This is a genomic window from candidate division KSB1 bacterium (assembly GCA_034521575.1).
GTDB lineage: Bacteria > Zhuqueibacterota > Zhuqueibacteria > Residuimicrobiales > Krinioviventaceae > JAXHMJ01.
The window spans coordinates 403,700-461,370 of sequence record JAXHMJ010000002.1 but is presented as its reverse complement, the minus strand read 5'-3'; the positions used below and the strand labels follow the sequence as shown (position 1 = coordinate 461,370).

At 47.3% G+C, this 57,671-nt stretch carries 60 protein-coding genes and 1 tRNA gene (1 of these 61 cut by a window edge); 5 read left to right on the top strand and 56 right to left on the bottom strand.

What is annotated here, in order from left to right; translation table 11 throughout:
- Window positions 1-106: 106 nt before the first annotated feature.
- The 3 genes from U5R06_04870 to U5R06_04860 form a co-directional block, all read right to left on the bottom strand.
- A complete protein-coding gene (locus tag U5R06_04870) occupies window positions 107-850 on the bottom strand; it encodes a hypothetical protein (GenBank protein MDZ7722164.1) in 744 nt (247 codons plus the stop codon).
- Window positions 837-1,031 carry a hypothetical protein gene (locus U5R06_04865; protein MDZ7722163.1) on the bottom strand — a complete coding sequence of 65 codons (195 nt, stop codon included), beginning with the start codon at window positions 1,029-1,031 and terminating at the stop codon, window positions 837-839. The genes U5R06_04870 and U5R06_04865 overlap by 14 nt, the downstream gene beginning before the upstream one ends.
- Before the next feature lie 716 nt (window positions 1,032-1,747).
- A complete protein-coding gene (locus tag U5R06_04860) occupies window positions 1,748-1,894 on the bottom strand; it encodes a hypothetical protein (GenBank protein MDZ7722162.1) in 147 nt (48 codons plus the stop codon).
- A 295-nt stretch (window positions 1,895-2,189) separates the two neighbouring features.
- Between U5R06_04860 and U5R06_04855 the strand changes: the two genes are divergently transcribed.
- A complete protein-coding gene (locus tag U5R06_04855) occupies window positions 2,190-2,948 on the top strand; it encodes a hypothetical protein (GenBank protein ID MDZ7722161.1) in 759 nt (252 codons plus the stop codon).
- A 222-nt stretch (window positions 2,949-3,170) separates the two neighbouring features.
- On the opposite strand, the gene U5R06_04850 is transcribed toward U5R06_04855, so the two are convergent.
- The 37 genes from U5R06_04850 to U5R06_04670 form a co-directional block, all read right to left on the bottom strand.
- Complete coding sequence (locus tag U5R06_04850) at window positions 3,171-3,617, bottom strand: hypothetical protein (protein MDZ7722160.1); 447 nt, start codon at window positions 3,615-3,617, stop codon at window positions 3,171-3,173.
- A 596-nt stretch (window positions 3,618-4,213) separates the two neighbouring features.
- Window positions 4,214-4,408 (bottom strand): DUF2281 domain-containing protein, encoded by a 195-nt coding sequence (locus U5R06_04845; GenBank protein MDZ7722159.1) that lies wholly within the window; start codon window positions 4,406-4,408, stop codon window positions 4,214-4,216.
- A 269-nt stretch (window positions 4,409-4,677) separates the two neighbouring features.
- Complete coding sequence (locus tag U5R06_04840) at window positions 4,678-5,283, bottom strand: hypothetical protein (GenBank protein MDZ7722158.1); 606 nt, start codon at window positions 5,281-5,283, stop codon at window positions 4,678-4,680.
- A 105-nt stretch (window positions 5,284-5,388) separates the two neighbouring features.
- Window positions 5,389-6,558, bottom strand: coding sequence for a DNA polymerase IV (locus U5R06_04835; protein ID MDZ7722157.1), 1,170 nt, complete (start codon window positions 6,556-6,558; stop codon window positions 5,389-5,391).
- Between the two features lie 128 nt (window positions 6,559-6,686).
- Window positions 6,687-7,730 (bottom strand): AI-2E family transporter, encoded by a 1,044-nt coding sequence (locus U5R06_04830; GenBank protein MDZ7722156.1) that lies wholly within the window; start codon window positions 7,728-7,730, stop codon window positions 6,687-6,689.
- 6 nt (window positions 7,731-7,736) lie between these two features.
- Complete coding sequence (locus U5R06_04825; protein ID MDZ7722155.1) at window positions 7,737-7,961, bottom strand: hypothetical protein; 225 nt, start codon at window positions 7,959-7,961, stop codon at window positions 7,737-7,739.
- Entirely contained in the window at window positions 7,930-8,361 is a 432-nt protein-coding gene (locus tag U5R06_04820; protein ID MDZ7722154.1) for a hypothetical protein, read from the bottom strand. Before U5R06_04820 ends, U5R06_04825 begins: the two co-directional genes overlap by 32 nt.
- Window positions 8,339-8,815, bottom strand: a complete 477-nt coding sequence (locus U5R06_04815; protein MDZ7722153.1) for a hypothetical protein — start codon at window positions 8,813-8,815, stop codon at window positions 8,339-8,341. The genes U5R06_04820 and U5R06_04815 overlap by 23 nt, the downstream gene beginning before the upstream one ends.
- Window positions 8,816-8,825: 10 nt before the next feature.
- Window positions 8,826-9,773 carry a ribose-phosphate diphosphokinase gene (locus tag U5R06_04810; protein ID MDZ7722152.1) on the bottom strand — a complete coding sequence of 316 codons (948 nt, stop codon included), beginning with the start codon at window positions 9,771-9,773 and terminating at the stop codon, window positions 8,826-8,828.
- A 15-nt stretch (window positions 9,774-9,788) separates the two neighbouring features.
- The gene (nadD, locus tag U5R06_04805; protein ID MDZ7722151.1) at window positions 9,789-10,364 is read right to left on the bottom strand and encodes a nicotinate-nucleotide adenylyltransferase; all 576 of its coding nucleotides are present in this window, start codon (window positions 10,362-10,364) and stop codon (window positions 9,789-9,791) included.
- Between the two features lie 14 nt (window positions 10,365-10,378).
- Window positions 10,379-11,140, bottom strand: a complete 762-nt coding sequence (gene bamD, locus U5R06_04800; GenBank protein ID MDZ7722150.1) for an outer membrane protein assembly factor BamD — start codon at window positions 11,138-11,140, stop codon at window positions 10,379-10,381.
- A gap of 14 nt (window positions 11,141-11,154) precedes the next feature.
- Window positions 11,155-11,748 carry a hypothetical protein gene (locus tag U5R06_04795; protein ID MDZ7722149.1) on the bottom strand — a complete coding sequence of 198 codons (594 nt, stop codon included), beginning with the start codon at window positions 11,746-11,748 and terminating at the stop codon, window positions 11,155-11,157.
- 50 nt (window positions 11,749-11,798) lie between these two features.
- Entirely contained in the window at window positions 11,799-12,818 is a 1,020-nt protein-coding gene (locus U5R06_04790; GenBank protein MDZ7722148.1) for a hypothetical protein, read from the bottom strand.
- 44 nt (window positions 12,819-12,862) lie between these two features.
- Window positions 12,863-14,326 (bottom strand): apolipoprotein N-acyltransferase, encoded by a 1,464-nt coding sequence (lnt, locus tag U5R06_04785; protein MDZ7722147.1) that lies wholly within the window; start codon window positions 14,324-14,326, stop codon window positions 12,863-12,865.
- A gap of 39 nt (window positions 14,327-14,365) precedes the next feature.
- Complete coding sequence (gene ruvX, locus U5R06_04780; GenBank protein ID MDZ7722146.1) at window positions 14,366-14,803, bottom strand: Holliday junction resolvase RuvX; 438 nt, start codon at window positions 14,801-14,803, stop codon at window positions 14,366-14,368.
- Between the two features lie 12 nt (window positions 14,804-14,815).
- Window positions 14,816-15,151 carry an HU family DNA-binding protein gene (locus U5R06_04775; protein ID MDZ7722145.1) on the bottom strand — a complete coding sequence of 112 codons (336 nt, stop codon included), beginning with the start codon at window positions 15,149-15,151 and terminating at the stop codon, window positions 14,816-14,818.
- Between the two features lie 41 nt (window positions 15,152-15,192).
- Window positions 15,193-15,861: an ACT domain-containing protein gene (locus U5R06_04770; GenBank protein ID MDZ7722144.1), complete on the bottom strand. Its 669-nt coding sequence runs from the start codon at window positions 15,859-15,861 to the stop codon at window positions 15,193-15,195.
- Window positions 15,821-17,359: a RelA/SpoT family protein gene (locus U5R06_04765; GenBank protein ID MDZ7722143.1), complete on the bottom strand. Its 1,539-nt coding sequence runs from the start codon at window positions 17,357-17,359 to the stop codon at window positions 15,821-15,823. The genes U5R06_04770 and U5R06_04765 overlap by 41 nt, the downstream gene beginning before the upstream one ends.
- A gap of 14 nt (window positions 17,360-17,373) precedes the next feature.
- A complete protein-coding gene (gene dnaB / locus U5R06_04760) occupies window positions 17,374-18,774 on the bottom strand; it encodes a replicative DNA helicase (GenBank protein MDZ7722142.1) in 1,401 nt (466 codons plus the stop codon).
- Between the two features lie 5 nt (window positions 18,775-18,779).
- A complete protein-coding gene (locus U5R06_04755; GenBank protein MDZ7722141.1) occupies window positions 18,780-19,472 on the bottom strand; it encodes a uracil-DNA glycosylase in 693 nt (230 codons plus the stop codon).
- A gap of 18 nt (window positions 19,473-19,490) precedes the next feature.
- A complete protein-coding gene (gene coaBC, locus U5R06_04750) occupies window positions 19,491-20,300 on the bottom strand; it encodes a bifunctional phosphopantothenoylcysteine decarboxylase/phosphopantothenate--cysteine ligase CoaBC (GenBank protein MDZ7722140.1) in 810 nt (269 codons plus the stop codon).
- Window positions 20,293-20,679: a flavoprotein gene (locus U5R06_04745; protein MDZ7722139.1), complete on the bottom strand. Its 387-nt coding sequence runs from the start codon at window positions 20,677-20,679 to the stop codon at window positions 20,293-20,295. Before U5R06_04745 ends, coaBC begins: the two co-directional genes overlap by 8 nt.
- A 5-nt stretch (window positions 20,680-20,684) precedes the next feature.
- Window positions 20,685-20,969, bottom strand: a complete 285-nt coding sequence (locus tag U5R06_04740) for a DNA-directed RNA polymerase subunit omega (GenBank protein ID MDZ7722138.1) — start codon at window positions 20,967-20,969, stop codon at window positions 20,685-20,687.
- Between the two features lie 24 nt (window positions 20,970-20,993).
- Complete coding sequence (gene gmk, locus U5R06_04735) at window positions 20,994-21,563, bottom strand: guanylate kinase (GenBank protein ID MDZ7722137.1); 570 nt, start codon at window positions 21,561-21,563, stop codon at window positions 20,994-20,996.
- A gap of 15 nt (window positions 21,564-21,578) precedes the next feature.
- On the bottom strand, window positions 21,579-22,457 hold the full coding sequence (locus tag U5R06_04730) for a YicC/YloC family endoribonuclease (protein MDZ7722136.1): 879 nt from the start codon (window positions 22,455-22,457) through the stop codon (window positions 21,579-21,581).
- A 154-nt stretch (window positions 22,458-22,611) separates the two neighbouring features.
- Window positions 22,612-23,637, bottom strand: coding sequence for a PorV/PorQ family protein (locus tag U5R06_04725; GenBank protein ID MDZ7722135.1), 1,026 nt, complete (start codon window positions 23,635-23,637; stop codon window positions 22,612-22,614).
- Between the two features lie 23 nt (window positions 23,638-23,660).
- The gene (gene mutS, locus U5R06_04720; GenBank protein MDZ7722134.1) at window positions 23,661-25,850 is read right to left on the bottom strand and encodes a DNA mismatch repair protein MutS; all 2,190 of its coding nucleotides are present in this window, start codon (window positions 25,848-25,850) and stop codon (window positions 23,661-23,663) included.
- Window positions 25,789-26,181, bottom strand: a complete 393-nt coding sequence (locus U5R06_04715; protein MDZ7722133.1) for a hypothetical protein — start codon at window positions 26,179-26,181, stop codon at window positions 25,789-25,791. The genes mutS and U5R06_04715 overlap by 62 nt, the downstream gene beginning before the upstream one ends.
- Window positions 26,182-26,277: 96 nt before the next feature.
- The gene (locus tag U5R06_04710; protein ID MDZ7722132.1) at window positions 26,278-27,093 is read right to left on the bottom strand and encodes an NAD(+)/NADH kinase; all 816 of its coding nucleotides are present in this window, start codon (window positions 27,091-27,093) and stop codon (window positions 26,278-26,280) included.
- 67 nt (window positions 27,094-27,160) lie between these two features.
- Window positions 27,161-27,517 (bottom strand): transketolase C-terminal domain-containing protein, encoded by a 357-nt coding sequence (locus U5R06_04705; protein ID MDZ7722131.1) that lies wholly within the window; start codon window positions 27,515-27,517, stop codon window positions 27,161-27,163.
- Entirely contained in the window at window positions 27,456-29,084 is a 1,629-nt protein-coding gene (gene dxs, locus U5R06_04700; protein ID MDZ7722130.1) for a 1-deoxy-D-xylulose-5-phosphate synthase, read from the bottom strand. The genes U5R06_04705 and dxs overlap by 62 nt, the downstream gene beginning before the upstream one ends.
- The gene (xseB, locus tag U5R06_04695; protein MDZ7722129.1) at window positions 29,081-29,311 is read right to left on the bottom strand and encodes an exodeoxyribonuclease VII small subunit; all 231 of its coding nucleotides are present in this window, start codon (window positions 29,309-29,311) and stop codon (window positions 29,081-29,083) included. The genes dxs and xseB overlap by 4 nt, the downstream gene beginning before the upstream one ends.
- On the bottom strand, window positions 29,301-30,554 hold the full coding sequence (gene xseA, locus U5R06_04690) for an exodeoxyribonuclease VII large subunit (protein MDZ7722128.1): 1,254 nt from the start codon (window positions 30,552-30,554) through the stop codon (window positions 29,301-29,303). Before xseA ends, xseB begins: the two co-directional genes overlap by 11 nt.
- Before the next feature lie 172 nt (window positions 30,555-30,726).
- A complete protein-coding gene (locus tag U5R06_04685) occupies window positions 30,727-31,011 on the bottom strand; it encodes an HU family DNA-binding protein (protein MDZ7722127.1) in 285 nt (94 codons plus the stop codon).
- Window positions 31,012-31,026: 15 nt separating this feature from the next.
- Window positions 31,027-31,905, bottom strand: coding sequence for a signal peptide peptidase SppA (sppA, locus tag U5R06_04680; protein MDZ7722126.1), 879 nt, complete (start codon window positions 31,903-31,905; stop codon window positions 31,027-31,029).
- A gap of 99 nt (window positions 31,906-32,004) precedes the next feature.
- Entirely contained in the window at window positions 32,005-32,517 is a 513-nt protein-coding gene (locus tag U5R06_04675) for a glycosyltransferase family 4 protein (protein MDZ7722125.1), read from the bottom strand.
- A gap of 32 nt (window positions 32,518-32,549) precedes the next feature.
- A complete protein-coding gene (locus U5R06_04670; GenBank protein ID MDZ7722124.1) occupies window positions 32,550-33,137 on the bottom strand; it encodes a glycosyltransferase family 4 protein in 588 nt (195 codons plus the stop codon).
- A 134-nt stretch (window positions 33,138-33,271) separates the two neighbouring features.
- On the opposite strand from U5R06_04670, the gene U5R06_04665 reads away from it, so the two are divergent.
- Window positions 33,272-33,345 (top strand) — tRNA-Val (locus U5R06_04665).
- A 187-nt stretch (window positions 33,346-33,532) separates the two neighbouring features.
- Entirely contained in the window at window positions 33,533-34,132 is a 600-nt protein-coding gene (locus U5R06_04660) for a phospholipid scramblase-related protein (GenBank protein MDZ7722123.1), read from the top strand.
- Window positions 34,133-34,652: 520 nt separating this feature from the next.
- On the opposite strand, the gene U5R06_04655 is transcribed toward U5R06_04660, so the two are convergent.
- From U5R06_04655 to U5R06_04640, 4 genes are all read right to left on the bottom strand, one after another.
- A complete protein-coding gene (locus U5R06_04655; GenBank protein MDZ7722122.1) occupies window positions 34,653-35,492 on the bottom strand; it encodes a transposase in 840 nt (279 codons plus the stop codon).
- Window positions 35,438-36,043 (bottom strand): hypothetical protein, encoded by a 606-nt coding sequence (locus tag U5R06_04650; protein ID MDZ7722121.1) that lies wholly within the window; start codon window positions 36,041-36,043, stop codon window positions 35,438-35,440. Before U5R06_04650 ends, U5R06_04655 begins: the two co-directional genes overlap by 55 nt.
- Before the next feature lie 110 nt (window positions 36,044-36,153).
- Window positions 36,154-36,342: a hypothetical protein gene (locus U5R06_04645; GenBank protein ID MDZ7722120.1), complete on the bottom strand. Its 189-nt coding sequence runs from the start codon at window positions 36,340-36,342 to the stop codon at window positions 36,154-36,156.
- A complete protein-coding gene (locus tag U5R06_04640; protein MDZ7722119.1) occupies window positions 36,329-38,353 on the bottom strand; it encodes a glycoside hydrolase family 97 protein in 2,025 nt (674 codons plus the stop codon). Before U5R06_04640 ends, U5R06_04645 begins: the two co-directional genes overlap by 14 nt.
- Before the next feature lie 94 nt (window positions 38,354-38,447).
- On the opposite strand from U5R06_04640, the gene buk reads away from it, so the two are divergent.
- Together buk and U5R06_04630 are read left to right on the top strand one after the other, a co-directional pair.
- Window positions 38,448-39,509 (top strand): butyrate kinase, encoded by a 1,062-nt coding sequence (gene buk / locus U5R06_04635; GenBank protein MDZ7722118.1) that lies wholly within the window; start codon window positions 38,448-38,450, stop codon window positions 39,507-39,509.
- Window positions 39,502-40,221 (top strand): DUF1189 family protein, encoded by a 720-nt coding sequence (locus U5R06_04630; GenBank protein ID MDZ7722117.1) that lies wholly within the window; start codon window positions 39,502-39,504, stop codon window positions 40,219-40,221. Before buk ends, U5R06_04630 begins: the two co-directional genes overlap by 8 nt.
- Before the next feature lie 4,770 nt (window positions 40,222-44,991).
- Here the strand turns inward: U5R06_04630 and U5R06_04625 are convergent.
- The 12 genes from U5R06_04625 to U5R06_04570 all read right to left on the bottom strand — a co-directional run.
- Complete coding sequence (locus U5R06_04625) at window positions 44,992-45,843, bottom strand: hypothetical protein (GenBank protein ID MDZ7722116.1); 852 nt, start codon at window positions 45,841-45,843, stop codon at window positions 44,992-44,994.
- Between the two features lie 367 nt (window positions 45,844-46,210).
- A complete protein-coding gene (locus U5R06_04620; GenBank protein ID MDZ7722115.1) occupies window positions 46,211-46,771 on the bottom strand; it encodes a GNAT family protein in 561 nt (186 codons plus the stop codon).
- Complete coding sequence (locus tag U5R06_04615) at window positions 46,698-46,931, bottom strand: hypothetical protein (protein ID MDZ7722114.1); 234 nt, start codon at window positions 46,929-46,931, stop codon at window positions 46,698-46,700. The genes U5R06_04620 and U5R06_04615 overlap by 74 nt, the downstream gene beginning before the upstream one ends.
- Before the next feature lie 543 nt (window positions 46,932-47,474).
- Window positions 47,475-48,683: a hypothetical protein gene (locus U5R06_04610; GenBank protein MDZ7722113.1), complete on the bottom strand. Its 1,209-nt coding sequence runs from the start codon at window positions 48,681-48,683 to the stop codon at window positions 47,475-47,477.
- Between the two features lie 35 nt (window positions 48,684-48,718).
- Window positions 48,719-49,852 (bottom strand): hypothetical protein, encoded by a 1,134-nt coding sequence (locus tag U5R06_04605; protein MDZ7722112.1) that lies wholly within the window; start codon window positions 49,850-49,852, stop codon window positions 48,719-48,721.
- Window positions 49,853-49,861: 9 nt separating this feature from the next.
- Entirely contained in the window at window positions 49,862-50,407 is a 546-nt protein-coding gene (locus U5R06_04600) for a hypothetical protein (GenBank protein ID MDZ7722111.1), read from the bottom strand.
- 11 nt (window positions 50,408-50,418) lie between these two features.
- Window positions 50,419-50,964 (bottom strand): hypothetical protein, encoded by a 546-nt coding sequence (locus U5R06_04595; GenBank protein MDZ7722110.1) that lies wholly within the window; start codon window positions 50,962-50,964, stop codon window positions 50,419-50,421.
- Between the two features lie 408 nt (window positions 50,965-51,372).
- Entirely contained in the window at window positions 51,373-54,264 is a 2,892-nt protein-coding gene (locus U5R06_04590; protein MDZ7722109.1) for an invasin domain 3-containing protein, read from the bottom strand.
- A gap of 8 nt (window positions 54,265-54,272) precedes the next feature.
- Window positions 54,273-54,731, bottom strand: coding sequence for a hypothetical protein (locus U5R06_04585; protein ID MDZ7722108.1), 459 nt, complete (start codon window positions 54,729-54,731; stop codon window positions 54,273-54,275).
- Window positions 54,658-55,989, bottom strand: a complete 1,332-nt coding sequence (locus U5R06_04580) for a type II and III secretion system protein (GenBank protein MDZ7722107.1) — start codon at window positions 55,987-55,989, stop codon at window positions 54,658-54,660. The genes U5R06_04585 and U5R06_04580 overlap by 74 nt, the downstream gene beginning before the upstream one ends.
- Window positions 55,990-56,967, bottom strand: a complete 978-nt coding sequence (locus tag U5R06_04575; GenBank protein ID MDZ7722106.1) for a hypothetical protein — start codon at window positions 56,965-56,967, stop codon at window positions 55,990-55,992.
- Window positions 56,951-57,671: the 3' portion of a hypothetical protein gene (locus tag U5R06_04570; protein ID MDZ7722105.1), read on the bottom strand. It continues 179 nt past the right edge of the window; only the last 721 of its 900 coding nucleotides appear in the window; the start codon falls outside the window, past its right edge — the gene reads right to left on this strand; it ends in the stop codon at window positions 56,951-56,953. Before U5R06_04570 ends, U5R06_04575 begins: the two co-directional genes overlap by 17 nt.

The window sequence follows — 57,671 nt, the reverse complement described above, 5'->3', positions numbered from 1 at the left end:
AGCCCTCCCTTAACACCGCCACAAGTAGTTCAAGAGTCTTTAGAATATCTGAGACCATTCTATCTTTCTCGCTTTCTGCCTAAAAGCATTTTTATATCCTTCCACCTCACGCCGCCCGCTCGCCGTATCCAAACCGGATGACGTCATCGCCGAACCGGTCGCGGATGCGGTCCACAGCCGTACTGATGCTGCGGATACGCGGGTCGCCGGGCGGTTCGAACAGGGACAGCTGCTGCGGCGGTTTGCTCAGGTGTTCCAGCGTCAGAGTCATCTTGCGCACGCGCACGCGCCGGGTGACGGCGCGCGGAAACAGATCGCGCAGCGCCGGCGCCAGTTCCGGTTCGGTGTCCATGGCCCGAAAACGCTGCCGGGCGCGGTTGGTTTTGTAATCGGAATACTGCACCTCGATCACCAGACAGCCGGTCAGACGCCGCATGCGGCGCAGCCGCTGCACGGCGCGCGCCAGCATGGCGTGCAAATGCGACAGCAGCACGCCGCGGTGATTGCAATCGGTTTCCAGAATCAGAGGTTCCACCACGCGCAACGCCCGTTTGGGCGGCTGCACCGGCCTGGGATCAATGCCGTGCGCCCGCTGATGCAGCAGCAGTCCCCGGCGTCCGAATACCATCTGCAGCTGCTCCGCCTGAATGGCGGCCACATCGCAAATCAGGCGCAGATTCAGGTCCAAAAGCTCCTGACGCGTTTTCTTGCCGATGTCCGGCAAATAACTCACAATCAGGGGCGCCAGAAAGCGCGCTTCCGTGCCGTCCGGCACATCGCACAGTCGCGTTTTCGCTTCCCGGATCACCACCTCGGACGCCACCTTGCTCACCAGCTTATTGACCGCCACCCCGGCCGCCGCCAAGGATTTCCGTCGACCACAGCAATTCGGGACCGCCTTCAGGCCATGAGGTTACCAGTCCGGTTTCAGAAGAAACACCGGTGCGTTCCGGACCGCGAAACTGCGGCCAGTCCGCGGCGTAATTTACAGCAACGATTAAGAGAAGAAAAGAATAAATAATAGCTTTCACAGAAAACTCCGGCTTTTGGATACTATGTCTTCAATTTAAGTTTAACCGTTTTCAAGGGGGTTTGCAAGTAAAATATTGTCACCGGTTGGGGATTAAATCTAACCTGCTTGTGGAACATCAAATTTCATAACGTGCTAACCCCATGGTTGGTTTACCGAACCGAGAAATGCAGACCGACCGTTCATCGGCCTGTTTCTCGTTTCCCTTTGATTCAAGTCACTGCTGACCGTGCCGTCATGATCACATTATAACGTCGAAGGCGTCCGGTTAAGCGGTTAGCGGCACACCGACGACCCCACGACTTGCTCTTTAGTTGCTTTCACAGTGCCTCGACGCCATCTACGATTCCGGTCTCTATAGCTTCTGCTCCCCAGCGATCTCAGAAATCCATCATTGCGCTGCCTGGACGCTTGGTCGGCTCGTCACTACGAATGCGGCTGGACAACATGGCCGCGTCACCACCAACACGATTCTCACCGGTCGAACCAAAAACCGCTATTTCAAAGAGAACAAGAGATTCCACTAACCATCAAAATTAGACAAAATAGTGCGTGGTTCGATCCGTGTGCAAAATTTCGTTATGCTCCTCTTTATCTCATTCAGAAATCTATGTCAAAAATTATTTTTATATTGCTGCATATCTTTATTCACAATCAATATCCTCAAACTCTTTTAGGACAGTCAGTGATTCATCTTTAATCAATGAAGATTCTTTTTCAAGTTTTTCTTCTAATATTTATATAATTTGTAGAATGGTCAAGAGCTTCATTGATATATCTGTTTCTTGGTTTTTTTAAATCTGATACAATATTTTCTGTATCTTCAAATATTGCATCATCAATTTTGAGTGAAATAGTTTTCATTGTAGTTTTCTCCGTATATTTAATTATCTATATACGCAATATATATGCTTTTTAGATGTTAAACGATATTTTTTTTGTTATTTTAATCTATCAGGATTAGTAATCCTTAAAAATTCTTTAGATAATAAAAAAGCGCAACAAGCATTATGAGAAGGAATTCTATTCACACAGGCTTGTCGAGTCTTATCGCTCTGAAAAGGGACCACGACATCGCACTGTTCTCAATCTTGGCAAGCTAACAATTCCTAAAGAACAATGGAAAGCACTGTCTGACACAATTGAAGCCAAGCTGAGCGTGCAGCAGAGCCTTTATCCCATCGAGGAAGCTATTGAGGCGCTGGCTGATCATTATGCTCAGCTTATCATTAAAAACAGACTTGTTCACGCAGGCGATGAGTCCGACTCTTCGGCTCCTGAGAATGAGCAAGAGCCTTGCTATGAAACTGTTGATCTGAACTCTATCGAGAACTCTAAATGCCGTACCCTTGGCGCCGAGTATATCGGCATCGCTATTTTTCGAGAACTTGGTTTGCATCAATATCTGAAAAAACTGAATTTCACCGATCAGCAGGTGCATCTGGCGTACCTGTCTGTGGTTGGTCGTCTGGTGCATCCAGCCAGTGAACGACAAACTGCCGCATGGGCCCGACATTTGAGCGCCACAGATGAGCTTATCGGAACCGATTTTAACCGGCTGTCACATAATGCCCTTTACAGAATTTCTGATGCGCTTTTGGAACAAAAAGAGCCGTTGGAAAATCATCTGGCGCGAAAAGAAAAAGACCTGTTCCATTTGGAAGAAAAGATCATCCTTTATGATTTGACCAATCTGGAAGATGCCTTTCGTTCGCTGAAATCAGAGTTGGGACTGAGGCCTGTTCGCCCTCACAAAAAAGAGCGTTCAGATGCTCATCTTTTTATAGGCGTTAGCCTATCATTTATTAAATATGATTCAGACAAAATTGGCAAAGAACGATATTCATATCCAGTGGTGGCGCGTCAGGCAGTTTTTATCAACACACGTGCGCATCACCACTTCGATGACGACACGTGAAGCTAAACGAATTCATATACGAAAGTCGACGCAACCGGAATTGTTTCATAGACATATTTATCAAGCTTTAGGTCTAACTCCTTTTCCATTAAAGGCTAAACAATACAACAACTAAAATCCATAGTACCCCATGCGAATTTACAAAATTTTGATTAACAGTTGCTTAGCGGACTGCAGTGGTAAATTTGGGTTAATAAGATTTCCAAAATTAATCAATTAGTGTTATGAATTCTCAAGACGCTTTGCATCAAGGAGGTCTTTCTGTCTTCCCGTTGATTTTTTATTTAACAACAAATTTATCTTAGAAATTATTGGAATTTGCAAACCTTCGATTTCAACAATTTTTCTATCTTTATAAGCAACTTCAAATGAGACACCATCAATATCATTAATTACATCAATACGACGAGGGATAACACCAATCTGAAAAATTGTACCTTTCTTTGCAAAATCATTTAATATATTGCTATCCATTGGTGCACCAAACTCAGCTAATGCTTTAAAAACTTTTGGGGCATTATCAGAACTCGGTTTAATAAAAATATCTAAATCTGCCGTTGCACGAGGATATCCATGAGCAGCCATTGCGTATGCACCAACTAATACAAACTCGACTTTATTTTCTAATAATATTGATAACATTTCTTTGTAATCTTGATTTAACATCATATTCTCCTGATAAAGCAAAAACTTCTTCTGTTAGATCCCAAACAAAGAGAGTCGTTCTTTTAAAGGCAAATTTACATACTCATCATTCATGGGAATATCATTTTTAAATAATCTTACTTTTGTTCGATCCATTTTCATATATCAAACTCCACTATTCTGATAAAAATAGAAATACTTTTCTTAATAATTTAAGAAAATACTATGATATCATCAATAATAAATCATTTTTTGCTCAATAAAATATTTATCTGTTATAAAACTCAAAAACAGCATACTTTTAATAAAATATTAAAATGCTTGATAAAACATGAATAATGCTTAAATCAGCCGTTTTAACCGCATCGGACTAAATTTCGAAAACCAAAACATGAGACTTTCCCGAATTTCGCCTGAAAGAATCGGCGGTTAAAATCGGCTGCATTTGCTTGTTCACAACTTGTCATGATGGTTGCTAAGCAGTATCGAAATCATGTTATGAAACAGCCGAAAGTAAAGTCTCAATATTGTATTTATCATTTTATATGATTATAACCGGACGTTTCTTATTTGTTGTTAAATCAGAAAACGGTATTGGAACAAGTACGATAAGCCGCTGTTTATAATTCATTCCATACCTCATCTTCTTGATTGTCCCAAAAATCTATTGAGGATTCTGATACATTCACGATTTCAGAAAAATCATCATCCTTTATCTGTAGTATAATTGCTTTAGCTTTGGATGATTTAATATCCGGAATATCAGGCATAGTAATTTCCCCTTTTTTCTTCACTATATATTTATAGGCTTCCATAACACTCTCCATTTTATTAAAAATCCCGCATGTAATTTGATATCTGATATTGCAATATTTTATAAAATAATTCTTTCAGTAATGGACGAGTCCTTCATAATAAAGCTATCAGTGCTTATGGGAGGTGCTGCACACGCAATCGTTTGCATAATAATAAGTATAGATAGTATTGCTAGAATGAATACTGTACTTTTTGGTTCCTTAATAAAAGACATCCTTTGATACATTATACTACCCATATATCAAGTCATTGCATTGCCACTGTTATATTATTTATCTTTTTGTTCTTGATCTTGAAGATGTTTGATTCCCCATTTTGCTGCGCTATCGATTAATGCCGGAACAGAGTCTTCTTTACCCTTGGGTAATTCGTCCATATGACATGTATTATATATTAACCATCCGTCATTTATTCTATATTTGAAGGTTACCAGTTCATAACGATCTTTTCTTCCATTGGGACCCTCATCAGAATAACTTATACCTTCTTTGTTATCTGATACTTCGATATGTCCGCCTTCAGGGCTTTTCTCTATCTTAATATCATGATCTTTCCCATTATGTCCGTGTGAGAATTTTATACGTGTACCCTCTCTCATCATACCCCACAATTGACTCATATAGCTCTTTTTGTCTTTTGGGGGCATATTCTTATTTGACTGAGCATTGTCCTCAGCATAGCAAGGATTGAAAAATAAATTTGAACCGTATATCAGAAGCCCAGTTAATCCTTTTGCTATACTTGATCGATTTGGAAGTGAGTACTTTTCAACTTCCAAAGATGCCCGAATTTTATAAGCCTTGGTTACAATTTTTTTTATCATTTTAAAAAGAGCGACTAATTGCTTGGAGATTGACTCCCTCTTCTTAGACAAGCCCTCCCTTAACACCGCCACAAGTAGTTCAAGAGTCTTTAGAATATCTGAGACCATTCTATCTTTCTCGCTTTCTGCCTAAAAGCATTTTTATATCCTTCCACCTCACGCCGCCCGCTCGCCGTATCCAAACCGGATGACGTCATCGCCGAACCGGTCGCGGATGCGGTCCACAGCCGTACTGATGCTGCGAATACGCGGGTCGCCGGGCGGTTCGAACAGGGACAGCTGCTGCGGCGGTTTGCTCAGGTGTTCCAGCGTCAGAGTCATCTTGCGCACGCGCACGCGCCGGGTGACGGCGCGCGGAAACAGATCGCGCAGCGCCGGCGCCAGTTCCGGTTCGGTGTCCATGGCCCGAAAACGCTGCCGGGCGCGGTTGGTTTTGTAATCGGAATACTGCACCTCGATCACCAGACAGCCGGTCAGACGCCGCATGCGGCGCAGCCGCTGCACGGCGCGCGCCAGCATGGCGTGCAAATGCGACAGCAGCACGCCGCGGTGATTGCAATCGGTTTCCAGAATCAGAGGTTCCACCACGCGCAACGCCCGTTTGGGCGGCTGCACCGGCCTGGGATCAATGCCGTGCGCCCGCTGATGCAGCAGCAGTCCCCGGCGTCCGAATACCATCTGCAGCTGCTCCGCCTGAATGGCGGCCACATCGCAAATCAGGCGCAGATTCAGGTCCAAAAGCTCCTGACGCGTTTTCTTGCCGATGTCCGGCAAATAACTCACAATCAGGGGCGCCAGAAAGCGCGCTTCCGTGCCGTCCGGCACATCGCACAGTCGCGTTTTCGTTTCCCGGATCACCACCTCGGACGCCACCTTGCTCACCAGCTTATTGACCGCCACCCCGGCCGCCGCCTGCAGGCGCAGACGATCGCGCACCTCGCGCTGCAGTCGGGCCGCAGCATCCACACCGTACCCGGCCAGACGTCCGGAACCGGTCATATCAAGATAGGCATGTCCGTAACGCAGCGGCTCGATCACCGGCGTGAACGGCTGCAGTACCTCCCAGAACGCGATTGTGGCGCGCTGATACAGCTCTTCACGGGGCGGCAGTACGATCAAATCCCGGCACTGCCGACGCGCCTGTTCCAGCGGCATGCCACGATATATACCCTGCCGCCGGGCTTCTTCCGATACCGATACCGCCAGAGAGCGCTGGGCCGCCTCAAGCCCGACCACCACCGGCCGGCCGGTCAGACTCGGCGTCAAAACACACTCTACCGCTACAGGAAAATCACTGACCTTGATATGAATGACTGCTCGTTTCATAACCGCCTCGCTGCCGAATCGCTGAAACACCGCTGCCGCGGCTCTCATCCATGGATACATTGTATAATAGTGTTATTATGTACACCTTAATATACAAAAAGCGACGCTGGATGCAAACAATTTTTTATTCAGACAGATTTTTTTTTGCCGCCGAGATTGCCGAGCAGCACAGCGATCCAGCGGGTATCTTCCCGGCTTTCCAGAAACAATTTGACAAACATGGTCAAAGGAACGGAAAGCAGGAATCCAATGGGTCCCAGAACCCAGCCCCAGAAAATAACTGAAATGAAAACTATCAAAGGAGAAAGCCCCAGGCCTTTTCCCAGCAGACGCGGATCAATAAAATTACCGATCACCGTATTGATGGCCAGATAAATAAGAGCCGTAATCAGAGCATGCAGCCAGCCCAGCTGAACCAGCGCCAGAATAACCGGCGGAAAAGAGGCCAGGATCGATCCGATAGTAGGAACATAATTGAATAAAAACGCGATCAATCCCCACAGCAGCGGGTAATCCACACCGATGAGCAAAAGCGATAGAGTAACAATAATCCCTGTTGCCAGACTCACCAGGGATTTTAACAGCATATAGCGCTGAATATTTTTATTAAAGTCCTCAATGTCTTCATTTGCTTTAGAGTTCTGCCCCCAGATCTTGGAAATTTTGGCCGGCAGACTGGATGCTTCCAGTAATAAAAATATAATCGTAATGAGAATCAGCAGTGTGTCACTGAACATACTGGTCAGACTTGTAAAAATATTGCCAATCATGCCCAGTATGATGCCGGGATTCAGCATATCACGGACTGTGCCGGCAGGGATATTCAGCCCCTGGTCATTCAGCCAGTTTATCAGATCATTAATCAGTTTCATCAAGTTTTTCTGATAAGACGGCCAGTCGTTGGTAAAACTGGCCAGAGACGTCCCGACAAGCGTCCCGACAAGAATGAAAAAAGCGAGGATGATGATCAAAACGATAAAAATCGCTAATACAGTCGGAACTTTTTTTCGCCGCAATCCAAAAAAGATGGGCCCAAAAATCAACGAGATGAAAATAGCCAGCAAAAAGCGTACGATTAACGTGCCGGCAGCCTGCAATCCGGCCACGACCACAATAAACGCAGCCATCTGTATCAGCGTATTGCCAAGATATGGTTTTTTTAGAGTCATCATTCGGTTCTATTCATGTTTTGCATCACTTACATGGTCCGCCCGGGGAATGGTCAGCGGATAGGAATCCAATCCCTGACTCTTTAATAGTTCCAACAACTGCTGCTGTTCTTTCATTCCCTTTGCCAGAAACTGAACGCAGCCATCTCCCTGCGAGCCTACGCCTTTGCCGCCATAGACCCGTGATTTAATATCGGGTTGTTTAAGGACCTTGTGCAGCCGGGGAGATGTCAATTCTTTCCGGACACGCTGCACTGACAAACTGATCAAACAGATGTTGCGCTTCGGTCATCAGTAAACCCAGCTTTTCCGGATGATCGTTTTCCATAATTTTCTTTGCCTTGTCGACGATCTCTTTATTGACCGGCCCCAGATAGTAGCGAACATCTTGAGCGATTTTGCCTTTTGTTCCCGGAAACGCGCTGTTCAGATCCGCCAGAATTTTCTGAGTATTCTTTCCGGCCATCAAATCCGCAACCACCATATAATAATCATATTTGGGTCGCAGTTCCTGAATCTCAATACGATCGCCGTCCAATGTGATGAAAACCGGAACCTTGCCGTAAGCACAGGCCTGATCCATACGGCCGCAGCAAGGCGGGGTGATGATCTCACCCTGATAGGCCAGCTCCATCTCTCCCCTTCAGGTTAAGCTCGATATCATACAGCTGGTTGTATGCCCGCGCAACAAGAACATTATTGGCGGCAGAAGAAGACAATCCTTTTCGGATCGGCAAATCCATTTTATAGTTGTCAATTTTCAGTCCCTGCACTTTATAATGACAGCAGGTATAATAAGCCACACCGGCGGAATAACTGTAAAATCCGCCTTCCTCCGCCACCTGAAGCAGCTCATTGTTATGCATGGGAATTTCATGCGGCCCCACGCTCATTCCATCCGGAAGGGTGCTTTTTATGACCAGTTTTCCATCTTTCCGGGCACGCGCGTAAATACCCTGATTGGTGCCCACGAGGATACAAAATCCACGACTAATCGATGAATCAATACGTCGATAGCCGCCCGCCCGATGCAAATGTTCTCCGAACAGACATAGCCGTCCCGGCACAAAAAGTTCAACCTGCTCCACAACCCTATCCTTATTTGTCTTTAAACAACTCTCCCACGGATTCACCGTTATGAATGGCGGTTATGCCATCCGCGAACATTTTTCCCACAGAGAGTACGTGCAATTTTTCATGCCGACTGTTCTTGTCCTGCGGCAGTGTATTGGTGGTGACCAGCTCTTCAAGCGGCGAAGATTCCAGCAAGCTCAGCGCTTCTTTTGTAAAAAATCCATGGGTGCAGCCGGCCCAGATCTTGCGGGCGCCGTTTTTCCTCAGAATCATCGCGGCTTCGTATAAAGAACCGCCGGATAGTACCTCATCATCAATAATCAATACATCTTTGCCATCCACATCACCGATGATATTGCGCATGGCCACTTTTTCCCGGTCTCCCAAACGCTCCTTATCAAGAACCACCATCGGCAGATTTAGGCGCCGGGCTATCATGCGTGAGCTTTTTGCACTGTTGACATCGGGAGCGGCCACCACGGCATGGGACAGATCCTTTTTTGCATAATGGTCCAGGAGAATCGGTGTGGCCAATAGTTGGTCAATGGGAATACGGGGAAATCCCATAATCTGCGGAGAATGCAGTTTCATGGTCAAAATCCGGTCGGCGCCGGCAGCTTCCAGCAGGGTAGCAATTAATCGGGCCGTGATGGAAATACGCGGTTCATCTTTCTTGTCTGAACGCGCATAAAAATAATTCGGCAGAACGGCAGTAATACGGCCTGCCGAGGCATACTTTAAAGCATCGATAATCACCAATAGCTCAATTAGATGCTCATTGGTCGGAAGCGCCGCGGTCTGAATGATAAAAACATCATCATTGCGGATGTTTTCTTCAATTTTCACCTTGATGTTATCATTGCTGAATTTACGGATTTTCATATCTCCGCGCTTGACATTTAAATGCGCGCAAATCTCTTTTGCCAGCTGCGGGTTGCTGTTGCCGTAAAAAAGCTTAAGATCCCTAAGCATCTGCCTCTCTCAGTTTTAATACAGATTATAATGCTTTATGTATTGCTCAACCGGATGCGGAACAATATATCGGATGCTCTTACCAGTTGCCAGGCGATCCCGAATATCAGAAGCGGATATCTCCAGCAGGGGGGCATTCACCCACAAGACATCTGTGAACTCGTGCGAAACCTGCACCTCTGCATTCGGTCTTCCCGCCACGGTTAAACGGCACATTTTATAAATGGTTTGCGGGGATTTCCATTTATCAAAATGAATATAATTATCCGCTCCCATTAATAGATAAAGTTCATGCTGTTCGAGACGAAATGTATCACGTATATGTTCAAGTGTATGAACCGTATATGACGTTTTTTGTCTTTTAATTTCAAAATCAATAGTCTGGAAATGAGGATGATCTTTTACAGCTGTCTTTACCATTTCCAGACGGTTCAAAGCGTCACATAATGGGGCTTCTGTTTTATGAGGTGGGATATAAGAGGGGATGAACAAAACAAGATCCAGGTCCAGTTGTTCCCGGGTATGTTCAGCAATGATTAAATGAGCGGTATGAATGGGATCAAACGTTCCGCCATAGACGCCGATTCTCAAGTTGCCTCCGACTATTAGTTTTCCAGTTCTTTCCGCAATTCTCTGAGTGCATCATTGGTGCGCCCAATCCACTCATGATGGCTGTATTTTTGCTTGAATTCGGCAAAGGCCTCTATCGCCTGTTTGGGTTTGTGCATGCGCCGGTTGCATTCCCCGATCCAGTACAATGCCCGCGGCGCCCATTTCGAATCGTAATACTCTTCCAGCACTTTATTAAAATAGATATTGGCGGCGCGATAGCGTCCCATTTTACGGTATATCCGCCCTGAGGAATAAACCTTATGCGCCAGTTTGCTTCTGGCGTCTAACAAATTACGTTCCACCTTTTCTACAAGATCACTGGTATGATAATCTTCCAGAAACTCCTGAAAATGCTCAATAGACTTTTCTGTATAAGTCTGATCCAGACCGTAATGAGGCGACAATTGATAATAGCTCATCCCCAGTTTAAACTTGGCATCATCCACATATTCCGATGCGGGGAAAACTTTGGTCAAACGTTCATACTCGTTGGCCGCCAATATATATTCTTTCATATTATAATGACACTCGGCGAGGTAGAACTGAGCCTTGTCTGCATTTTGGTTGCCGCTATGACTCAATGTAATAATACGGAACTGGGTTTTGGCTTCAAAATAATCACCATTTTCAAACATTTTCATGGCAATTTCCATGCGCTTGTCCAGCGGTGTTCCGTCTTTGATATTATATTTTGAACAGGAAAACAGCCCAATCATGAAGATTATCAAAATGATGCCAACTTTGCGTATTTTCATTGTAACAAACCTTTTTATTTGCTTCGATATGAATAAAAAATTGTTATTATAGAACCTGAAACAATCGATATGATCAGAGGTTCGACCAGACGCTGCCAGCGTGAAACAGGTTTCTTTGCACGCGTGGAAGCGATCAATGGATTTTCTATCAGGGGTAGTTGTTTATTTTTAATCCGGTCACTCGTGGATTCCCGGATTGAACGCGAAAATAAAACCCGGTTATCCGGATCTGTACATTTTAAATAACACTCAACCCTAACCGTCCGATTGATAGTGTTTCCGGCTCGGGTATATTCAACCTTTTGCACAACAGGCCGATAATAGAGTGATACAGCATTTTTGATTGCCGCGGAATCTGCAGTGTAAACGCTCGCGCCTTTAGCTTGAAAATTTTTTATCCACTGCTCTTCGGCAATCCAGTTTTCCTGATTTGCCGCATCAAGGGCAATTAGAGAAACACGGCTTGACGAATCAGGCATGTCGGTTACAAAAGACGCAAATATACTCTCGTAGAGCAATGCATACAGTTCCAGGTTGGTGGGCGGTTTAGACTGCCCAAAGGCCTGAAAACCAAATAATGATAAAATAAGAATTTTTCGAGAATTCAAATGCTTTCATCAGTTCTTTACATTCTACTATGAGCGCGGATTATTAGTTCCTATAATTGTATTAATAACGTTGCATAGTGCAATAAATTCAAACCGTTGTCGTAGATAGCCTGAACACCGTACTGAAACATTAAATTTTCCCGAACCGAAAACGACTTTTGCTGTTTAAACGGACGTCTGTCCATATAGCCGATACCGGCTGTAAACACATGATCGGACTTGCTGTTGTTGAAATAATATCCACCCCGCACTGAAAAAAATTTATTGGGAGATAATTCCAATCCGGTATGCAATTCGCGGGCTTTGGTATTTTCTTCTTCATCAACATTGCGGATATCACAGGTGATGGTGAGCGGATCAAACGGAGAAAAAGAGACGCCGACATTGAGAGTATTATCAATGACCCGGTGATAGCTGAACAATAAAGAGTCTGCTTTTTCATGGATATTATAATAAGAAATTCCGGCCTGGTATGATTCTGTCGGACGGATCATGACACTGTAACTGGTGCCCAGCGCTGTTTGGTGTCTTTCATCACCGGGATTTCGCGTCACAAACATATAACCGCTGCTTCCGATAGATACCCTGGAATCCAGTTTGAGGCGTGCGGTGATCAAATGATAATGCCAATCCAGCAATGCATCGGCATCACCCAGCGCCCTGCCGCTTGCATGCGGATTGTCCGGCAAGGGCTGAGTCAGCATCAGTGATATCTGATAAATCTCCTGGTTCAAGGATACAAACGGGAACACAAGTCCGGCTTGTCCTGCCAAATCTCCAAAACCCCGGTATTTTTTTGTACCGAGCTTGTAAAGAGACTCCAGGCTGGTCACCGGATTTAGCATTGCTTTAAATTCAGGATATTCTCCTTTCTCCATAAAAGGAGAAGCAGCAGCGTTGAACAGCAGCGTACCCGGCCAATGATCGAGAGCAGACACTGCCCCGGCCATACCGAACGAGCGGGCCAAAAGCGTATTTTGGAAATAATGGTCAAATTCAACCGCATTGACAGGTACAATAGCCATCATTGCAAACAGAAAAAGCAAAAATGTAAATAAACACCTAACCAAAACGTTTAAATCCTACAACCATCAATCCCATATAGAGACCGCAACTAAAATTCGGGTAATAATAAACCATAGCGTGTGAAAAACGTCAATGATTCGCAAAGTTCGATATTTCCGGTAACCACGGCCGTGGTAAACAAGTCAGTCGATTGGCGCACTCTGCCGTAAGGGTCAATAAAACAAGAGATGCCGGTATTGGCACATCGGGCTACGGCTCGCCGGTTCTCAATCGCGCGCATTACTGCAATCTGTGCATGCTGATAAGGACCGCTGCTCTTACCGAACCAGGCATCATTTGTGATGACCGTGATAAACTGAGCGCCCTGCTTTACGTAGGCTCTGACATGTTCGGGATAGACCGATTCATAGCAAATTGCCACTCCGGTTTTGATCCGCTTGTCTGTATTCGCCAAAGTATCCCGGGACTCTTTCCACTCGAATACATAAATAGAATCTCCGACAGAATAGTTACCGGTTCCGTATTGGTACATGACGGGTTTCACATATTGAAAGGGGAATGAATCGGGATACGGCACCCGTTCAGAAAACGGCACGAGCTTGATTTTGTCATAACGCTGCGCGGAAGTATCAGGTGCATAGAGGTGCGCGCTCTTGTAGTGCCGCGACTGTCCCTGTGAATCATAGTCATAATCAAGCGTGCCGGTCAAAACCGGAACGCGGACAGAATCAACAAAATTTTCAAGGCGATTCCTGTAGGTGCGGTTCAAGCGCAGGTAAAACGGCAAAGCGGTTTCCGGCCAAATCAGCAAATCGACATTATTCTGCTGAAGGGCTTGCCGGGACAGTTGACCATAACGTCTAAAATTATTTTCATAAATATCTCCCTCCCATTTTTTTATCGGATCAATATTGCCCTGAATCATGGCAACCTTCAACAAAGGATGAGATGAATTGCGGGTGATCAAAAGTCCATGAACAAGTGGAAGAACAAACCATAAAACCAGAACAACGCCAATGCGCACACGCAGGGTTTTCGTTTGCCGGCATTGATAAAGAAAAAATAACAGAACATTGAACAAAAAAATCCAAAAGCTCACACCATAGACTGATGTCAATGAAGCGTGCTGGATGAGGGGCAAATAAAAAGTCTGAGTATAACCCAGATGGTTCCACGGGAAAGAGAATTCACTCAGAGACTGCAGATACTCGACTGCTATCCATAGAAAAGGTAAAAACAGATAACCATGGCTGCCCAGCCGTTTGATGATCAGCGTGTGCAGGACGCTGTAAAGCGCCAGATACAACGGCACAACAAGCAGTGTTCCGATGCATCCCGGCAGGGTAATGACAGCGATCCAGAATACGGTGGCGGCATAAAAGACCAGGCCGGTCATGTATCCCCAAACAGCCGCCTGTTTCAATGACGAATACTGCAGCAGCCAAAACAACGGGATCAACGCCCCATAGGCGAGGAAACCGGTTTTGAATGGCGGAAAGGACAGGGCCAGCAAAATCCCCGATAATATAGACCATACAATTTTTTTATTCATCACGACAAGCGCCAAAAGGTCTGGTTTCTGATTCCTGAATTAATGTTGATCCAGAAAAGACTGCAGTAAATAAGCCGCAGCGATCTGGTCGATCCGGTTCCGTTGTTTGGAAGGCGATTGACCGGTTTGAATGAGCATATCATGCGCGGATTGAGTGGTCAGCCGCTCATCCCACATGAAAACAGGGACGGGGGTAGCTATGCTCAGCTTCTTTGCCAATCTGGCGGCGCGTTTTGCCATTTCACTTACCGTGCCATCCATATTCAGAGGATTGCCTACAATAATTCCCTTGATATCTTTTCGGTTCACAATATCGACAATCCTGCAAACCAGGGCATTATAGCCTTTATTCTCAATGGTCATGAACGGCGTAGCCAGAAATTGCGAAAGATCACTCACGGCCAGGCCGACGCGTTTGCTGCCAAAGTCAATCGCCAGAATACGACCTTTGGGTTCAAAACTCACATCACGGGTCACGACTATACTGGCTTATTTTTCAAGTTCATCAAGAGGAGTTTTCAAGACTTCTTTTAACAATTTTCCCGCCTTGAAATGGGTTTTGCGCCGCGCCGGCACATAAATAATTTCGCCTGTTTTCGGATTTCTCGCTTTGGGTTTGGCTTTGGTTTTTTTGACTTCAAACACACCGAAATCACGAATCTCAATGCGGACTTCAGGATCAGCTTCGGACATAAATTCCCGCAATGCCTGAAATACACCATCAACCACTTTTTCCGTCAAATATATCTTTTCTCCCACAATTTTCGCCGTCCGTTTTGAAACATCCTTTTTGGTAATGGTTGTTTTTTCATTCAGATCTTCCATTATTCGCTCCTCTTTTTGTCGCGTTTCAAAATTTCCCCGATTTAATTATACAACCTCTCAACTGTAATGACACCCTCCAATCTTTTTACGCGATGAATTACCTTATTCAGATGGTTCATGTCATACACCTCAATCATGACATCGCATGTAAACAGTGAATTAGCCGACGTCATACGTACATCGATCAGATTCGAATCAGCTGAATTGATGCTTTCAGACAGTTCCGATAAAAAATTCTTTCTGCGCTCGGATAAAACATGCAGGCCAACGGGAAACCGATCGCCCGAGTCGACATCCCATTTAACCTCAACAATCCGTTCCGGAGTTTGCATTAAATTCACCAAATTTTTGCACGGATTCGAATGAATAACAATACCGCGTCCCTTGGTCACAATACCGGTAATCGGTTCGCCCGGAATCGGTTTGCAGCATTTGGCGAAATTAATCATAATGTTATCCAGACCGGCAACCCGGACACCATGGCTTGAGCGCCTCGCGCGTTCGATAATCTTGGGCAGTAACGACTGTTTTTCCTTTTTGGTCTGTTCCTCTGGAAACAAATGCCGTATCACCGTCTCGACTCGCGTATCACCTCGTCCTATGGATGCAAAAAACTGTCGTTTGTCCTTAAATGCGTACCGTTCCAGCAATTCATTAAAATCCAGATCTTTAATGCGTTTCCCGGCTTTGTTCAGACGTTTGGCGAGCATTTCTTCGCCCAGAAACACTGTTCTTGAACTCAAGATCCCGAATATACTTGCGAATTTTGCTGCGTGCTTTACTGGTTACGGTAAACTGCAGCCAGTCTTTATTCGGAAATTTGTTTGATGATGTCAGCACTTCAACCGAATCGCCGTTGTTGAGTTTTTTGCTGAGCGGTACAATTTTCCCATTGACTTTGGCCGCCATACAGTGCATCCCGACCTCCGTATGCACATAAAACGCAAAATCAACGGGAGTGGAATTCACCGGCAGACGGTGAAGATCACCTTTGGGAGTAAAGACAAACACTTCATCCTGGAACAGGTTAATCTTTAAATTTTCCATAAAAAAGGAGGCGTCAGGATCATCTTCATCCGTATCCAGGATCTGCCGCAGCCATACAAGATTTTTATCCAGATCATCTTCCTCAAAACGGCCTTCCTTGTAGTGCCAGTGTGCGGCGATGCCCTCTTCGGCCGTGCGATGCATGTCTTCAGTCCGAATCTGTACTTCGTATTTCTTGCCCATGGGTCCGACCACAATTGTGTGAATGGATTGATACCCGTTTGATTTGGGAGTTGAAATGTAATCCTTGAACCGTTCATGAATGGGCGTGAACATTGAATGCACGATACCCAGTGCATGGTAACATTCATCAATTCTATTAACAATAATTCTTACAGCCAGTAAATCATGTATATTTTCAAACGGGACGCCGCGGTTGATAATTTTGTTATATATGCTGTAAAAATGTTTGGCCCGGCCTTCAAAACGGGCGTGGATTTTCGCGGCAACAATATCCTTGCGCAAAACCCGGGTGACGTTGCGAAGCTCTTCTTCCCGCTCTTTTTTGGTTTCATTAATGCGCCGTGAAATATCATCATAAAACTCCGGATGCAGATATTTCAAAGCCAGATCTTCCAATTCGCTTTTGATGCGGGCCAGGCCGAGTCGATGCGCCAGCGGCGCATACAATTCACGTGTCTCACGGGCTATTCTTTTGCGTTTATCCTCTTCCAGTACGCCCAGCGTCCGCATATTGTGCAGACGGTCTGCGAACTTTATCATAATCACACGGATATCCTTGACCATGGAAAGCAGCATCTTGCGGAAATTTTCATTTTGCCGGGTTTCAAATTCCGGCAATTTAAGGCCGGATATTTTGGTTACCCCATCCACCAAAAGCGCGATCTGACTGTCAAACTTTTTCTCAACCTGATCAATATCGATTTTGGTGTCTTCTACCACATCATGCAGCAAACCGCCGATAATCGTCTGATAGTCCATATGATGCTCAACCAGTATCTTGACAACCTCCAGCGGATGCTCGAAATAGGGGTGCCCGCTTTGACGGGTCTGATCGGAATGAGCTCCATAGCTGAAATCAAATGCCTCGGACAACTGCTCCATATTTGCATTTTCGTTGTAACGCTTGATGCGCCGCATCAAACCCTCTACAACAGAAGCATAGGGTGAATTTTTGATTGTTACATTTGCGATATTCACTCCCGTAATCATTATTAAAACGGTTCCTGTGATAGGGTTTGCGTTTCCGGGACATCCCGGTATTCTTCTTTATTGGCAAACTGGATAAATTCGCTCAGGAAGACAAGTTCTACTTCACCGACTGGGCCATTACGCTGTTTGGCAATGATCACCTCAGCGACATTCTGCAGTTCGGGTTCCACCTCCCGACCGTAAGCAGCCGGTCGGTTGATAAACATAACCACATCAGCATCCTGTTCAATGGCTCCGGACTCGCGCAAATCAGACAGCATCGGTTTTCCGTCGCCGCCTCGTGACTCTACCGCACGCGACAGCTGGGAAAGCGAAAGCACCGGTGTATCCAGCTCTTTGGCCAGATTTTTCAAAGACTGAGAAATCATGGCAATTTCAATTTGACGACTTTCGGCTCGTGTTGACAAGCGCAACAGCTGCAGGTAATCAACGATAATCAAACCCACATTATGTTCAACTTTTAGCCGCCGCGCCTTGGATCGCAGTTCCAGAACCGAAATACCCGGCGTATCATCAATATAAAACGGCATTTCCGCCAAGACACCGGCGTATTTGCTCAAACGAGCCCACTCTTCATCTTTTAATCGCCCGATTCGGGCTCGATGCGAATCAACACGGGCTTCTGAACAGAGCATACGCATCACCAGTTGATAGTTTGCCATTTCCAGGCTGAACATGGCCACCGGCGTGCCTTTCATGGCTGCGTTCCGGCCGATATTGATCGCCAGGGCCGTTTTGCCCATTGACGGTCGCGCTGCCAGCACCACCAAATCAGAGGGCTGCAGCCCGGACAGCATTTCATCCAGTCGGTGAAAACCGGTGGAGACCCCTGTCAATCCTTCTTTGTTCTGACCAAATTTCTGGATTTTTTCAAGGGTTTCCGTCAAAACCGGTGAAATATGAGAATAATCACGACGCGCATGCTGTTCTGAAATCGAAAATATCTTTTGTTCCGCCAGATCAATAATATCGGCAGCCTCCTGTGAGGCTTCAAAACAATCCTGCTGAATTTCCGTCGAAACAGTAATCAGATTTCGAAGCAACGCCTTGTCGCGCACAATTTTGCAATAATATTCTATATTGGCAGCCGATACGGTGCGTTTGACCAATTCGGATAAATACCCCAATCCGCCAACCGCATTCAGCTGCGCGCGTTTTTCAAGTTCATCAGATACGGTAATGACGTCAATGGGTTCATTGTGTTCATAGAGCGCCAGGGCCGCCTGAAATATTTTTCGATGCGCATCCCTGTAAAACGAATTGGCGCTCAACAGTTCCACCGCCGTATTGGCGGCTTCTTTGTGCATAAGCATGGAACCGAGAACCGCCACTTCCGTATCAACAGCCTGGGGCGGCATATCGGTCAATACATGCTTTTCTTTATTTGGCGCCTTTTTCTGCATGCTGTTCAACTAACTTTCCACTCTTCATATCTTTGTTTCAACAGTTTTACATCCTCCCATGTGGGACATTTGAGCTCAGTATTTCTCAAGAGCGCTGCCGGATGATAGGTGACCATACACCGGCGGCTGCCCACGTTGTGCTCTCGTAGGCGCAATTTCGACAAAGCCTCATTCGTCTGCAGCAGAGTATGAGCGGCCACACGTCCGAGACATAATATAAACGCCGGATTAATGAGCTCAATCTGTTGATACAAATAGGGCAAACACGTATCAATTTCTTCCGGCAGTGGATCCCGGTTCAGGGGAGGACGACATTTCAGAATATTGCCGATAAACACCTCCTCACGGCTCAGGTCAATGGCTGCCAGAATCTTGTTCAACAGCTCTCCCGCCTCTCCCGCAAATACATGTCCGGTCCGGTCTTCATCAGCGCCCGGAGCTTCTCCAATCAGCATGATATCTGCGTCGGGATTACCCTCACCAAAAACAAATCGGGTCCGCTTTGTACCCAACGGACATTCCGTACATGTGTGTATTCCGTCATACAATTCCTGCAGAGAATTTGCTTCCTGCACTAAAACGTCTTCTTTAGGATCCGGATCATCGGAAATCGACTTTACCTGTTCCGATGACAATGCAAATTCATCACCGTATAGGTCAATTTGCTGCTTGATAAACTCGGATATCCTCGACAACATGGACTATTTTCTTATAATTTATAACTTTATAATGCGGTTTAATATTTCTTCGGCAACCATTTTTTTACTCATAAGCGGCAAATTTTCCTCATTCCCGTCCTTGAAGAACAAGGTGACTTTGTTGGTATCCACATCAAATGCAGCGCCCTTGTCGCCAAGACGATTTAAAACCACCAGATCGCAGTTTTTCTTTTCAAGCTTGTCTCGGGCATTCGCATCAGCGTTATGAGTTTCCAAAGCAAAGCCAACGTGAATGCGCTGTCCCTTTTTTTCTGCGGCGGTCTGCAGAATATCAGCAGTGGGCGCAAAATCAATACTCAAATTTTCATTTTTCTTTTTGAGTTTATGAGATGCGGATACCGTCGGACTATAATCAGCAACAGCAGCCGCCATAATAAAAATATCAGTGCGATCCAGATTATCCTGAACAGCGCGCGCCATATCTTCCGCAGTTTCGGTATTGATCAGTTCAGCGCCGGGTACCGGACTCTGATTGACAGGACCGCTCACCAATATCGCATCCGCTCCGCGTTCAACCGCATTCTGCGCCAAGGCATAGCCCATCTTACCGGAGGACCGGTTGGATACATAGCGCACAGCATCTATCGCTTCTCGTGTCGGGCCGGCGGTCACCATCACGCGTTTTCCCTGCATATCATTTGCTTTGTCCAGTTCCCGTTCAATGGCCCGCAAAATCAAGGTCACATCCGGAAACCGTCCCTGGCCATACTCACCGCAAGCGAGCATCCCTTCGTCCGGTGTCACAATTTTATAACCGAAAGAAACAACGCGCTTTTCATTCTGAACATAGGCCGGACTTTTATACATGGCGGTATTCATCAGACGGACACGAAAGCACCGGAACCCTGGCAGCCAGAACGGTCGTGCTGATCATATCATCGCTCAGACCGTTTGCAAGTTTTGCAACCGTATTCGCGGTCGCCGGAGCCACACAGATCATATCCGCCCAGCGCGCCCAGTCAATATGCGGTGTAAAAGACGCGTCCGAGTCCGACCATACGTCACTCCGCACGGGGTATCCGGTCAGTGTTGCAAATGTGAGCGGCGAGACAAATCGCTCCGCTTCTGCCGTCATCATCACCCGAACCCCGGCGGACTGCTTGACCAATTTCCGTACCAGCTCTGCGCTCTTGTACGCGGCAATCCCGCCCGTCACACCGACAAGTATGTGCTTATCAGCAAGCATCGTCCTTACTTTTCATCTTTATCCAGATATTCGAATGTCAACTTGCCGTCCAGCATTTCGTTCAGAGCGACTGTTGTCGGTTTGGGTAATTTCAGAAACTGATGTTCAATCATATCGCCTTCCACCATTTCATCAGTTAATCCCTCTTCCTCATTCTGCTCCAATTCACGCTCAATGAGCTGACGCTGCATCTCATTGATCTGTCTGGCGCGACGGGCAATAATGACAATCGCTTCGTATAAATTTTCAGTGTTTTGTTCAATTTTTTCCAGTGCTAATGTTTCAGCCATTTATACAACCTCCATAAAAAACGGTTATCGTTGTGCTTCAATAATGTTTGTAACGTACTCTATTGTTTTTGACAAATCGTCGTTCAGAATCACATAATCAAAATAGTTTGCCTGTTCCATCTCTTCAGGAAACCGTTCAAGACGTTTTTCAATCTGTTTCTCACTTTCTGTTGAGCGATTTTTTAAACGTTCAATCAGCACTCTTTCATCCGGGGGCTTTATAAAAATCAGCAGAGATTCTTGAAATTGCTCCTTGACACGCTTTGCGCCGTACACATCAATATCCAGCAGAACCACATGCCCTTTCTCGATCCATGAATTCAGCGGAGCTCGCGGCGTGCCGTAATAATAGCCGTGCACAGTTTCGTATTCGAGCAGTCCACCGTTCTGAATTTGGCGCTCAAACTCGTCCCGGGAGACAAAAAAATAATCCACGCCGTCCGTTTCGGCCGGGCGTTTCGGACGGGTTGTCATGGAAACAGAGTACACATAATCATCCGGTCGCATGTCCAGGATTTTTTTAATAACCGTGGTTTTGCCCCCACCGGATGGCGAAGACAATACCACCAATAAACCTTGTCTCGTATTCTCCATAGATAATTCTAGAGGTTACTCTATATTCTGGACCTGTTCCCTGATCTTTTCGATTTCTTCTTTGGCTCTACAACCGCGTGCAAGAATATCACTTGTGAATGCTTTGGCTGCCATCGTATTCGCCTCTCGATTCATCTCCTGTAACAAAAAGTTCAGCTTTCTGCCTTGCGAAACGGGTTTGTCCAGGAGTTCGAGAAACACAGTATTGTGACTGGAAAAACGAGTACATTCTTCAGAGATATCTATTTTATCCGCAATAATCGCCAACTCGGTCTCAAGGCGCGGTTCATTCAACTGTTTTTTCGAAACAAGCCCGCGCACACGCTCCCGCAGTTTCTCCAGTTCAATTTTAGGACCATTAAGCGCAATGCTCTCCACATCGTTGACCACAGATTTAAGACGTTTAATTCGAGCCCTGAAATCAGCTTCGATCTCTTTGCCTTCCCGGTCGCGCATCGTCTTCATCTGTATCAGAGCCTCTTTGATTGATTTCTTTGCACAATTCCAAACAGCCTGATCGGCTTGATCTTCTGTTTCAAATATAATCACATCCGGGAGTTCAAACAATCGCTTTACGTCCAGATTATTATCCACGCCATATTGATCGGAAAGTTCCCGGCCCAGCCGTAGATAAGCGGTTACCAGAGCATGATTCACATCAAGATTTTCATATTTCTCTTCTTCTCGCTTTACCGTCACCCATAGATTGACTCTTCCGCGGGCTGCATATTTACCCACCAGCTCCCGGATCTCGCCTTCATAATTTGACAAAGATTTTGGAGTTTTCAGTGAAATATCGAGGTAACGGTTGTTCACGGATCGAACTTCAGTGTTGACCTCGATACGGTTTTCCATTACCACACTTTGTCCATAGCCGGTCATGCTGGTTATCATATCTTCACCATAATATATTATTTTAGAATAGTTTACATTATAAGAATTTTTGTATTCATAGTCAACTGAATTTTTGATATTTAGGGCAAAAAATACGAAAAAAAGGCTTCAAGCGCGCACACTTGAAGCCTGAAACACGGGTTTGCAAGGATTTTTAGTGACGAAAAAACAAATCATCTTCGAGGCGCAGTCGCAGGGAGATTCTGTGGGTGGTATCCAGATATTGATGATTCATGAAAGAATAATCGACATCAAGCCGTGAAAACCGCAATCCGGCGCCCGCTGTCATAAAACCGAGATCATCGCGTCCCAGGCGAACCGCAACCACATTATAAACCTGCAGTTCACCCCCGAGACGAAAATCAAAACTGACCGGTTCCATATGATACTGAGAGGCGTACTGTCTATTTTCAAATCGCATATCCACATCAGCGGCCAGCAGCAACCGCATATTGGCAAGAGGTAAATTCAGCGGATAAGCAACGCCGGCTTTCAAAGTTGGTGAAATCAGTTCTTTGGTGCCCGTATCCCAGGCCAGAATGGTCGTGGTGACATCCTGGACATTAACGCCAAAACGCAGCGTATTCCAGGGATTCCAGATCATGCCCACATCAAAACCGATGCCCCAGGCGCTGTTAACGCCGGTACCTTTGTATATCATTTTAGCATTGATACCATAGGAAAACGCCGCTGATTTTTGATTGGCATAACTGAAATAAAATGCATATTCAGCGTCATTGACGCTTTTCTTGACATACGGACGGTTCACCTGAAGCTCGCCGTTTTCATCCACAAAAGTAGAATCCGTTCCGATATCCGGTCTGGGCAGAGCAGTAATGGGGATATCATCCACACCCAAACGTATTGCGGAAACGGCGAAACTTTCGGAGGATCGAAACGGCATGGCGGCGCCCAGATAATCATAATTCACCACACCGGCAAAACGCTCAGAGTGCATCGCGGAAAGTTCAAGCACATCAATGTAGGCCAGTCCGGCAGGATTCCAGTATCCGGACGTGACATCTTGTCCACCAGCGACATAAGCGCCTCCCATTCCCAGGGCTCTGGCTCCCACACCGGTGGACATAAACTCGCCGGCATATTTTGCAATCTCGGCTCCGAAAGAACCGGAAGCCAACAGGGCCAGCACAAAAATGGTCAAGAATATTATTCTTTTCACATTGTATTCCTCATATTACTGTTCTAATGAGACTCGACAGTCAATTGTTTCAGCTGATCCAGTTTTTTCAACGCCTCAATCGGCGTAATCTCGTCAGGATTAATCTGCTCAATTTCTTTCCTTAACTTTTTTTCCTGTTCTTCGAACAAACTCAACTGCTGAACATCAGGCGCTTTTTTGTGATAAAGAGCCAGTTTGGGTACATTGTCTTTATCGGTCTCTGCCGCTTCAAGATTGGCGAGAACTTGTTTGGCGCGCTCAATAACCGCCCGCGGCAGTCCCGCCAGTTCTGCCACATGAATACCGTGACTATGGTCGCAGCCGCCGGGAACAATCTTGCGCAGGAAAACAATGTGATCCGCCCATTCCCGTACCGCGACATTATAGTTTTTTACACGCGGTAGAATACGTTCAAGTTCCGTTAATTCATGATAATGCGTCGCAAAAATTGTCTTTGCTGCAACCTTTTTATTTTGATGCAAATATTCTGCCACCGACCAGGCCAGCGACAGACCATCGTAGGTGCTGGTGCCGCGCCCGATCTCGTCCAGCAACACAAGACTTTTCGGCGTTGCGTTATTGAGAATATTTGCCGTTTCGTTCATCTCGGTCAAGAATGTACTCTCGCCGGCTGCCAGATTATCAGAAGCGCCAACCCGCGTAAAAACCCGATCAACCAGTCCGATTTGCGCTTCTGCGGCAGGGATAAAACTGCCCATTTGCGCCAGAATGGTCAACAGCCCAACCTGACGCAGATAAGTGGATTTACCCGCCATATTCGGACCGGTGATAATCAATATCTGATCCGACTGATTATCAATAAGCGTATCATTGACCACAAACGGCTCTCCGGCCGGCAGCAGTTTTTCCACAACCGGGTGACGGCCTTCCTTTATAACAATTTGACGGGTGGTATTGATTCCGGGGCGTGTATAGTTATTATCGACTGCAGTTTGGGCAAGGGAAGCCAGACAATCAATACGTGCCAAATATTTTGCATTGTTCTGCAGCGGACGAGCCTGAGCCAATAGTCTGTCACGCAACGCTATGAACAGATCATATTCGAGCGCCGCGATCTTTTCTTCGGCGCCCAGAATTTTTTCCTCATATTCTTTCAATTCCTGGGTAATGTACCGCTCCGCATTAACCAGGGTCTGTTTGCGGATATAATGCTCAGGTACTTTGGACAAATTGGGTTTTGTGACTTCTATATAGTACCCGAACACTTTATTATAATTGACCTTGAGTGAAGGAATGCCGGTTTTCTCCCGCTCGGTTTTCTGCAGCCGCGCGATCCAGTCCTTGCCCGAGTGCGTGATAATGCACAGTTCGTCCAGCTCATCATGATAACCGGGTCTAAACATACCGCCATCTGTGGTGGAAATCGGAGGGGTTTCAACAATTCCGCGGTCGATTTCGTCCCGAATGGCGTTCAGCGGATCGATGCGCTGACTGTTATCCAGAAGCATTCGAGCCTTTACCGTGCTGAGCAATTCCTTAATCTGTTCAGCTGCATGCAGGGTGGAAGCGATGGTATTGGCATCACGAGCATTGGCGCGTCCTGTGGCGAATTTGGCGAGCAAACGTTCCAGATCACCAACCTGCTGCAGCAGATCCCGCAACGCCTCACGCCCTGACTTTTCCTGAAAGAACTCTTCCACGGCATTTAAACGCTGTTCAATCGGTTCAGCGGAATTTAACGGATAGAGCAGCCAGTTCATCATCATGCGCGCGCCCATAGACGTTCGCGTCTGATCCACAACCGACAGCAATGTGGCGCGGGGGTCCCGACTGTTCATCGGTTGAATCAATTCCAGATTACGCCGGGTGGTGCTGTCGATCAGCATATTGTTCGAGTCACTCATGCGCGACAAACCGGTCATGTGCGTCAACCGCTCTTTTTGATTCTCCCGCAAATATACCATAATTGCGCCGGCGGCGCGTATCCCGTTGTGCAGCTCCTCGACGCCAAATCCTTTCAGTGAAATCGTGCCAAAATGCCGGGTTAACAGTTCCATTGCATAATCATACTGAAAGGACCAGCTTTCCCGCCAGGTCTGTGTGGATTCATCATAAGACAGATGTTCCAGAAGCCGGGTTTCCTGTCCGGTATCCAGCAAAAGTTCAGCGGGCTGGATCGTGGATATTTTTTCATGGCAGTCGGTTAACGGAAATTCGCCAATCTGAAATTCTCCGGTTGAGAATATCCACATTGGCAATACCAAACGTTTGCTCCGCAAGGCAGACCGCGGTCAAAAAGTTGTTGCGGCGGGTATCCAGTATATCTTCAGAGACCGCTGTTCCCGGAGAAACGACCTCTGTCACATCGCGCTTGACGATGGTTTTTGCTTTTTTCGGGTCTTCGGTCTGTTCACAGATCGCAACCCGATATCCGGCTTTGATCATTTGGGCAAGATAATTATCCAGGGCGTGATGGGGAAAACCGGCGAGCGGCACGTCAGCAGATTTGCCGTGGGCACGGGACGTAAGGGTGAGCCCGAGAACACTGGCCGCCAATTTTCGCGTCTTCGTAAAACATTTCATAAAAATCCCCCATACGAAAAAATAAAACAGCATCACTGTGTTTATGTTTTATCTTGTGATACTGCTCCATCAGAGGAGTTGTCTTGCCCGTTTTGCTCACGGTTGCCTTTCTGTTTCAAATGTTGGCTGGCCCGCCCCCCAGTTCAGCTTGGTTCTCAGAATATCATAAAAATCATGCATTCCGATTGAAATCCAGGGGACATCGACGGCAGCCCTGGTGATCTTTACTTTTTCTGTATAGTGTACATCGCATTTATTCTGACCGTCAATATTCAACTGTATATGTTCAGCTTCCGGGCGAATGGACAGTTCAATACTGCTCTCGCAGGATATTATGATCGGCTTCATAGTCACCGAATGGGGACAAATGGGTGTTACAATGACCGCATGCATTTCAGGCACCATGAGCGGTCCGCCCGCGGACATGGAATAGGCCGTCGAGCCTGTAGGCGTAGAGACAATCAAACCATCGGCGCGATAAGAATTTAAAAACAGTCCATCCACATAGGCGTCAATATAAATCAGCCGCGAACTGGCGCCTTTGTCCAGCACCACATCATTTAAAGACAGAAACTCATCCCGACAGGAATTGCCCAAAATCTGAACAGACAGGGCCATACGATTGATAGTCGAATAGTTTCCGGAAATCAGACGCTCTACAGCATCTTCAAGCTCTGATGTCACAATTTCCGTTAAAAATCCAAGGGTGCCGATATTTACACCCAGAATAGGAACGTCGTTTTTTGCTGTAAATTGCGCAGCCGCCAATATGGTTCCATCTCCTCCAAAAGCCACCACCACATCACACGCCGGGCCGATCTCTTGCACCGGAAGCGTGGATTCGGTTTTACCGGATGTGATTTGATTAGCCAGCTCGCTTTCGAGCACATAACTGATGTTCCGGCGGTTCAAAATGTCACAAAACCTCTTGACAGCGGGCAGAGCCTGCTTTTATAGATATTTGCTATAATTCCGATTCTCATGCGCTGTGAAAAATCCGCAGTTTATGCAGAAACCTGGATTTTCTGAAAAACGAACTTTGTTTGATACATTCCGTTAGATGCAGGGTCGACAATCCGATATCCTGATAAAGCTGACTCACATGTCCGTGTTCAATAAATTGATCCGGTAAGCTCTTGCAAATCACTTCGATTTGGATTTTACCGGCTGCAAAATACTCGACAACTTCGCTGCCGAGACCGCCTTTTTGCGTTCCGTCTTCCACCGTAATCACCAGTTTATAATGCGCAGCCAGTTTGTCCAGCATTTCCGTATCAATGGGTTTTAAAAATCGTGCATTGATCACAGTGGGCGACAGTCCGGTTTCCTTCTTCAAGCTCTTCCGCGGCTTTAACAGCCGGATAGACCATATGTCCGATCGCCACGATAGCGACTTCGCGTCCCGGACGCACCATTTCACTTTTCCCGACAGGCAGTTGAATAAAGTCTTTTGACACGGGTACGCCTTCGCCTTCACCGCGCGGATACCGCAGTGCAACCGGTCCTTGATCATACAGGCTGGCGGTATACAGCATATGTCGCAGCTCATTTTCATCTTTGGGCGACATAATGACCATACCCGGAATGGTTCTAAGAAATGCCATATCAAACACGCCATGATGCGTGGGGCCGTCATCGCCCACCAGTCCCGCACGATCCAGGGCAAAAATCACCGGCAGTTTTTGCAGAGCCACATCGTGAATGACCATATCATAAGCGCGCTGGAGGAAACTGGAATAAATGGCACAAACCGGTTTCATGCCCTGAGCAGCCATACCGGCTGCAAAGGTGACCGCATGCCCTTCCGCAATACCAACATCATAAAATCGTTCCGGATAGGTTTTTGCAAACTCACTCAGCCCGGTTCCCAGTTCCATGGCGGCAGTCAGTGCAACGACCTTGTCATCCTGAGCCGCAAGATCGACCATAGCCTGTCCGAACACTCGTGAATAAGACGGATTCGCGCTCTTTTTTATAATCTTTCCGGTTTCAGGATCAAACTTTCCCAGGCCGTGAAAAACAGGCGCATTTTTTTCAGCCGGTTCAAAGCCTTTCCCCTTTTGCGTCTGGACGTGTACCAAAATCGGCCCGCGGAATTTTTTCACTTCCCGGAGAATACGCGTTATTCCGGCCAAATTATGGCCATCTACCGGCCCCCAATAGCGAAAGCCCAAACGTTCAAATAAAAGTCCGGGAGTGATAAACGCCTTGACCCCTTCTTCGGCACGGCGCGCGGCGCGGCGGATAAAAGTGCCCATCCCGTCAAACCGTCCGGTAAAGTCCCAGACTTCTTTTTTAATGCGGTTGTAGATGGGATTGGAAATCAGGTTGGTCAGGTATTTAGACATGGCGCCGACATTCGGAGAAATCGACATGCTGTTGTCATTCAGGATCACAATAAAATCCCGTCCGGAAGCCCCGGCATTGTTCAGGCCTTCGTACGCCAGTCCGCCCGTGAGAGCGCCGTCGCCGATAATGGCCAGCACCTTATAGTCCTCGCCCATCATATCCCGCGCGCATGCCATGCCAAACGCGGCGGAAATGGACGTACTGGCATGGCCGACGCCAAAGGTATCATACTCACTTTCAAAACGATTCGGGAACCCACTCAGGCCTTTGTATTGCCGCAGCGTATTGAACCGGTCTTTACGGCCGGTCAGGATTTTGTGGATATACGCCTGATGCCCGACATCCCAGACCAGCTTGTCGTTCGGTGTATTAAAATTATAGTGCAGAGCAATGGTCAACTCTACAACGCCAAGAGAAGGAGCCAAATGCCCGCCCGTTTGAGAAACTGTAGAAATCAGATATTGCCGGATTTCACGGGACAATTGCGCCAGTTGGGGTATTGTCAATTGACGCAGGTCCTCAGGCGAGGCAATATCATTGAGCAAATAATTCATAGACCACCTTTAACATCATTTTTTAATTTAAAGCCATCATCCCCCTTGACCAGGGTCTCAAGCTCGGACTCTGCCTGATCCAGTTTTTCCTGACACTGTGTCGCCAACTCCCGGGCTTGCTTGTAAAGATTGAGGGTCTCTTCAAGTTGAACAGACTCGTTCTCAAGTTGATTGGCGATCTCTTCGAGTCGGTCAAGCGCTTGTTCGAATGTTTTTCTAGTCATCATTTACCCAATTTGAACACATTTTTTCGTCGATTTTATCCATAAATTTTTCATAAATCCGACTGCGGGCCAGTCCGTCATAGAATTGAATTTCAACATCAGCATGAGTAGCCTGCTCCAATCGGGGAACAAGACGCCCGCTTTGTTGCTCCTTGATCACAGCATACCCGCGTTTCAGCACAAAAGCCGGATGCATGGCTTTAAGCCGGTCTCGCGTGGCAAGATAACGATCTTTGTTTTTCGTTATCATGTATTTGCCATGATAGCCGACGGTTCTCAGCAATTCATCCACGGTCTGCCGGTATTGACGTATACGGTCACCGGGACGGCGAAATCCATATTGATTAAGAGTCTGTTTCAGCTGCTGTCTGCCGGTTTTAATTTGATCATCCACAGCCCGAACACAGCGTTCATTCAGTGAACGGACGCTCAGAAGCAATTCCTTCGCATCCACGACAGCAATCTCGGCCGCCGCTGACGGCGTGGGCGCTCGATAATCAGCGACAAAGTCGCAGATTGTAAAATCAATTTCATGACCGACAGCCGAGATAACGGGTATCTCCGAATCATAGACGGCGCGCGCAACCGGTTCTTCATTAAACGCCCACAAATCTTCCAGAGATCCGCCACCGCGTCCGACAATCATCACATCCATCTCGCCATAGAGGTTCAATTCATCTATGGCATTGGCAATATCCTGAGCCGCGTTGTCTCCCTGAACGACAGCCGGGCGTAAAATTTTCTTAACACCCGGAAAGCGCCGATTCAGAACCTGTACAATGTCCCGAATGGCAGCACCGGTCGGAGAGGTCACGATGCCAATGCGTTCGGGATAGCGCGGCAGTTCCTGTTTGTGCGCTTCATCGAACAACCCCTCGTCCAGCAATTTCTGTTTCAGCTTTTCAAACGCCGCCTGTAAATCACCGACACCGGCAGGAACCATTTTCATGATATCGAGCTGGTAGTGTCCGCGTTTCTCATAAACACGGATACGTCCAAATGCTTCAACCTGTTTGCCGCTCTCAGGCGTAAACCCCAGAGCTGCGTTGCGGCCTCGCCACATCACACAGGACAATTGCGCCTTTTCATCTTTGAGAGAAAAATACATATGGCCGGACCCGTGATGGACAAAATTGGATATTTCGCCCGTTACCCAAATCAAGGGCAGACTGGTCTCCAGGAGCTCTTTTATGGCAAAAGTAAGCTCACTGACCGTAAGCACGTTCACATGGTATCCTTCATCCATTCGGAACCTCCCCGAAATCATAAATTCAGGGCCAAGATTCGGTCATCTCAGCCCTTTCATTTACTTTTTCTTCTTGTGTCTATCTTTGCGCAATCTTTTTTTACGTTTATGATTAGCGATCTTGCGTCGTTTACGTTTTTTTCCGCTCGGCAAAGTTATCACCTCCTATTCATCATTCAGTGTCATTATTAATAAATTCTTTCAAATCCTTTGAAGGCTTGAAAACAGCTGCATAGTGTTCCGGTACAAACACGGGTTCGTTTGTCGAGGGATTTCTGGCGTTTCTGGCCTTGCGCAGTACCGCTTTGAAATTTCCGAATCCGCGTAAATCCACACGCTCTTTGTTTTTCAGGGCATAACTCACGGTTGCCAAAAAACCGTCAATAACAGCCTGGGTTTCAACCTTTGTCAAACCGGTACCCTGGGCAACCACATCAACAATGTCCGCTTTTGTCATACTCCCTCCCTTTTGTTATAATGACATTTTATATTGGATTCTCGGCCAAAACGGTAAAACCGTTTGCAGCAGGTCCCGGACATCAGAAGTCAAAAGATCAAACAGGGTTATCTTGCGCTCGGGCAGCGTTACGGTCTTTGGCTCACCCTCAAACCCGGCCATGTCAGCCGCTAAATTGATTGCATCCCGATAACCGCCCAGTGTATCGATCAACCCCAGTTGAAACGCCTGGGCGCCGGAATACACCCGACCGTCCGCGAGCTTGCGCACAGAATCCAGCGGCAAGCCGCGTTCCCGGGATACCTCTTTTATGAATTGATCATATCCATCGTCAATCCAGGCCTGCAGATACTCGCGTTCCTTCGGCGTGATGGAACGATAAGGCGATCCGGTGTCTTTAAAGCGACCGCTCTTGATAACCGCCACCTGTATTCCGAGTTTTTCCATCAGCTTGCTGAAATTCGGGATCTCGGCAATCACACCTATACTTCCGGTCGTTGTGCCCGGATTGGCCATGATCGTATCCGCGCCAAGAGCCACATAATAGCCGCCGGAAGCCGCCACACTGGCCATCGAAGCCACCACAGGCTTGCCGCTGTCACGAACCGCCCGTACAAAGTCGAGTATTTCCTGCGAAGCCGCGATGCCGCCGCCCGGACTATTAATACGAAAAACGATGGCTTTGATATTTTTGGCATCATTCATACGTTTGAACTGATCCACAATCGAATGTGAAGATATGATCACGCCGTCCAGCTTGATCACTCCAATCCGTGGACCCGAAGCAGAGATAGAATCCCGACTTTTGCGGCCAAATCCAGCAAAAATAAGTACAACAACAAGTACAATCAGCACAAATGCCAAAATATATCCGCGAGCCAACCGGTTTTTCATGATTCAACCTTGTAAAAAAATAAATGCCACAAGTATGGCAGAGCAAACAAATGATTATTAATTATAGTGATATAATGTCAAAAAATCAAGATAAAAATATCAGTGCAGCAGCTCCTGATAGAGCTGGGATATTTTATCTGCACATCGTTCTATCGTATAGTTTCTTTTTACCCGTTGTCGATTTAGCGCTGCCATTTTTTCCCGTCTCGCCGGTTCTTTCCACACTGTATCGATTGAGGCTGCAATTCCCTGCACATCTCCCGGATTCAGCAGATACCCGTGCCGGCAATCATCAATCATGTCCGGAATCCCGCCGGCCCGGCTGCTGACAATCGGCAGTCCGGCTGCCATGGCTTCTAAAAGAACAAGGGGGAATCCTTCCGCATAAGACGGCAGACAAAAACACCAGGCCTTGTGGTAATACTTCCATTTCTCAGTGGCGTTCAGAACCCCCAGACAGTTCACATGCGTTTCAAGGGCATGCCCGGTAATCATATCCTGCACACTGCGCTGATCGCCAGGTCCCATCAAATAGACTGTAAAATCCGTCCAGTTTTTTTTCAATTGAACTGCCGCTGCCAGTAAATCATGAACTCCTTTTCTACGGGACAATTCCCACAAACAACGCCGATGGCTGGACGGTTTTATCCGTGTTTGCGGTGAAATCCGGCAGCTCTTATTCCGTTTTCAATGACACGGGTTCTCACTCGCGGCATTTCCCGCTGAAAAAACCGTTTCCAGACCGGGGACAAGACCACCACCCGGTCACATAAGCCGAGGAGAAAATGGATCCAGCGTTGAAATGCGCGATGATGTTCCATGTAAAAGGCTTGAAAACAAGATCCGTGAATGTGCAGCACAATACGCTTTTTTAAAACACGCGCATACGCAATATAAAGGCATTTTTCCCAAAATGAGGTATAGGAAGCAGAATGTATATGTACAATATGGATCTGATGCATCCCCAAAAACAGCATAAATCGTATAAAATATAAAACAGACCAGAAATAACTCAACAGTGTATAGAACACGGGCCGCATAAATGCTTCACGATACCCTGACGATGTGCCGGCTGTGACGGAATCCGGTATGCCGGGTTTGGACATGTTCAGAACTGAGAGACGATAGTCGTTTCGCAACGAGGAATTCAAAAGCTGCTTCATGAATGTTTCCATGCCGCCGGCGGGCGGAGGCAGCGGTCCGATTTGCAGAATATGAAATAATTGAGACAAAGAATGAGCACCCTGATTTTGGTTATCAATCCTATAAAATAAAAAGATTCAAGAAAAAACAAACAAATAACTGAATTTGATGCACATTATTCTTGCATTTTTCCCGGATTTTTTTATATTCTCTAAGGTTGCGCGGGCGATTAGCTCAGTTGGTTAGAGTGCCGGTCTCACATACCGGAGGTCACTGGTTCAATTCCAGTATCGCCCACCCTTACAGGATCAATGAAAACAAAGGCCGTATCGTTTTGCGGCCTTTTTCTGTTTAAGAGACACAATATAGCCTCCGTACCCCGATAAACGTTGGAAATGAGAAAAACCCGGTCTCTAAATCGACGGGCTGATTTCTGATATCGTTATTTCAAACCTGCAAAACACGTTTTGTAAAGGATCCTGATATGCATTATCTTGAAGAAACAACTGGTTTATCCGTTGAACAGATCAAGGAATGGGGTGAAATCCTCTCAGGCTTTGAAACCAAAAACAAATACACGATTCGAGATTTAGACGGCCGGCCGATGTTCGAGGCGCTGGAAGAAAGCCCGGTGTGGTCGCGCTGGCTGCTGTCCTCATTGCGTCCATTCACCCTGCATATCTGGGACCACCGGAATGTTGCGGTGCTGGAATTGAAACGCCCCTTCCGCTTTTATTTTGGCGAAGTTCAGGTCAACGACCAGCGTCAACGCCCGATGGGACGCATCAAACGCAAGTTTTCCATCCTCCGGCGGCGTTTCTCCGTGCAGGACCGACTGGGACGGGAAAAATTTGAAATTATCGGACCGCTTTTGCATCCCTGGACCTTTCATATCACCCGCAATGCAGTGAACATCGGAAAAATCACCAAACGCTGGAGCGGCCTGGGTAAAGAAATGTTTACGGACGCAGACAATTTTCAGGTGCAGTTTCCGCAAAAAGCCGGTCTGAACGATCGCTGTCTGTTCATCGGCGCTCTGTTTTTGATTGATATTTTATTCTTTGAAAACAATAACCGACGTTAACCGATTTATGATGAGAAAGAAGCTCAATTTGCTGAAAGGTTTTCATTGCCCCTGCCGGCGACATATTTTCCCAGAGAACAGCATTCGCGCTTGGCCCCAATTCGGTATCAGCCATGGATAAATTGACATCAATGCCCGGCAACGGATTTCCAAACTGAGTTAATGTTGCAGTCAGATCACAGACATCATTGTCCTGCAAATACAGCACACCCTCCGGTTGCTTGCCCAAAGTCAAAAGCGGTGAATAATCATAGGTATCCGGTAAGCCTGAATAGATTGATTTCGCGGTCTGAATATCCGTCCATTTTTGGTTATACCTAAATTGAGCGATTTTAAAACAGAACAAAATAAACTGGCTCAAAAGGGAGCCAGTCATGTCTATTGTGTAAATTCTATTCTGTTTTCATGTTACAAAAGTCTTTTTACCTGTTTTTAAAATGAACTATGCCTAAAAACATGAAAAAACTAACATTAGGGCGTATCAATCCTGTGAAATAAAATTTTCTGGAAACATTTTGCTCTATGTCATGAAAGCTGGTTTTTGTTCGCGAATCGCCTGCCATAAAAGTGGAATTTTTAATGCATCATAAGTAGCTTGGGTGACTTTCAAGATTACCTGTTGACTCGTCGATATTATCTTGACAGCAAAATCAATTACAGTCCGGCGAAAAGTGCTGGGATAGCTCGTAACCGGTAACACATCCTGGGTCATATCACGCTTGAAAGCTTCGTATAGAAAATGACTCATCAAAAAAATGTAATAAAAGGCTCTGTTCATTCCAAAGCCTTTAAAGGGAAGCTGCTCGCATACGACAAAATCCTTTTGTGAACGATGAACAAGTTCACCCTTGCCGCGACTATGATCCAATTCAATGATCTTTTCCGCCTTTAAATAGTCATCGCCAACTGCCTGCACCAGCTTTTCATCACATTCTTCATTCTGGCCAATGTTTGTATAAATCACATTGTCCGGTCGAGCAAAATCAAAGGTCATCTGGCCATTATCTTCGGTTTCTTGTGATGTGAAAATGCATCGCCGAAATGTAGACCACGTGTCAAGCCGGTTACCAAATTCAACAAACGACCACGACATTTGATACAAGTGAAATCGATCAACAGGAACTTCTTTAACATATTGTTTAATACCCTTATAGAGCTTTCCGCTGCACGCATAATGAATGCCGAGGCGTTCTTCAAAAAATCTGAAATTCTTATCATCTAAAAAACCGCTGTCTTTAAGCAGTATGATTGGCACATCAGCATAATGGGTTCGAATCGCTTTGACCAAACGTCCAACAGCTTTTCTCAAATCTGTCCCATGATTGCAGTGCACATTGCCAGGACGGAACAATGCATCCACCACATAAGGCCCCCAGCTGATTTGCAGCGGCTGAAAGCCCTTTTCTTCTTATAAGTTGGCTTAACGCCTTGACGTTTTTGGGCATCGTCATTGTCAAAGACCACCGTATCAGCGAATAATATGATCACTTTGGGCTTTTCAACATGAAGGCGCCAGATAAAAAGCTTGAGCAAAATAGAACGAAAGAGCCATTGTCCGACAAAACCAAGTCGGCGAAACATTATCTTTATCTGATGCGATGTCGCCATGTGCCAAGGCTCATTCTCTAGGAGCGCGGCATAAGCGTCGTCGTTTTTACGTCGATCAAAGCCTAACATGGAACGGTCGGTGCCATCAATGAACCAGCCCACAACTTGTTTAATAAACTGAAAGCAACTAATGCCCTTGGCCGAACCTTTTAGAGAACCAAGACATTGTTCGAAAAGCTTGAAAAAACCAATGTTTTCGACATATTTGATAAAGAAAAACAGGCCGCCGCGCCCGCTCATTTTTTCAGTTGTGACCTCGATTTTTGAAATTTTTACTTGCTTTGAATTGGTTTTTTTCTTCATATTATTGTCACCTTTTGGGTGCGTGGATTGATTTTAGTTGATTTTGTCTTAATTAAAATAATAACAATCCATTATAATCCCAAAAGGTTTTTTATTTTTCGAAGAATCGCTCAGTTTAGGTTATAGTTACTTTGATTGGGATCCAAACGGTCTTCTGTCAGAAAATCCAGAGTAAAATCACCGACAGCCAGCCAAATAGCAAACTGAACAGCAACGGCTTTGTCCGCAGGATCTGTCAAAATGGAATGCATGCGGCTTTGATCAGTCCCTGTTCTGAACGTTTCTTCAATCCAACGCACGAAAACGCGCTGCCAACCCACCTCCCGGAGCAAGCTTCATCGAGAATACAGAATCAGCGGTGACTCGTTTTTTCACGATTTCTATATCATACGGGTTGGAATCCCGGTCCGCCGCCTCGCCGTCTCTGTAAATTTCAGCGATATATTCCCTGTCCGGGTCTAAAAAACCAAGATTGATGTCAAAACTGCGCCCGTTTTCATCCGTGATGCTGCCGATGTACCAGTCCGCACTCTGGCGGTCGCGGCGCACCACCGTGATATAATCACCGATCTCTGCATTCAGTACGTGCGTCTCGCTCCAGTCGGTCGGCACATCAACAATAAACTGAAACGCATCGGGACGTTTTTCATAGTTTTCCGGCAAATCGGCAGCCATATGCAGAGGACTGTAAATCACCACATACAGAGCCAGCTGTTTGGCCAACGTGGTGTTCACGCGGTTGTCCGGTTTTGCGTCCTCGAACAGCAAATCAAAAATTCCGGGCGTAAAATCCATGGGGCCGCCGAGCATACGGGTAAACGGCAGAATTGTGGTGTGATCGGGCGGATTGCCGCCGTTCGGATCCCAGGCATTGTATTCCTGTCCGCGCGCTCCTTCGCGCGTCATCATGTTCGGCCAGGTGCGTCGGATGCCCGTGGCTTTGACGGGCTCATGTACATCCAGCATCATTTTGTGTTTTGCCGCCTCTTTGACCACTTTGCGGTAATGCTGAACCATGAACTGACCATGCTGCCACTCCTGATGTACGCTTCCCTGTTCATCCACCCGCTTGATGGACTGGCCTTGACTGACATAACCGGTTTTAACGGCGCGTACGCCCAGGCTCTCATACAGATCAAATGCATCCTGCATTTGTGATTCATAATTAAGAACGCCGCCGCCGGTCTCGTGATGACCGATCAGCCTAACCCCACGGTCGCGGGCATATCGAGCCACCTCCCGCAGAGCAAAATCCGGATAGGGCTGAGTAAAATCAAACATTTCACCATTATCCATCCAGCTGCCGTCCCAGCCGATGTTCCATCCTTCTACAAGCACACCGTCAAATCCGTGTTCTGCGGCGAAATCGATATAGCGTTTTGCATTGTCGGTGGTGGCTCCATGCTTGCGGCCGCTTCCCCAGGTGGACACCTCCAGGTGCATTTCCCACCAAATACCCACATACTTGCCCGGCTGAATCCAGGATACATCCTCGAGCTGATTCGGTTCATTCAGATTCAGAATCATGGATGATTCAACCAGCCCGGCCGGACGATCCGCGATTTGTACCGTTCGCCAGGGACTGTGCATGGGAACGGATGTTTTCACTTTGACACCATCGGACCAGGGTACCAGATAAGCCCGGAGTTTATTTTCCGTTGTTCGGGTCACTGTCATACTCGAATAATCCGTTAACGCCGCCTCGTGTACAGAGACATAGCTTCCGTTTGCGGTTTTGAACGTCACCGGGGTGTGCACCGTATCAATCTTGTTCAACGGTGTATGCTGATAGAGATATTCATAACGGTTGCCGGCAAATGCAGGAATCCACCAAGCCTCAGACTCTGTATCAATATTAAATTCAGTCAACTCGTCCATCATCTCAATTTGTTTCAGACCCTTTTGTTCCGGAATCCGGTAACGAAATGCAATTCCATCATTGAATACTCTAAAATCCAGTATTTGCTGGATACCGGTATTATGACTCAAAACGAATGATAGCTGATTATAGTGGTTACGTATCTTTTTATTTTCACCCCAAACAGTGGTCCAGACCGTATCCATTGAAGAAAGTTGTTGTTCATCAAGGTTCAGATTTTTATCGAGGTTCATCTGCTTTTTTAATTTCAGACCCAACCTTGAAGGCGTAATCACCTGTTGATTATTCTTATTGACTGAATAATACAAGCGGCCGTTATCCAGTTTTATTTTCACTTGAATATGACCATCCGGTGATGATACAGAATTGAATTGTCCATCCGCCGCAAATACCATGGCAGCGCCCCATAGCAACATGATAAAAAACCGCATACGTTCATCCTCGTGTTTATATGATTGAAAAGAAACTTGACTTTGATCTGCAAGCCCATTACATTTATCGCGACACACAAACAAAGGTGGTCCTATGTCAACACATCCGTCTTTTTCTATTCTGGTGATTAATCCCGGTTCCACGTCCAGCAAGCTCGCATTGTTTGAAAATACGACACCCATCATAGAAAACAGCATTACCCATCCTGCAAATTCCGGAAAAGCTGATATCTGGAGTGAATATACAGATAGATTATCCGAGATTCAAACGTTTTTGCAGGAACAAAACATAAAAACCCCGGATGCGGTTGTGGGGCGCGGCGGTTTGCTCAAGCCGGTGAAACGCGGCACCTACGCGGTTAATCAAGCTATGATCCAGGACGCTCGCGCCAATGTTCAGGGAGAGCATGTTTCCAACCTGGGGTGTGTGCTGGCGCGGGATATGGCCCGGTCATATGACTGCCCCGCTTTCGTAGTAGATCCGGTTTCCGTGGACGAATTCGAGCCGGTATCACGACTGTCCGGTCATCCCGCCTTTGAGCGCAAATGCCTTTCGCATGCCTTGAATCTAAGAGCCGCTGCCTTTTGGGCCGCGGAAAAAGTAAACAAACAGATCGACGGCACCCGCTTTGTCGGTTTGCATCTGGGCGGCGGCATTTCAGTTGCCAGCCTGGTCGGCGGACGCATCATTGATGTCAATGATGCCTCAAACAGCGGTCCCTTTTCTCCCCAGCGCAGCGGCTCCCTCCCTACCCAGCCCCTGGTCCGATTCTGTTTTACCGGTGAACACGATCAGGCGTCTGTATTATCCATGATCAACGGCCGGGGCGGTGTTTATGCCTATCTGGGCACATCCGACATGAAAAAAGTGCAAGGCCAGCGACATGATCCCAATGTCCGTCTGATATGGGATGCCATGATCTATCAAATCGCCAAAGAAACCGGAGCCGCCGCCGCAGCGCTTAAAGGTGATGTAGATGCGGTATTTCTCACCGGCGGTCTGGTGCATTCGAAATTGTTTGTTTCAGAACTTTGTGCCTATATTAAATTCATTGCCCCGGTCCTGACATGTCCCGGAGAGCTGGAAATGCAGGCCATGGCGTCGGGCGCATTGCGGGTTTTGTTGAATAAAGAGCCGGTAAAAATCTATGAATAAAGTTAAAGGTCTCACCTGGATCAGCGCTCTGGTCAGCGCTTTATTTATAACGGGTATGATCATTGTTCCTGCCAGTCAAAAAATCAATGACTATATTTCCATTTATCGTCCGCTGTTCGATGCGGACAGTCCCCGGATTCTGCTTATGGAGGACGGCGTTGATCTGCAGGGAGACCTGCCAAGCCGGGTTACACTGGATAACGGGGTTCAGGTGCTTTTTGATCATAAACCGGACAGCAGCAGATTTGCCGATACCCCGCGGTATTCGCTTTTTTTTACACCTGACGAGCTATGGTATCAAGGCAAAACCGGTATCCGGTCCTTTGATCTTGACGGACTCACGTCTGAAGATGATACAACCGTTGTCAATACAGCAGAAATGGGCCGCAAGATTGATCATTATTCACAAATCATTCTAATCTCGGCGGCGTTCACACTAACTGTCTTGATTTTTATTCTCAACTTTCTTCTCATTGCCTTTGCCGGCGGTATCGGTATTATGCTGGACGCCTTTGGAGACGGTAATCTTGACTATAGTGATACCCTCAATATTGCGGCACTTTTTTATCTTCCTATGGTTATTCTTGCCGTTCTTTTATATAAACCGCTTGGCATTTCATTGGGTTATTATATTTTATGTTATATCCTCTTGACTTTTGTAACCTGTGCATTTTACTCGAAAAGAACAAAACAGTCGTTTCAAACAGAATAACTACCGGGACGAAAATGGTGCAGGATTGATGACTCATTGCGTCTGATTTCAGGCTGATTCATTCAGGGGATGCGCAAGCGAAGCGTATTCTATGTTTTTTGCAGGATTATTGCATTCGGGGGGATGCAGTAGCCGATTTATACGTAAGTATATTGTCGGTTTTTCTGTGGGCTCAATCGTGCGCCTATGCGAAACCGCCCACGAATAAATCCACGGTGGGCGGACAGGTCCGTGGGCTCAGAGAAGAAAGGACGCTCAAGCGCCCTATTCCTGATTTACACATAGAGCTTTTGGCAATGAATTGCTGTTTGATCCCAGGCGTTTGCAATGACCGTTCTGTCAGCTCCGCCAGCTGGCGGAGGCTTTCTTCTCCGAGCCCCGGTGCTGCGTCTGCCTTTTGGCTGATTCACGCCGGGGCGGTGCGCCCTTGGGACATGGTCTGTGCTGCAGCCAACCTGATGGGTGCCAGGGCTCGCACATTCAATCCTGTTGGCACTCAGCCTGTCCCGACTATCGGAGCCTGTCCCGACTATCGGGAGCCTGTCCCGTAGGGACAAAATATTTATAGTCTGAAATCTCCCCTCTGTCCCCGTCCCATCGGGACGGTATATGCCGTAAAAGGCAGTCAACGCTGCGAACGATTGATTCCGGGATGTGCTGAAAAGGGTTTTCCACACCCTGATTAAAATTGGTCATTTTGCGTCCCTACGGGACGCCTGTTTTCGTTTGATAGATATTGCTATAGATATACCGTCCCTACCGGGACGGGGATTGTGCAAAATTTCATCAGACCGGATGTTTCGCGGATTTGAAAATGCCTGGCTTTGCAAATAGCGGCGCGTGATTGAACTACGGTCTGCGCTGCTCCCACAAATTTATACGTAATCTTGTCTGTTTTTGCGTGGGCACAGCGATGCGTTCCACGCCACTATTCCATTCGATACCGTCGACGCACTTGTCCCGTCTATCGGAGCCTGTCCCGAGCATCGGGAGCCTGTCCCGACTATCGGGAATCTGTCCCGTAGGGACAAAATATCTATAGAACCCATGCGAACCCAAAAAAGCACCCCGTCAGGGGGTGCCATAGGCCGAAAACGGCAGTCAAGGCTGCAAACGATTGATTCCGGGATGTGCTGGAAAGGGTTTCCCACACCCTGATTAAAATTGGTCATATTGCGTCCCTACGGGACGCCTGTTTTTGTTTGATGGATATTGCTATAGATATACCGTCCCTACCGGGACGGGGATTGTGCAAAATTTCATCAGACCGGGTGTTTCGCAGATTTGAAAATGCCTGGCTTTGCAAATAGCGGCGCGTGATTGAACTACGGTCTGCGCTGCTCCCACAAATTTATACGTAATCTTGTCTGTTTTTGCGTGGGCACAGCGATGCGTTCCACGCCACTATTCCATTCAATGCCGTCGACGCACCTGTCCCAAGCATCGGGGCCTGTCCCGACTATCGGGCCTGTCCCGAACATCGGGAGCCTGTCCCGAGCATCGGGAGCCTGTCCTGACTATCGGGAATCTGTCCCGTAGGGAAAAAATATCTATAGAACCCATGCGAACCCAAAAAAGCACCCCGTCAGGGGGTGCCATAGGCCGGAACCGTCAGTCAACGCTGCGAACGATTGATTCCGGGATGTGCTGAAAAGGGTTTTCCACACCCTGATTAAAATTGGTCATATTGCGTCCCTACGGGACGCCTGTTTTCGTTTGATAGATATTGCTATAGATATACCGTCCCTGACCGGGACGGGGATTGTGCAAAACTTCATCAGACCGGGTGTTTCGCGGATTTGAAAATGCCTGGCTTTGTAAATAGCGGCGCGTGATTGAACGACGGTCTGCGCTGCTCCCACAAATTTATACGTAATCTTGTCTGTTTTTGCGTGGGCACAGCGAGGCGTTCCACGCCACTATTCCATTCGATACCGTCGACGCACCTGTCCCAAGCATCGGGACCTGTCCCGGTTATCGGGACCTGTCCCGGTTATCGGAGCCTGTCCCGATTATCGGGAGCCTGTCCCAAGCATCGGGAGCCTGTCCTGACTATCGGGAATCTGTCCCGTAGGGAAAAAATATCTATAGAACCCATGCGAACCCAAAAAAGCACCCCGTCAGGGGGTGCCATAGGCCGGAACCGTCAGTCAACGCTGCGAACGATTGATTCCGGGATGTGCTGAAAAGGGTTTTCCACACCCTGATTAAAATTGGTCATATTGCGTCCCTACGGGACGCCTGTTTTCGTTTGATAGATATTGCTATAGATATACCGTCCCTACCGGGACGGGGATTGTGCAAAATTTCATCAGACCGGGTGTTTCGCGGATTTGAAAATGCCTGGCTTTGTAAATAGCGGCGCGTGATTGAACGACGGTCTGCGCTGCTCCCACAAATTTATACGTAATCTTGTCTGTTTTTGCGTGGGCACAGCGAGGCGTTCCACGCCACTATTCCATTCGATACCGTCGACGCACCTGTCCCGAACATCGGGCCTGTCCCGAACATCGGGAGCCTGTCCCAAGCATCGGGAGCCTGTCCCGACTATCGGGCCTGTCCCGAACATCGGGAGCCTGTCCCGAACATCGGGAGCCTGTCCCGAGCATCGGGAGCCTGTCCCGACTATCGGGAATCTGTCCCGTAGGGACAAAATATCTATAGAACCCATGCGAACCCAAAAAAGCACCCCGTCAGGGGTGCCATATGCCGAAAACGGCAGTCAAGGCTGCAAACGATTGATTCCGGGATGTGCTGGAAAGGGTTTCCCACACCCTGATTAAAATTGGTCATATTGCGTCCCTACGGGACGCCTGTTTTTGTTTGATGGATATTGCTATAGATATACCGTCCCTGCCGGGACGGGGATTGTGCAAAATTTCATCAGACCGGGTGTTTCGCGGATTTGAAAATGCCTGCCTTTGCAAATAGCGGCGCGTGATTGAACTACGGTCTGCGCTGCTCCCACAAATTTATACGTAATCTTGTCTGTTTTTGCGTGGGCACAGCGATGCGTTCCACGCCACTATTCCATTCGATACCATCGACGCACCTGTCCCGAGCATCGGGAATCTGTCCCGACTATCGGGAATCTGTCCCGTAGGGACAAAATATCTATAGAACCCATGCGAACCCCAAAAAAGCGCCCCGTCAGGGGTGCTATATGCCGGTACCGTCAGGCAACGCTTCAAACGATTGATTCCGGGATGTGCTGGAAAGGGTTTCCCACACCCTGATTAAAATTGGTCATTTTGCGTCCCTACGGGACGCCTGTTTTTGTTTGATGGATATTGCTATAGATATACCGTCCCTACCGGGACGGGGATTGTGCAAAATTTCATCAGACCGGGTGTTTCGCGGATTTGAAAATGCCTGGCTTTGTAAATAGCGGCGTGCTGATTGAACGACGGTCTGCGCTGCTCCCACAAATTTATACGTAATCTTGTCTGTTTTTGCGTGGGCACAGCGATGCGCCCCGCGCCACTATTCCATTCGATACCGTCGACGCACCTGTCCCAAGCATCGGGACCTGTCCCGTCTATCGGAGCCTGTCCCGAGCATCGGGGCCTGTCCCGTCTGATCGGAGCCTGTCCCGAGCATCGGGGCCTGTCCCGACTATCGGGCCTGTCCCGAACATCGGGAGCCTGTCCTGACTATCGGGGCTTGTCCCGAGCATCGGGAGCCTGTCCCGACTATCGGGAATCTGTCCCGTAGGGAAAAAATATCTATAGAACCCATGCGAACCCCAAAAAAGCACCCCGTCAGGGGTGCCATAGGCCGGAACCGTCAGTCAACGCTGCGAACGATTGATTCCGGAATGTGCTGAAAAGGGTTTTCCACACCCTGATTAAAATTGGTCATATTGCGTCCCTACGGGACGCCTGTTTTTCGTTTGATAGATATTGCTATAGATATACCGTCCCTACCGGGACGGGGATTGTGCAAAATTTCATCAGACCGGGTGTTTCGCGGATTTGAAAATGCCTGGCTTTGCAAATAGCGGCGCGTGATTGAACTACGGTCTGCGCTGCTCCCACAAATTTATACGTAATCTTGTCTGTTTTTGCGTGGGCACAGCGATGCGCCCCGCGCCACTATTCCATTCAATGCCGTCGACGCACCTGTCCCGAAGCATCGGGACCTGTCCCGGTTATCGGAGCCTGTCCCGATTATCGGGGAGCCTGTCCCGATTATCGGGAGCCTGTCCCGACTATTGTAATCTGTCCCGTAGGGACAAAATATCTATAGCCGCAAATTCCTTTCCCGTCCCCGTCCCTTTGGGGACGGAAAAGGCAGGCAACGCCGTAAACCATTGATCCCGATATGGAATGCAAATCATATTCCAAACCCTGATTCACATTGCGCATATCGCGACCCTGACCGGATGCCGGTTCCGAATGAGGATTGCTCATGTATACGGTACATTCAAAAAGAATGTGACCTCGTTTTTCAAGGTCATATCCTTTTTATCAGTGAGATTTTATCAGTTTTACACTCGATAAAGCTCCTCAGCCTGAAACCGGCAGAAATAGACACCGGCTGCAGTGTGTGATCCGAATCCTGTCAGCGCCGTCCCAATAGAATCTGTATTGTCCGGCTGTAAAAGCGCCGCTTTCCAACTGTTTGACCGGTCTCCCTAACAGATTATAAATCCAACATTCAGCATACCCCACATCTTTTGTCAGGTCAAGCGTTATCACAGTCCCGGGATTAAAAGGATTTGGAAAAACCGACAAACAGCAAAAAGATTGCGGAATCCGGGATTTTTCTTCAGACATGGTTGTCTGTACACCGACTCGGATACTGACATGGGTCGGAACCGGCTCCATCTTTTTCAACAAGTTGATAGTCGTAATTCCGGTTCGGCATGATTCGGGTGTCGCGCCAGGCATAGGACTGCATTTGGCTTGTTGTGCCGGCCGCCTGAATCATATTTGATAACCGTTTGTATCCCTGGACCGAGTCGCCGCGTTCAATATAAAAGCCCAGACAATTGGTTTCGCTGGCTGTGCGCCATGTCAATTCGATTGCATGGTCTTTATATTCAGCCTGGAAGCTCATTAATTCCACCGGAAGACTCTGGTCAGTATTGGGCATGCCGGGAGTCGCGGTCAAAACCTGCCAGACAAACTCGGAATAGTTCATTCCGTCGCCCACCAGGCCCAGAGAACCGCTTAGCGGCGTGCTACCGCTTTCCTGAATACCAATATCCTGACTGTTCAATCCAGCGGCAGGACCGTCCATCGCTGTAAAATGTCCTTCATAGCTCAAAAACTGAATGACCGTACCCTTATAATCAAGGCAGAGACCGTCCGGTCCGTTTTGAATCCCGTCAATGTATGTATAGTACAAAATATGGTTGCCTGCGGCCCCGCCCTGAATGAACTCATCGAGTGAATGATAAGAATCATAGCGTTCACCGTTAGCCCCGTTATACAAACAAAGGCGGAGGTCTTGTTTGTCACTCAACTCTGCCGGAACCGCGACTTCAACAAATTCACCGACATCGCCTCCCTCATTATCATAATGAAATTCATTGATCCAGGCATTCGGCTGCGCCATGAGCGTGACACAAAACGTTAACCAAATGATTAAAACAGATAATCTGTGAGCCGTTTTCATACATCCCTCCAGTTTTTGTTTTGGAATTACAGTTTGAATCTTTTGGAAGCATTCCCCGGGTGCGCTTAAAGATAATAATCTTTTATTGACAAATGCAAGATTTTTTTATGCCAATGTGTAACCTCAGACACGGCCCGAATAAAATCCAGTGAAATCCATCAGCGGCTTTGCATTTCCGGCATCTCCCGTCCCGTCAGACGCGTCGTTTAGTTCATAGTCGCGCGCTTTAGCTCGGAAAATACGGTTAATCGCCCCGCACCGCTTTTTCGGGGCTTTAGCACATACCCGCTCTGTTCGGACCGGATATTGAGGCGATCTGAATACGAAATACAGCCGCAATCACCTTTTACGGTTGCAGACCACCCGATTATAAAACAAGCCCCATTCTCATCACATCATGATATTCCCCTTCGAAAAACACCTCATTGCGTAACACACCTTCCACTTTGAATCCCAATTCTTCATTCAGTTTGATATTACGAATATTGGTGTTCAGCGTATTTAAATAAATTTTTCGCAGTCCCAGTGTATTCAAACCGTATTGAATCCATAGGTCTGTGGCTTTTTTGCCGTACCCGTGACCTCGAAAGGACGGGTCGCCGATCATCTTGCGGAGCTCTGCTTTTTTTTGAACCTGATCGATATTTAAAAACGCCAACAGTCCGATCGGCACACCCTGAGGCAGCGTTATGACAGCCAGTTCACAATCATCCGCAGTCATTAAACTGTCAAAATTAGCGATACGGGCGGTAACGCTGGAAACCAGAAACCGGCGACCTTCATGATCATCCAGCCAGATATCGATCATCGGCCTGTCTTTGCTTTGCAAAGCACGTATGGTTAATTCTTTCTTTTTAATCGGCAGTTTTATTTTTTTCCGGGTTCTTTTGGAAAAATTCGCATTGGAGAATACCGGGATTTTGCGCATGCCGGCCCTGCATGGCTATATCCAGAAGCTGATTGACAAAGCGGATGTAATCCACTTTTTTGAATCCGTATTTTTCAGATTCCTTGTAAAATCCCCGCACCAGGATCTCGAGTGTGCGTCCCGGGATCGAGCTTTTTTGCGGATCCATGTCATCGGACATCTGTTATTCTCCGATTGTTATATTGATCATTCAAAACCTATCCATCAAATGCATTCTTGATCCAAACCATCATGCCGGACTGGAGCCACGCCTGCAACAAGCAGTCCCACGGTATCCATTAAACCGTTATAAAATTCCGGTTAAAAAGTATCACTGACTGTCAAGACAGACTTTACTAATTTAACAGATTTTATCTCAGAAGCAAAGAAAAAACACAGCAGGAGAAAAAGGCTTACCCCGGGTTCGACACTTTAGTTACAACAAATCGACAGGTCGTCAAGCGATTTGAAAATACGTTTCATTGTAAATAATGAGGCTGGACAAGAAAACAATTGAAAAAATGGCCAAAACCGGAAACAATGGCCAAACTGGGTAACATTTGCTTCCACCCGTGACAAGGATACAAGAATGAAAAACAATTGTTCTATACTCACACATTGAATAACAGCAAAGGCAAGCGCACTACTGACCCGGCCCGCGTTTCGCATTTATTCTATCATGAATTCAAGGTGGAGAGCGATCTCTCCACCTTGAATCAACTTTTTATTCATAATAAGAAATGGTTTCTACGATACCGCTGTCTTTGCCTTCGCACGGAAAGATATCTTTGCATAAATACGGATTGGCCGGATGATAGTGAATACGGACATTACCGCTCTCATTGAAATCACCGTCAACGATGACCTGTCCGTAAATATCCGGGGTTCCATTCATAATCAGGTTCCCTTTGACATAGCACTGGCCGTGTACCTGAGGGGTGCCGTTCATTATCAAATCTCCGCCCGTATAGATTGCCAGATTATTGTGGTTGGGATCGCCCGAATTGACCGTGACACTTCCTGTAATCTTTGCATTGGTCTTGACAATAAATACGGCATAGCCGGTAATATTGCCGCTCAAGTGCAAATCACCGCCGACATAGATAATCTCCGGATTTGTCTTGCTGCCGTAGGTCTGGTTTCCGCTCAGGTGAAGATTGGTCTCATGCACCTGCGTGGCGATACTTTTGTAATCTTCCGGATCAAATTCCGGGAGATCAATTCGGGATACGCTTTGCAGCACATCATCACCATTGGGGTTGGAATTGGGCGCTATAAAATCACTGGCATCGCGGTTTCCCGGATTCCAGTTGGGCTTGGAACCACTATATGAGAGGAAACCTTCAACCAGGGGATTGTTTTTTTTAACGCCATTAAAATTACCGCTCTGGTTCAGATGCACATTGGCATTCATACTGCCATCATCTGCGACAACATGACAGTTTCCATTTGAATTCCAATTATAGTTGACAAACATTGCATAATCAAAGTATTTAGGTGGTTCAATCGTAGACTCTGTGTGCTGAATCACCGCATAGCCGGCAGCGGTTTGTCCGTCAACCACGCCCCGAGACCTCACCAGAAATCCGCGGGTGCCATTGTCTTCCGACAAATTCCCGGCGTATTGGACCCAGGCATCCCAGTCGGGTTGGGAACCGGTTCGTGGCAGCGCGTCGCCGAAATAATTCACCACATCCACATTGATCGCACCGTCGCCAAAGGATTTGCCCTGCATGCCCTGCCAACTGTCATCTGCGGATAATTGAGCCAGAGCGATTTCCATGCCGCTTTTGGCCAGATTTTGAGCCTTGTTTGCACTCAGACTTTGAAATGTAGAGGTTGCGGAATTGACATTGCTGTTCAGGATTTGCTGCGTCGTAATTCCAAGCACAACCACCATCATTGCCGAAATAATCACCAACGTTCTACCCATGACGCCTCACTCCATTTGTTTTATGAATATAAATTTTATTCGTAATACGATACAATATAGGGTGTCCCCGCGCGCTCCACATGCCAGGTTTGCGGGATCACATTGTCACTCATTGGTTTATAATGAATCGTCATATCTCCACCGGCTTTGATACCGTTTTTAGCCACAGCCAAACCGTAAATATCCGAGGTTCCGGTACTCTTTAATTCGTCTTCAACATATAGTTGTGCATACACCTGAGAACCACCTGCAATTTTCATATCATCGCCGGCATAAAGCCCCAGACGATTCGGCAGATCATTATTCGTTATAGCATCGATCGTAACACTGCCGGTTATATCAATATCGCCCGTGACAATAAAAGCGCCATAGCCGCTGATATTCCCGGATATCGTTAAATCTCCATCGATATAATATATAGCCGGATTTTCTTCGGACCCCATTGTCAAATTCCCGGAAAAGTGTTGGTTGCCCGAGTACTTGACCGTAGCTTCCGCCTCTAATTTAGCCAAATTATACTGGGGAAACTCGACACCATCGACTTTTTGCACCAGTTTTTGTCCGGTGGTGGTATCATAGGGTTTAAAATAATTTGAGGCATCTGAATCGCTCAGATTGGTCGAGTTGGAATAGCTGCCGTAGCCGCGCACCGTTGATGCTCCACTCACTTCTAAATCAGAGTTTGTATGAATATTGGCGTTGATCGGGTCATCATTTTCCGTATGTATTAATGCGGCGCCCCCGACGGTCAGTTTGGCGTTGCTGGCCAATGCATACTTGAAAGACGGCGGTGGCAAGAGTTTGGGAGGAAACTGTACCACGACTTTAATGGTGTCGGTGACCCCTTCATATGCGCCGATAGAGGTAATTTGTTTGGCGTCATTGCTGCCGCCGGATCGGTCCGGGTACAGATTGCTCGTGCTGGCAGCATAGGCATCAATAGTGCCGTTATCAAACGGTTTGCTCTGAACGCCCGACCAGGTGGAATCCAGGGCCAGTTGGTTCATGGCATAATCCACACCGCTTTTGGCCAGGTTATTGGCCTTTGCTTGTCTATAGGCATGACTGGTCTGCGTGGTCGCTTCCACCAGACTTTCGCGAACGGCCGTGGATGAAAAGCCCATCCATATCAACGACGCTGCCACGATAATTAATAGCATTTTTCCCATTTTTACACCTCAAAGATTTCCGGGAACAAAGTATTTGTAATAATAACCTGAACCCGCTTTTTTTGAATAATCAACATGCTGAAAAAAGGCCTCGGCAACGTGCATTTCAACGCTTAGCGCTTGAACAGCAGCAGCGGTTGTGGTTTCATTCGATAAACTGTCAAAGGCGATAATTCTGAATGACTTGATCGGAACTGAAAATTCACGGGTTTTGTCCTGATAGGTCACCTGACGCACCATATGGGGATTGGAATTTTTGGCATTGCGTACAAAATACTTGACCCGATTCACATAGCCGATATTGTCCAGATCGGCGTTGAATGTAATCGAATTACTGGTGACGGATAAAACTTTGGATGTTGTACTGTCCACTCCAAATCCCATTCTGTTGATATCGGTTTTAATGATTTCTCCGATATTCTCCACCATTTCACGCTGCGAGTCGTCCAGGATCATATCACGCGATGTATTCATGTACCAGAACGTAAAACCCAAAATCATCAGCATAACCAGGCCGCCGATAATCATGGAACCGATAAGATCTATTGAAAGCATATTAACGCCCTTTAATTAGAAAACCTGTAAGTAATAACCCGGCTCATAGTAAGCACCGCGGGTTCACCCGTATCCGGGTTATCGTTGAAAAACGGGCTGGTGACTTTGGCGACAACCGCTTTGGCGTTGGTATTATATCCTACTTTAGTATCCGGATTGTCGGGATCGACATAATAGACATCCATACTGATACGAAAGGTACCCAACCGTTCTGAGAAAAAGGGGAGATTTTCCAGAGAATGAAAGTCATCTGCATCACTGTAATTATCAATATACTTTTCCTGTTCGTAATCCCAGGTAAAAGATTCACCGCCTCCGGCGCCGCAGGATGTAAAATCATCGGCACTCTCTACAGTTTGTCCCCACGCAACTGCCGCATCAAAGGGTTTCGCACAGGCACGTTCCACAAACGAATTGGCAATTTCCTTCCCCATCGCGATGGACTCGGTCTCAAGCGAAGCCGCCGTGGACGTAATAACGGATTGGTTTATGGTCATAGACACCATGGAAAAGGTCACCAGAGCCGCAAGAACCAGTAGCATTTGACCGGTGCTCATATTGCAAGCCTTCCTTTCTCAATCCCCGCAATTTGGGTTAAAAGTACTGCCGTTGATTTCACAGATAGAAACAAAACCGATATCAGCATGCTTTATGCCTGTCTTTAAAATCACCGGCATTTCTCAACCTCAATTGCCATCATCCTGCACTGTAAAAATAACAATAAATATTGAAAAACAAAACATTTATTCCAAATAAAATACTACAAAAGACATGCCATAGATTTAAACAGGACTAAAAACAGACCTATACCTCTATTTCTAAACTGCTTACCCCTATACTCTCTCTAACCGGATAAAACTGGTAAATAACGAACCAGTTTCATTTTGAAATCAAACCGATTTCAAAATGAAACGGTAAAAATCATTCAACGGCTCGTGCTCAGCCGCTTTTTTTCAGCGCTGCGCTTATTCCAGCAGCAACATCACCGAAACCTGGTCGTTGGCGCGTCCGTTGGGACTGTCCAGCTCCACAGAGACATCAGCTGATTGTTCCTGATCGTACAACGGATCGAGCGTATTGGTCAGGGTAACCTGATGCACAGTGCTGCCGTACCCGTACCGGTCTCTCGGGGCCATCAAATCTCCGGAAGAGATCGAGCCGCCGGACGTTTTCGCTTTTAAGGATGAACCGGCTGCCACCGGATTGCCGTTGATATCACAATGCTCCACTTGAATCAGCACAGTCTCACCTTTCTTTAAATTTATGGTCGGGTGTCCACGGTCAACGGTTTCAATTGAACCATCTCTTCTGTACACGTATTTGATAAAGGCGTTAAAATAGTACAACGGGCCGCTGAACACCACCGGGCCGGTTGTCCAGACCATGGCATCATCTCCCTGCTGATTTCGGCCATGTGTGCTTGCCACCACATAGGCAATGCCGTCATTTTCATCCGTAATCCTGCGTCCGTTGGGAAGCAGATTGGTGCCGAAATAATCATCATAGCGTTCCAGGTTACCGGCAAAACTGGGAACCGTAATCGGCACAAACCGGTTGGGATCCGTTTCTTCCATATTGGGATTCGGAATCCGGTGCGGCGCCAGCGCCTCCGGATCCGAGGGTATCACTCTCGGGCGCGGATTCGCTGTGGATAATACAACTCCGCCTTCACCGTTTTCATCGGTCGCTACATCTGTGGTGATGATGCCGCCGGTTGTGGTCAGGTATACGGTGGTCCCGACTTCAACCGGGTTGTTGTATTTGTCGCCGATATACACCGCCGGATTAAAACGCACCACTTTGTTCCATCCTGCCAGATTAAACACATCGAACGTCAAGGTCAGGTGCGGCTCCACATTATGCGTATTGTCCGGATCAATCCACGTATAAGGAGGACCGGAGCGGATAACAATTTTGGTGGTCCGGGCTCTCAAATCAGAAACTCCGACCACATTGGCTTCAATTTCCACCGTCCCCGAACGCTTACCGGAGCGCAATACCAGAGTCGCCTTGCCGTTCAGGGTCTGAATGGCGGGTGATCTCAGATAATTGCCCGGAAGCGACGGAGAAAGTCGCTCACCGCCGCCGGTGCCGTTGCGAATTCGAAATTCCACCTTGGTATTATCACCCACCGGTTCTCCGGTCTGTGATAAAACGGTGGCGGTAATGGCGGTCTGCTCAATATTACCGGTTTCTTTAACCCAGATATAGTTCGGATCGGCTTCCAGCAGCACGCTGGCGGCAGACGCCGTGAGAAATTCGACCTCGACATCCGCTGTCAGGTTTCCATAATAGACTGTTACCGTAGATACGGCCGCCTGCTGGGTGGACCGCAAAGAATTTTCCACAAATCCCAGTTGATCCGTGACACCACTGACACTGATTGAACCCAGGGAGGCGCTAAAATAGAGTTCCGCCTCCGGAATGGGGGAACCGTCCGCGGTCTTTAACCGGACTTTGATGATAGACGTTGAGGTGCCGTTGGCGATGATGGAATCAGGCACAGCGTCCACTGACATTTTGACACCGCTCAGACGGATGGGAATAAATTCAGTGCTGGCTGCAGAGGTCATCACCAGCTCTTCATCAACACTGATCGTATCTGCATCCGGCGTGTACACAAATGTAACCTGCCCGTTCTCGTCAGTTATGCCCACGGTATCAATTACCCCGTATGCGGCTTCAGCAAAAACATTGGTTCCCACCACCGGATTGGCGTAATTATCTTTGAGGGTCACGGTAATTTCATAATCCCCGACCCCGTTTCTGATGATATTGTCAGGGGCATCCCAGGTCATGGATTGACTGACGGTTTGATTCGAGAATGATACAAAAGCGGTATCGGCGACAGAACTGAACGATGCGATAACCATCACATTGTCATTTGCAGTTTCGCTGCTGGTGAGCTGTGTTTTCGCAATACCGCTCGAATCGGTCACAGCCGGTGATCCGATCAGGCCGTCCGTGGTGGTAAACTTGATTTCAGCGCCCGGAATCGGATTGTTTTGTTCACTGACAAGCAGCGCCGACATATTGAGCTTGCTCACGCCATTGGCGCTTATGGTGGCGCGTTTGGGACTCAGCTTGATTCGCGGCGGCACATATTCCACAACCAATATATCCGGTTTGAATCTACCATACTGCACCAAAATGGTATCAACGGCAGCGCTTTCGGCTGAACTTACAGTGACCACACTTTCGCCGGCTTCATTGGTGTATACCGGGGTGGGAATACCACTGTATTGACTGCTGATACTAATCTCTGCGGCGTTCACAGCCTGATTGGTCGCTGTTTGCCGGATTCGGATATTGAGTTGCGTTTTGGACAATCCTCCATCCGCTGTCAACACCTGATCCGCAATAGATACTTGACGGCTCACGCCCACAAACGTAATCATCAGCTCTTTCTTTTGAGCATCAGCATGGGACAACTCTATAATCTGATCCTGCTCGCGGATCTGCAAGGAAAGAAAGACCTGACCGCCCATTTTTTTACCCAGTGTGCTGTCCGATAATTGAGCAGTCACTGTAGCCTGTAAATCTGTTTTACTGGTGTCACTGGTCAAAACAGCATAAGCAATTCCGTTTTGATTGGAAAACGCGGATTCCGTAATGGTCCCGTGATCAGTAGAAAAGTCCACCTTTTGTCCCTGTACTTGGGCGCCGGTTGTATCGTATACAAAGGCCGCGATGCCGATGGACGACACCCCGTCCGCCAAAACCGATGGTTCTTCAGAGATCAGTTCCTCCAGAACATTGGCGCTGGTCGGACCTTCATCCAGTTCACAAGAAAGCAAAATGACAAATATCGAGATGAATAGTAAAAAGACGATTTTCAAAAAATGAACAGATTTCATATCATTCACTATCGTTTGAGTAAAATCCCTGCCAAATCACCGGCCCGCACGTTACCGGAATAGGCGCGATTGGCTGCCGCGGTTCGACTGCCTCTGGAGTTCAGGATATTCATACGGGTCAAAGGGACGATTCGATCTGCAGACTGCTTGCGAAAAATCGTAACCTCTTTTCCCTGCAGCCGGTCAGGGTCAACATCCTTGTTCCACTGGATTAAAACAACACCATTCTCCACATAAAGAACTTTGCCGAAATAAAAGCGTTTGCCGTTCAATTCATCCCGAACACCAAAGTCCTCCCCTTCCGGTGGAAGAATGCGGTAATAGCGTTTCTCCCCATCAGTCGTGCCTTTTTCCACGGTCAGAACGTTCTGCGAATCGCCGCGGCTGTCATTTTCAATTGAACCGCCGGTTTTTGCTTCCGCCCCTGACTCTGCGCCTGGGCTGAACGGATTCCTGTGATGTTTCATAGTTAAAGTAATCCTGATCGGCATTCGGTCTGGATTTTACACTCGCATTCCACATTGAACGCAGCTCTTTGGAATAATCCTGCGATCGATAGCGGCCCAAAACGCGCACCGGATTGCGATGCCTGGCTCTGGTGACAAATCCTGAAGCCGCCCGGTCATGAACAGTCGGCAGCAATGACGCGCGCATGACAATGATCAATTCCTGCTGATCGACAGAGGTTCGATCGTATCCGAATAAATAACGCAGGCCAAAGAACCACCACGGCAAATCCTTTAGAATGGGGATACCGGAGCGCATCTGTTTGTTTTCATTTGAATACAGACCGGCGATAATCGTTTCTTCTCCATCATACAATTGCACCAGCGAGTTGGCCTCGGATTTATCAATAATGGTGCTGACCGTACTCGGACTGGCCTGACTCTTTTCTATATGCGCGTTTAAAATAATTGCGATTCGCCCCTGCTCATCCTCGAGGATATAGGGAGTTACCCGCAATATGGTACCTGTGCTGAAAAACCGGTCCGTGATATTACCGGCAAAATCGCGTGTCTTGATGGAAAAATCCTGACCGACCTGGACCATGCCTTCATGGCCTTCAGTCACAGTGACCTGAGGCTGTGCGAGAACGGTGCCGATTTCATTGGAATCAAACGCTTTCAGCAGCGCTTCCACATCCACTCCAAACAGGGAATTGGGCACCCGCACCGTTAAATTCAGCATATCTTCCGTCGCCTTAAACGCACCGAGCTGTTCCGCGGTCATAGAGACCTGTCCGTTATACAATGTAGTCCAGTCGACTCCGATCTCAGCCAGTTTGTTGCGGTCTCCCTGAAAAAAAATGGTTTCGATTTTAATTTCCCGCTGTCCCGGACGGATTTTCAACTCTTCCATCAAGCGTTCCTGCTCTGTTTCCTGGGCATCCGGGGATTCTATAATCTGGAAATAATGTTCCTGTTCCTGATACCACAATCCGCGACGACTGAGAATGGCCTCCAGCGCCTGACGCCAGGGCATCTGCTGAACATCTATACCAATGGCGCCACTCTGACGAGTGGGATCGTAAATGGGTTTACCCACATAATCCACCGAATATTCGCTCAACAATTCAATCGCCATTGAGAAATTGACATCGCTGTTTATGGAGACAATCTCCCCCTCGGGTACATATTCCCGGGGCATTTCCATCTGTGCGTATCCTGCGGCCGTGATGATCACGAGCAGCAATAAGACGTATTTTTGATAGAATCGATGTCTCATTTAATTTCTCTTTGTTGTTAGCACAATTCGTTTTCCCTGTCCGCTATTGGCCACAAAAACGGCTTCTCCCTGCATAATTCTAATATCCTGTAGCATGGCGCCAAAAAAATCCTCACCTTTGCGCACCTTGACAGCCGCTCCACCGTTCCGACTGACCAGAACAGCATTTGATGTCAATGCCAGCAATTGAACTTTGTCCGCAAACGACGGCAACTGCGGTCCCTGGCTCTCCGCCGCCGGGGCGCTGCCGTCAGCAGTGGCGTCACCCTCTCCGTCGCCGGACCCTGAGCCTGTGGATTTGGTACGCGCAACCCGCTCCTCTTCTTCCAGCACCAGCCGGGAAACCGAATTGGACACCAGATCCGCAATTTGATAGGGTTCTCCTTCTGTTCGGGTAATGTCTTCAATGTCCGGACCTTCTTCGCGAATAAACGCCCGGACCGTTAATGAAAATTCCGTGAGTTCCCGGGCTTGGGAAACGACAGCGCCTTCCTCCTCGAACAATACACGCTCAAATTGGATATTGGGAATATCGTAAAACACCGGCCCGTTTTCCAGAAACCAGATCAGTTTATACACATTTTCAAAATCCGCCATACCCGATATCTCATATTCACGCGCCTGAATCGTGACAAACGGGACATCCTGTTTAAAGATCAGATTAATCTCCACGTCCATCGGCGCCTTTTGTATTTCGCGAAGAATATAATCAAAGGTTTCTCCCGGGGTTTCACCGCTCACCAGCGTGCCGATTTTTCCCAGGCTCAACTCTTTCAAATGTTCAAGATACTGAAGCATATCCGACTTGTCGCTTTCCAGTCTGCGCAATTCATTCAGACGCTCCTGTTTTTCCGCATTGATCACAACTTGTCTGGCCAATTGTTTATCAATATGGATAAATGTATAATAATAACCGGCAATCAGCACAGTCAAGACAATAACGGCTATGATAATCGTATTTCTAGTCGCGTAGTTCATTTCGATACTCTTGTTCGGTCCCGGGTCTCACAGAGCACTGCAATTGGACATCATAGTAATTCATCGTCGGCGTTTCTTTCATCACCCGATAAATCATACTGTTGCGCATAAACCGCTCCAGCTGAACCACCTGCTCCCGGTCGGTGAGATTAAGGTCCAGTCTCACCTGACCATTACCGCTGTTTTGGAATTCGGCAATGGAAAACGGCCCAATATTCTGATAGGCCGAAGACAGCGCCTCGAGCACGGGCGCCCACTCGACCGTGGTTTTCGTCAAGGAGTCAATAATGGCGGTTCCCTGCTCCATTTGCTGAATCTGCATCTGCAGACTGTCCACTTTATCCGCGGTGTTTTTCAACAATTCCAGCTGGCTGTCCAGCATATTTGTGCGTGATTGTTCCGTGCGTATTTGCGCATTTTTCTGCATGGATTTGAACGTAAAAAAGGAAACGCTGATACCCAAAACCCCCAGCATAACAAGACCGGGCATGCTGATCTTGTAAACAGCCTGTTTGTCTTTGATTCTTGCGGGGATAAAATTTACATCATAGAGCGGACAAGGATTCGATTCGAGCGCTTTCGCGGCCAGAGCGATCGGCAGAATATAGCTGGGCACGGTGCCCTTGCGCAAATGCAGATCAGCCGGCACATGTTCGCGCTGCGGCTCCCAGGTGCGAATATCGACTTGATCAAAGGCTTCGGTA

Bases quoted from the DNA above. Each gene is read 5' to 3' on its own strand.
- U5R06_04860 (MDZ7722162.1), bottom strand. From the start codon at position 1,894: ATGAAAACTATTTCACTCAAAATTGATGATGCAATATTTGAAGATACA.
- U5R06_04850 (MDZ7722160.1), bottom strand. From the start codon at position 3,617: ATGATGTTAAATCAAGATTACAAAGAAATGTTATCAATATTATTAGAA.
- U5R06_04845 (MDZ7722159.1), bottom strand. From the start codon at position 4,408: ATGGAAGCCTATAAATATATAGTGAAGAAAAAAGGGGAAATTACTATG.
- U5R06_04835 (MDZ7722157.1), bottom strand. From the start codon at position 6,558: ATGAAACGAGCAGTCATTCATATCAAGGTCAGTGATTTTCCTGTAGCG.
- U5R06_04830 (MDZ7722156.1), bottom strand. From the start codon at position 7,730: ATGATGACTCTAAAAAAACCATATCTTGGCAATACGCTGATACAGATG.
- U5R06_04820 (MDZ7722154.1), bottom strand. From the start codon at position 8,361: ATGGAGCTGGCCTATCAGGGTGAGATCATCACCCCGCCTTGCTGCGGC.
- U5R06_04810 (MDZ7722152.1), bottom strand. From the start codon at position 9,773: ATGCTTAGGGATCTTAAGCTTTTTTACGGCAACAGCAACCCGCAGCTG.
- bamD (MDZ7722150.1), bottom strand. From the start codon at position 11,140: ATGAAAATACGCAAAGTTGGCATCATTTTGATAATCTTCATGATTGGG.
- lnt (MDZ7722147.1), bottom strand. From the start codon at position 14,326: ATGAATAAAAAAATTGTATGGTCTATATTATCGGGGATTTTGCTGGCC.
- U5R06_04775 (MDZ7722145.1), bottom strand. From the start codon at position 15,151: ATGGAAGATCTGAATGAAAAAACAACCATTACCAAAAAGGATGTTTCA.
- U5R06_04770 (MDZ7722144.1), bottom strand. From the start codon at position 15,861: ATGCTCGCCAAACGTCTGAACAAAGCCGGGAAACGCATTAAAGATCTG.
- dnaB (MDZ7722142.1), bottom strand. From the start codon at position 18,774: ATGCAGAAAAAGGCGCCAAATAAAGAAAAGCATGTATTGACCGATATG.
- U5R06_04755 (MDZ7722141.1), bottom strand. From the start codon at position 19,472: ATGTTGTCGAGGATATCCGAGTTTATCAAGCAGCAAATTGACCTATAC.
- coaBC (MDZ7722140.1), bottom strand. From the start codon at position 20,300: ATGTATAAAAGTCCGGCCTATGTTCAGAATGAAAAGCGCGTTGTTTCT.
- U5R06_04745 (MDZ7722139.1), bottom strand. From the start codon at position 20,679: ATGCTTGCTGATAAGCACATACTTGTCGGTGTGACGGGCGGGATTGCC.
- U5R06_04740 (MDZ7722138.1), bottom strand. From the start codon at position 20,969: ATGGCTGAAACATTAGCACTGGAAAAAATTGAACAAAACACTGAAAAT.
- gmk (MDZ7722137.1), bottom strand. From the start codon at position 21,563: ATGGAGAATACGAGACAAGGTTTATTGGTGGTATTGTCTTCGCCATCC.
- U5R06_04730 (MDZ7722136.1), bottom strand. From the start codon at position 22,457: ATGATAACCAGCATGACCGGCTATGGACAAAGTGTGGTAATGGAAAAC.
- mutS (MDZ7722134.1), bottom strand. From the start codon at position 25,850: ATGTGGATATTCTCAACCGGAGAATTTCAGATTGGCGAATTTCCGTTA.
- U5R06_04715 (MDZ7722133.1), bottom strand. From the start codon at position 26,181: ATGAAATGTTTTACGAAGACGCGAAAATTGGCGGCCAGTGTTCTCGGG.
- dxs (MDZ7722130.1), bottom strand. From the start codon at position 29,084: ATGAATTATTTGCTCAATGATATTGCCTCGCCTGAGGACCTGCGTCAA.
- xseB (MDZ7722129.1), bottom strand. From the start codon at position 29,311: ATGATGACTAGAAAAACATTCGAACAAGCGCTTGACCGACTCGAAGAG.
- xseA (MDZ7722128.1), bottom strand. From the start codon at position 30,554: ATGGATGAAGGATACCATGTGAACGTGCTTACGGTCAGTGAGCTTACT.
- U5R06_04685 (MDZ7722127.1), bottom strand. From the start codon at position 31,011: ATGACAAAAGCGGACATTGTTGATGTGGTTGCCCAGGGTACCGGTTTG.
- sppA (MDZ7722126.1), bottom strand. From the start codon at position 31,905: ATGAAAAACCGGTTGGCTCGCGGATATATTTTGGCATTTGTGCTGATT.
- U5R06_04660 (MDZ7722123.1), top strand. From the start codon at position 33,533: ATGCATTATCTTGAAGAAACAACTGGTTTATCCGTTGAACAGATCAAG.
- U5R06_04650 (MDZ7722121.1), bottom strand. From the start codon at position 36,043: ATGAAGAAAAAAACCAATTCAAAGCAAGTAAAAATTTCAAAAATCGAG.
- U5R06_04640 (MDZ7722119.1), bottom strand. From the start codon at position 38,353: ATGCGGTTTTTTATCATGTTGCTATGGGGCGCTGCCATGGTATTTGCG.
- buk (MDZ7722118.1), top strand. From the start codon at position 38,448: ATGTCAACACATCCGTCTTTTTCTATTCTGGTGATTAATCCCGGTTCC.
- U5R06_04630 (MDZ7722117.1), top strand. From the start codon at position 39,502: ATGAATAAAGTTAAAGGTCTCACCTGGATCAGCGCTCTGGTCAGCGCT.
- U5R06_04625 (MDZ7722116.1), bottom strand. From the start codon at position 45,843: ATGAAAACGGCTCACAGATTATCTGTTTTAATCATTTGGTTAACGTTT.
- U5R06_04620 (MDZ7722115.1), bottom strand. From the start codon at position 46,771: ATGCGCAAAATCCCGGTATTCTCCAATGCGAATTTTTCCAAAAGAACC.
- U5R06_04615 (MDZ7722114.1), bottom strand. From the start codon at position 46,931: ATGTCCGATGACATGGATCCGCAAAAAAGCTCGATCCCGGGACGCACA.
- U5R06_04610 (MDZ7722113.1), bottom strand. From the start codon at position 48,683: ATGGGTAGAACGTTGGTGATTATTTCGGCAATGATGGTGGTTGTGCTT.
- U5R06_04605 (MDZ7722112.1), bottom strand. From the start codon at position 49,852: ATGGGAAAAATGCTATTAATTATCGTGGCAGCGTCGTTGATATGGATG.
- U5R06_04600 (MDZ7722111.1), bottom strand. From the start codon at position 50,407: ATGCTTTCAATAGATCTTATCGGTTCCATGATTATCGGCGGCCTGGTT.
- U5R06_04595 (MDZ7722110.1), bottom strand. From the start codon at position 50,964: ATGAGCACCGGTCAAATGCTACTGGTTCTTGCGGCTCTGGTGACCTTT.
- U5R06_04590 (MDZ7722109.1), bottom strand. From the start codon at position 54,264: ATGAAATCTGTTCATTTTTTGAAAATCGTCTTTTTACTATTCATCTCG.
- U5R06_04585 (MDZ7722108.1), bottom strand. From the start codon at position 54,731: ATGAAACATCACAGGAATCCGTTCAGCCCAGGCGCAGAGTCAGGGGCG.
- U5R06_04580 (MDZ7722107.1), bottom strand. From the start codon at position 55,989: ATGAGACATCGATTCTATCAAAAATACGTCTTATTGCTGCTCGTGATC.
- U5R06_04575 (MDZ7722106.1), bottom strand. From the start codon at position 56,967: ATGAACTACGCGACTAGAAATACGATTATCATAGCCGTTATTGTCTTG.